Below are 42,347 nucleotides of genomic sequence, written 5' to 3' on the forward strand. Positions count from 1 at the left end.
GCGCACGTCCTCCTCATAGGGCAGGTCGAGGCAGGGGAGGCCGTCGATAATCCCTACGGACACCGCCGACACCGAGTCGGCGATGACCCGCTTGCCGGCGCGGGGCTTGACGTAGCCGCGGCGGGTGCCCCAGGCGACGGCGTCGGCCAGCGCCACGTAGGCGCCGGTGACGGCGGCGGTGCGGGTGCCGCCGTCGGCCTGCAGCACGTCGCAGTCCAGGGTGATCGTGTTCTCGCCCAGCGCGGCCACGTCCACCACGCCGCGCAGGGAGCGGCCGATCAGCCGTGAGATCTCGTGCGTGCGGCCGCCGATCTTGCCGCGCACGGACTCACGCCCGGAGCGCTCGGAGCCGGCGCGCGGCAGCATCGCGTACTCGGCCGTCACCCAGCCCTCGCCGCCGCCCTTGCGCCAGCGCGGCACGCCCTCGACGAACGAGGCGACGCACAGCACGCGCGTGCGGCCGAACTCGACGAGGACCGAGCCTTCGCCGTTGACCTGCCAGTTGCGGGTGATGGAGACGGGGCGCAGCTCGCTGGGGGAGCGGCCGTCCTTACGGGTCTTGGTGTCAGTCACGCGGATCAGGTTACCCGGATGCGTGCGGCCCCTGAGTCGGCGGGTCCCGTTGCGAACGTGGCATTGCGCGGCGCCGTAACTGGGCTGGTCTGCCGCGCCCGGGCGGCAGCGCCCGGTGGTGCGCGAGAAGGGACTCGAACCCTCACGCCCGAAGGCACCAGAACCTAAATCTGGGGCGTCTACCAATTCCGCCACTCGCGCTCGCGGCCGCGCCTGGCCGAACGTGCCAGCACCGTGCGGTGCCAGCCGGAGCGTTCGGTTGCCGGCCGGGCACAGCCTAGCAGTGGCCGGGGGCTGCGTGGGACGTGGGCCCGCCGGGGCGCCGACGACCTCCGCCCCCGCTCCCACGACCGGTGGTACTGCTACGCGGCAGCGGTGAGGTGTGGCGCTGGAACGCGGCGCGACCTACAGTTTTGGTATGGCGCTAAACAATTCCTCTCGCACAACCGACCGACTGCCCGCCATTCCCGATCCCGTCCTTCAGGCGCTGGCCGACGCCGACGCCCCCTTCGACCTGGCTGCCGCCGTGCCCGAGCCGCAGGACGCGCCCGTCCTGCGCTGGGGAATCCTCGGTGCGGGCGGCATCGCCTCCACCTTCGCCACCGACGTGCCTGCTTTCTCCTCGGGGCGGATCGTCGCCGTCGGCAGCCGCGACCGGGCCCGCGCACAGGCATTCATCGATGCCCACCCCGACGCCGGCAAGGGACAGCCGGTGCGCGCGCACGGCTCCTACGAGGCACTCGTCGGTGACCCGGAGGTGGACGCCGTATACGTCGCGACCCCGCACAACTTCCACTGCGAGCAGGCGCTGCTGGCGCTGGAGGCGGGCAAGCCGGTGCTGGTGGAGAAGTCATTTGCCCGCAATGCCGCCGAGGCGCGCCGGGTCTTCGACGCCGCCCGGGCTACGGGGCTGTTCGTCATGGAGGCCATGTGGACGCGCTTCCTGCCCGGGCAGGTGCTGCTGCGGGCACTGGCTGGCAGTGGCGCGCTGGGGGAGCTGCGTTACGTGCGCGCCGAGCACCTCCAGTCCCTGGAACACGTCGAGCGGTTGAACCGGCCCGAACTGGCCGGCGGCGCCCTGCTTGACCTGGGCGTGTACTCGGTCAGCTTCGTGCACTCGCTCCTGGGCGCGCCGACGTCGTTGAGCGCTGCCGGGAGGCTGTCCGCGGACGGCGTCGACCTGGATGAGGCGGTCTCCATGACCTACCCGCGCGCGCTGGCGGTGGCGACCTCAAGCATGTCCGCCGCCTCCGAGACCGGCGGCGAGGTGGTCGGCACCCGCGGCCGGGTGGTGCTGCCGACGCAGTTCTACCGGCCCACGCGCCTGGAAATCGTCCTGGGAGGGAGCCGCGGGGCGCCGCGCTTCGAGTGGGACGCCACCGTGCCCGGCGGCTTCCAGTTCCAGGCCGCCGAGGTCGCCCGCTGCATAGCGGCGGGCAGAACCGAGTCGGGGACCATGCCGTGGAGCGAGACGCTCGCGGTACTGGAGACCATGGATGAGGCGCGCCGTCAGCTCGGCGTGACCTACCCCGGGGAGTAGTCGCCGGTCGCTGCGCGCTTAGGCGTCCAGGCCGAGTTCGCGGCGCAGGCGGTCGACGTGGCCGGTGGCGCGCACGTTGTAGCGGGCCAGGGCGACGTCGCCGTCGGTGCCTACCACCACGGTGGAGCGGATCGGGCCGGTGGTGGTGCGCCCGTAGTTCTTCTTCTCTCCCCACGCGCCCCAGGCCTCCATGACGGTGTGCTCGGGATCGGAAAGGAGCGGGAAGGGCAGGGACTGCTTCTCGGCGAAGCGCGCCTGTGCGGCGGGCGGGTCAGGGGAGATGCCGACGACGGCGTAGCCGGCGCTGCGCCAACCGTCCAACGAGTCGCGGAAGTCGCAGGCCTCCTTGGTGCAGCCGGCGGTTCCGGCCCTGGGGTAGAAGTAGACGACGACGCCGCGTTCGGCGCCGGCGCGCAGGGTTGCCAGGGAGACCGGGCTGCCGGATTGGTCGGGGAGAGTGAAGTCGGGGGCGGTGTCGCCTACGGAAAGCTGTGGCACGGCGTCCTCCTGTTGTCTGCGGAGTTAGTGGTGACTGCGCAAATGTAGTCCGTCGCCGGCGCGGCGGGCATGACGAGGGCCGCCACCGCGGTGCTTGCGGTGGCGGCCCAAGCGTGTTCAAGGCATATCCGACGGCGTCCGAGGCCTTGCGCCGAGTCGAACGCCGCCGGTCGTTTAGACCGGTCTGGCTGTGTCACGAGTGCCGGTCTTGGCACGTGATTGGTGCCGGTTTGGGTGCGTAAGTAGTGCCGGTTTCGCGGTTTTGGCGCCGACGATTACGGCGGCGCGAGACCCGCTCAGGCGGCGGGCGCGAGGGCGGCTTGCGCTGCGCGTACGCGCTCAAGCGCGCGCTCCAGGCGCGAGGGCGAGCTGGCGGCGCTCAGCGATTCCAGCTCGGCGCGGGCGGCGGCGAGCTCGCGCACCGCGGCGTCGTGACCGGTGCTAGAGGTGACTAGGTGCATCATGTCTTCCTTCCCTTCATGGCCCAGGTGGGCCCCTCTGTGCCGGGCGGAGCGCAGGCGCTCCCTGCAACCCGGCGTGGTGCTGTGGGTCTGCTCAGGCGCGCCGAGGCTGCGCGTCTATGCAACGCCCCACGGCTTCGCCATGCCCGGCAGGAGGGTGGGCCGGCGCACACAGCGCACGGTGTCCGCTCACTTCGAGACCTGGAAGTGACTAGTCCCGCCTGGCTACGCAGGGGCAACAACAGATGCGGCGGGAGGTATTCCCCCGTGGCAATTACTGGTCTGTATGCCCGGCCGGATCGCCGCGGTGGCGGGAACAGTGCTCACCGAATCCGGTACCGTGCCGCAGCCACGTGCTGCTCCGCGTGGTACCCCCTCAGGGACTCGAACCCTGGACACCCTGATTAAGAGTCAGGTGCTCTAACCAACTGAGCTAAGGAGGCCTGGCCGTTCAGGCGCTTCCGCCTGGCGACGAGTAGGACTCTACGCGCCGAAGCCCCCGGCGTCCAATCGGAAGGCCTGAAAATGCCATTGTGTGCGCGATGTCTCAGTGGTCGCCCGGCTGGTGCGCCGCGCCGGCAACGGGGGAGAGGGCCGCCGCGAAGCGGTCGGTGGCAGTGATCAGCGCCGACAGCGTCTCCGGCTCGGCGAAGGAGTGTCCCGCCGTCGGCGAGATGTGCAGCTGCGCCTGGGGCCAGGCCCGGTGCAGCGCCCAGGCCGTGCCCATCGGGCAGACGACGTCGTAGCGTCCCTGGACAATGACTCCCGGAATACCGTGCTCGGCCAAAACGCGCGCGTCGGCGATCAGCTGTCCGTCGTCCAGCCAGCCGCGGTGGTGGAAGAAGTGGTTCTCGATGCGCGCGAAGGTGATGGCGAAGGCCGGGTCCTGCACCTCGTCGATGTAGGCCTGGTCGCGCAGCAGCGTGGAGGTGGCCGCCTCCCAAGTGGTCCAGGCGCGGGCGGCCGGGCCGTGCACCGCCGGGTCCGGATTGGTCAGCAACTCGTGGTAGCGGTCGATGAAACCGCCCGGGGCGACGCCCTCGCCGGCGGCCGCCACATATGCCTCCCATTCGTCGGGCCAGATCATGTCCGCGCCGGCGCCCTCGTAGAACCAGTCCAGCTCGCGCTTGCGCAGCGTGAAGATGCCGCGTAGCACCAGCGCCAGGACGCGGCTCGGGTGTCGCTCGGCGTAGGCCAGTGCCAGCGTGGAGCCCCAGGACCCGCCGAACACCAGCCAGGCATCCACGCCCAGGTGCTCGCGCAGTCGCTCCATGTCCGCCACCAGGTGCCAGGTGGTGTTGGTGCTCAGGTCCGCCTCGGGCTCCCAGGCGTGCGGCAGGGAGCGGCCGCAGCCGCGCTGGTCGAACAGGATTATCCGGTAGCGCCCCGGGTCGAAGCAGCGCCGGTGCTCGGGGGAGCAGCCGCCGCCCGGGCCGCCGTGCACGAATACCGCGGGGATCCCGTCTGGGTTGCCGCAGGCCTCCCAGTAGATGCTTTGCCCATCACCGACGTCGAGCATGCCCGAGTCGTAGGGCTCGATGGGTGGGTAGAAGGAGCGACGCCGGCCGGGGGTGGATTCATGCATGAGCGCATTGTGCTGGATCGTGGGCGCGAGTGGGCCGCACGGGCCGTGGGCGGGCGGTACCGTAGACATGTGAACGCCCCGATCGTGACTCTTGCGACCTCAGCCGACTATGCGGACCTCGATGACGACGACCGCGGGCTGCCCGACGCGCTGCGCGAGCGCGGCATCGAGCCCCGGATCGCGGTGTGGAACGACCCGGACGTGAACTGGGACAACGCCGGCGTGGTGGTGCTGCGCTCCGTGCGCGATTACGCCAAGAACCGCAACTACGCCGACTTCCTCGCCTGGGCGCACTCGATTAAGCGGCTGATCAACCACGCCGACGTCGTCGACTGGAACTCCGACAAGCACTACCTGACGCGCATGGCGGAGCTCGGCGTCCCCATGATCCCCACCACCTGGCTGGAGCCGGCAGCCGGCTACTCCAAGCACCAGGTGCACACCCGCTTCCCCGCGCACGGCGACTTCGTGGTCAAGCCCGCCATCTCCTCCGGCGGCCGTGGCACCGGCCGCTACACCGCCACCGACGCCAAGTCCCGCGCCGACGCCATCAACGACACCATGCACCACCTCGGTCGCGGCCGCAGCGTCATGGTGCAGCGCTACCTGGAGGAGGTCGACCGCAAGGGGGAGCTGTCCCTGGTCTACTTCAACGGAGTGCTGTCCCACGCGGTGGAGAAGGCCCCCATGCTGCACCCCTCGTTCCGCTCGGTGGATGAGGTGCACGAGGAGATTGTCACCGCCCGCGAGCCCAGCGAGCAGGAGTGGCTGTGGGGTGAGAAGGTCCGCAAGGCCATCCACACCATCATCAAGGAGCGCTCGGGCCGGGACATGCAGCTGCTGTTCAACCGGGTAGACGTCGTCGGCGACGGCCAGGGCGGGTTCTACCTGATGGAGGTCTCCCTCATCGACGCCGGCCTCTACCTCGGCTCCGCCCCCGCCGCCCTGGACAACTTCGCCGACGCCATTGCCCAACGCGTCTTCTGGTGAGCTCGCGGCCACTTGTGCGGCGGGCACGCGGTTCCCCTCAGGGGTGAATCAGGGGCTCCTCCTGCGCGAGGATGAGGCCGCCCCGGCGGGCGTCGGGTAGACAGGAGCCATGCGCACACTGCTCAACATCATCTGGGTGGTCTTCGGCGGCTTCTGGCTGTGGTTGGAGTACATGTTCTTCGGGGTCATCGCCTGCCTGCTGATTGTGACGATCCCCGCCGGCATCGCCTCCTTCCGTATCGCCTCCTACGCCCTGTGGCCCTTCGGCCGGCAGGTGGTTGAAATGCCGCAGGCGGGTGTGATGAGCGGCCTGTCCAATGTGATCTGGTTCCTGGCGGCCGGGCTCTGGCTCGCCATCGGCCACATCACCACCGCGGCCGCGCAGGCGGTCACCATCGTCGGCATTCCGCTGGCCGTCGCCAACCTGAAGATGATCCCGGTGACCTGCTTCCCCTTCGGCAAGCAGATCGTGCCCGGCCGCGGCATCATCTGAGCCGCCGGTATTGCCGCCTCTCAGCTCTGCGGGCCGACACGCAGCAGGTGGACGACGGCGGCCTCGGCCCGGTCGCATTCGTCCAGGTCCACCAGGGCCGTCAGCCGCCAGTCGTGGTCGCCCGCCGAGTCCTCCAGGATCTGGGTGGCCAGCCACACGCGCCGCCCCGAGCCGGCCAGCGCCTCGCGCAGCCGTTCCGACACCCCGGCCGCCGCCAGAGCCGCATCATCCGGCGCCTCATCCAGTGGTGCCAGCGCCACGGCCCGGGCGGGGGTGTCCGTGCTGATCCAGTCGTACTCGTCCCAGTAGCGTCCCAGTGCCTCGTCCCAGCGGTCCTCGCCCCAACCGGAGGCGGCGTCCAGCCGTCCCAGGCCCTCGACGTCGTCGCGAGCCATGAGCTCCACCCGGCGGAACATCTCCCGACGTACCGCCACCCGGAAGGCGTGCAGGTTGCGGGTGAAGGGCAGCTTGCCGTCGGCGTCGGCACCGAAGGCCCGTTCCGTCCCCGCGGCCTGATCGGCGCGATCCGGCTGTAGCAGCGCCGCGCCCTCCTGTGCATTGCCGGACTGGGCGGCACCCAGCGCCTCCCACTCGTCCAGCAGGGAGGAGTCCACGGCGCGCACCAGGTCGCCCAGCCAGTCGGTCAGCTGCTCCACCTCCTCGGTGCGGTGCTCCTCGGGCACCACCTGCCGCAGCGCCCGGTAGGCGTCGGTCAGGTAGCGCAGCACCACGCCTTCGCTGCGGCCCAGGTCGTACCGGGAGATCAGGTCGGAGAAGGTCATGGCGCTCTCCACCATGTCCCGCACCACGGACTTCGGGCTCAGCTCGTACTCGGCCGCCCACGGGTTGGACTGCTTGTACATCTCCAGCGCCGGGCCCAGCAGGTCCGCCAGCGGCTGCGGCCAGGTGATGTCCTCCAGGGCCGCCATGCGCTCCTCGTAGTCCATGCCCTCGGCCTTCATGGCAGCGACCGCCTCGCCGCGGGCCTGCCGCTGCTGGGCGTACAGCAGTGGACGCGGATCGTCCAGGGTCGCCTCCACCACGGAGACCACGTCGAGCGTGTGCTCGGGGTCCTCCAGGTTCAGCAGGTCCATGGCCGCCAGGGCGAACGGGGCCAGCGGCTGGTTCAGGGCGAACTCATCGGGCAGGTCCACGGCCAGGCGCAGCCGCGGGCGGCCGTCCGCGGCGGCCTGGGCGGAGGAGACGTGCTCCAGCACGCCGGCGGTACGCAGGGACAGGTAGATTTCGATCGCCCGGCGCACGTGCCGTCGCCGGGCCGCTTCCGGCTCGTGCACGCGCTCCAGCAGCTGCGCCATGGCCCGCACCGGATCGCCGTCGCGCTCCATCAGGTTCAGCACCATGGTGGTGGTGACCTGGAACTGGCTGGTCAGCGTCTCCGGGGCGGCGTCGCGCAGCCGCTCGAAGGTCTTGTCCGTCCAGTTGACGCGCCCCTCGGGCGCCTGCTTGCGCACGATCCGGCGGCGCTTGCGCGGGTCGTCGCCCGCCTTGGCCAGGGCGCGCGCATTCTCGATGACGTGCTCGGGCGCCTGCACGATCACGAAGCCGCGGGTGTCGAAGCCGGCCCTGCCCGCGCGCCCGGCGATCTGGTGGAACTCCCGCGCCGTCAGGTGCCGCTCCTTGGCGCCGTCGAACTTGACCAGGCTGGTCAGCACCACCGAGCGGATGGGCACGTTGATGCCCACCCCCAGGGTGTCGGTGCCGCAGATGACCGAGAGCAGTCCGGTGCGGGCGAGGCGCTCCACCAGCCGACGGTAGCGGGGCAGCATGCCGGCGTGGTGCACGCCGATGCCCGAGCGCAGCAGCCGTGACAGGGTGCGCCCGAAGCCGGTCCCGAAGCGGAAGTCGCCGATCGCCGCCGCCAACTCATCCTTACGCTTCTTGGCGCCCAGGTCCACGCTCAGCAGCGCGGAGGCCCGCTCCACCGCCTCCTTCTGGGAGAAGTGCACCACGTAAACGGGCGCCTTGTCCTGCTCCACCAGCCGCTGCAGCAGATCACCGATCGGCTCGATCGCGTACTCCCACTCCAGCGGTACCGGCCGCACGGCGTCGTCAACGACGGCGACCTCCCGGCCCGTGCGCTCACGCAGGTCCCGCACGAGGAAGGACACGTCCCCCAGCGTGGCCGACAGCAGCACCATCTGCGCCTGCGGCAGCTCCAGCAGCGGCACCTGCCAGGCCCAGCCGCGCTGCGGGTCGGCGTAGTAGTGGAACTCGTCCATCACCACCGTGTCCATGTCCAGCGCCTCGCCCTCCCGCAGCGACTGGTTGGCCAGGATCTCCGCCGTGCAGCAGATGATGGGGGCGGCCGCGTTGATGGAGGTGTCGCCGGTGACCATGCCGACGTTGTCCGCCCCGAACAGGCCCACCAGCTCGAAGAACTTCTCACTGACCAGCGCCTTGAGCGGGGCCGTGTAGTAGGAGCGGCCGCCGCGCGCCAGGGAGGCGGTGTGCGCGGCCAGCGCGATCATGGACTTGCCCGACCCGGTGGGAGTGGCCGCAATGACGTGCCGACCGGACAGGATCTGGCTCAGGGCCTCGTCCTGGTGCGGGTACAGCGGTCGCCCGGTGGACTCGGCCCACTCGGCGAAGGCCACATAAACCTCCTCCGGCTCCGGGACGCGCTCCGGGTCGTCGGCGGGGATGAGGGCGTCGAGCATGACGTTGAGCGCGGGCGCGGAGGTGGAGGGCATGGCGCCCATCGTTTCACATGCGCGTTGAACACCGCGGCGGTGCTGAGCCACCCGGGGAAGCGGAGTGGTCCGGAGCCCCAAGAAGTGGCAACGCGTATGAACATGCGGACGGTTGTCGGGCCGGCGCGGGGATTGTGCGATGATGCCGCGCGTTCCCGTATCCCCACGTGGAAGGCCGCTAGTTCATGGAAGCTCTCGCCGACAGCCTGCATACGGTCGCTGACTGGATCACCGCGCACATCACCATGTGGGTGCTGGTCGGCACCGGGCTGTTCCTGACCATCCGCACCCGCGGCGTCCAGGTGCGCCACCTGCGGGACATGTTCCGGGCGGTGACCTCCTCGCGCACCGGCGCTCACGGCGGCATCTCCTCCTTCCAGGCCTTCGCCATCTCCCTGGCTGCCCGCGTGGGGGTGGGCAACATCTTCGGGGTGGCCGCCGCCCTGCTCATGGGCGGTCCCGGCGCCGTGTTCTGGATGTGGGTGGTGGCCCTGGTGGGCATGGCTACCGCATTCTTCGAGGCCACCCTCGCCCAGATCTTCAAGGTCCGTACCGACGACGGCTCCTTCCGCGGCGGTCCCGCCTACTACATGCGCGCCGGCGTGGGCAGCCCGGTGCTGGCCGGCGTCTACGCCGTCATCACCCTGGTCACCTGCGGCTTCATTATCACCTCCGTGCAGTCCAACGCGGTGGCCGGCACGCTCCTGGGCGCCATTGGCGACGACGGCGCCGCCATCGAGGGCTTCGGTGGTCTGTCCGCCGCCCAGCTGGTCATCGCCGCCCTGATCTTCGTATTCACCGCCATGGTCATCTTCGGTGGCATCCGCACCGTCGCCCGCGTGACCGAGTGGATGGCCCCGATCATGGCCGGTATCTACATCGTCCTGGTGTTCATCATCTGCCTGATGCACCTGGGCCGCTTCGTGGAGGTGCTCGGCCTGATCATCTCCTCCGCCTTCGCCCCCCAGCCGCTGGTCGGCGGCCTGGGCGGCGGCATCCTCGCCGCCGTCGTCAACGGCACCAAGCGCGGCCTGTTCTCCAACGAGGCCGGCCAGGGCACCGCCCCCAACGCGGCCGCCACCGCCACCGTCGCCCACCCGGTGCAGCAGGGCCTGATTCAGTCCCTGGGCGTGTTCATCGACACGATCGTGGTGTGCACCGCCACCGCCTTCGTCATCCTCATCGCCGGCCCCGAGGTCTGGGGCGCCGACGGCGCCAACCCCTCCACCCTGACCATCATGGCCGTCTCCCACGAGCTCGGCGGCTGGACCATCCTGCCCATCGCCGTCCTGATCTTCGTGCTCGCCTACTCCTCGATCATCGCCGCCTACGTCTACTCCGACACCAACATGTCCTTCCTGACCGGTGGCAAGACCTGGGCCACCTGGACGGTACGCGTGGTCTCCGTCGTCTCCGCCACCGCCGGCGCTGTGCTGTCGCTCGACGTCGTGTGGAACGCCGTCGACATCGCCATGGCCGTCATGACTGTCACCAACCTCGTCGCCCTCATCGCGCTGTCCAAGTGGGGTGTGGGTGCCCTGCGTGACTGGGAGAGCCAGCGCCGCGCCGGGGTTGAAGAGCCCGTCTTCGTTGGACACGACAACCCCCACCTGCCCGCCGACGTGCCCGGCGACGTCTGGAACTGACCGCCTACTGCCTCCCAGCCCGCCCCCTAGAGCCCCACCCGCAAGGAGCCCCGATGCCTCAACCCGCCATGAGCCTCGCGAACCTGGAGAACACCCTCAATCAGGTCGACGACATCTTCTACACTTACTTCCTGGCTGCCCTGCTGATCGCCGTCGGCATCTACGTCACCATCCGCACCCGCACCGTGCAGCTGCGCCACTTCGGCTCCATGCTGCGGGCGGTGGCCTCCTCCCGCTCCGGCGCCCAGGGCGGCATCTCCTCCTTCCAGGCCTTCGCCGTCGGCCTGGCCGCCCGCGTCGGCATCGGCAATATCGCCGGGGTGGCGCTGGCCGTCGTGGCCGGCGGCCCCGGCGCCCTGTTCTGGATGTGGGTGGTGGCCCTGATCGGCATGGCCACCAGCTTCACCGAGTCCACCCTGGCCCAGATCTTCAAGGAGCGCGGCCGCGACTTCACCTTCCGCGGCGGCCCCGCCTACTACATCAAGAACGGGCTCGGCTCCAAGACCTGGGGCGCCATCTTCGCCGTCATGTGCATCGTCAGCGTCGGCGTAACGGTGGTGATGGTGCAGACCAACTCCCTGGCCGGCGTCGTCAACGCCACCGTGCCCACGGTTGAACCCTGGATGGTCGGTGTGGCCCTGGTGCTGCTGACCGGCCCGGTGGTGCTCGGTGGGCTGAAGTCCGTGGCCCGCGTCACCGAGGTCGTCGCACCCCTGATGGCCCTGGCCTACGTGCTGGTCACCCTCGTTGTCATCCTCATGAACCTCGGTGAGATCCCCACCGTCTTCTGCGAGATCTTCCGCGGCGCCTTCGGCCGGGACCAGGCCCTGTTCGGCACCGCCGGCGGCATGCTCGCGGCCGTCCTCAACGGCGTGCGCCGCGGCCTGTTCTCCAACGAGGCGGGCCTGGGCACCGTCCCCAACGCCGCCGGCACCGCCACCACCACCCACCCGGTCCGCCAGGGCCTGATCCAGTCCTTCGGCGTATTCGTGGACACCGGCCTGGTGTGCACCGCCACCGGCCTGCTGATCCTGCTGGCCACCGACACCTACCAGCCCGGCAACGGGGGACTGGTCGGTGCCGTCCTCACCCAGCAGGCCGTAGCCGAGCACCTGGGGCAGTGGACCACCTGGCCGATCGTCGTCCTGATCTTCGTGCTGGTCTTCTCAACCGTGCTCGGCTGCTACTCCTACTCCCAGGTCAACGTCAACTTCCTGGGCGGCGAGCAGCGCGCCGAGCAGGCCTTCGGCATCCTGCTCACCGCCGCCGCCTTCGCCGGCACCGTGCTGACGCTGCCGATCGTGTGGGCGCTTACGGATATCGCGCTGGGACTGATGGGCGTTATCAATCTGGTGGTGATCGTCCGGCTGTTCCCATGGGTGCGCGGCGCCCTGCGTGACTGGGAGGCCCAGCGCGCCGTCGGCGCCATCCCCGTGTTCGTCGGCCACGGCAACCCGCTGATGCCGGGGGACACCCTGCCGGGTGTATGGGAGCTGGACACCGACCCCGCAGCCGCCCATGGCCTCGAACCCGAAGATGCGGCACCCGCAGCACCCGACCACCTGGGGAACTGAACCATGAGTACCCTCAACGCATTCCTGACCAGCGTCTCCAACCTACTGTTCGGCACGATTCTGATCTGGCTGCTCCTGGGCGCAGGCGTGTGGTTCACCATCCGCACTCGCGGTCTGCAGCTGCGCCACCTCGGCTCCATGATTCGCTCGGTGGCCTCCTCCCGCTCCGGGGCGCGCGGCGGTATCTCCTCCTTCCAGGCCTTCGCCGTGGGGCTGGCCTGCCGGGTGGGTACCGGCAACATCGTCGGCGTTGCCCTCGCCCTGGTCCTGGGCGGGCCGGGCGCCGTGTTCTGGATGTGGGTGGTCGCGCTGCTGGGCACCGCCACCGCATTCGCCGAGGCGACCATGGGACAACTGTTCAAGGTGGGCCGCGGAGACGGCACCTACCGGGGCGGTCCCGCCTACTACATGGCCCGCGGCATGCGCCTGCCCGTCCTGGGAGGCGTGTTCGCCGTCGTCTTCATGGTGGCCAACGGCCTGGCGATGCCCATGGTGCAGGCCAATGCGATGACAGCCGCCCTGGGTGCCTCCGCCGGCGTGACGCCCTGGCAGGGGGCGGTGATCGTCACCGTGCTAGTCGCCCCGGTGCTGCTCGGCGGCCTGCGCTCGGTGGTGCGCGTAACCGAGTGGCTCGCACCCGTGATGGCGTCGGTGTACCTGGCGCTGGTACTGGTCATCATCGTCACCCACCCGCTGCAGGCCGTAGCGGCCATCGGTGACATCTTCGCCGCGGCCTTCAACCTGCGTGCGGGCCTGGCCGGGGTTGCCGGCGGCATCACCGCGGCGCTGCTCAACGGCGTGCGCCGGGGACTGTTCTCCAATGAGGCCGGCCTGGGCGGGGCCGCCTGCGCCGCCGGGTCGGCCACCGTGGCGCACCCGGCTCAGCAGGGCTTCGTACAGGTCTTCGGCGTACTGGTGGACACGCTTTTCGTCTGCACCGCAACGGCCCTGGCCATCCTCATCGCCGGCCGCACCGACGGTGCCGTCTACACTCCCGGCGTCACCGGGCTGGAGGATCCAGACGTGTCCGGAACCCTGACCCAGACGGCGATCGGGGCCACGCTGGGGCAGTGGACCAGCTGGCCGATGACGCTGCTGGTGCTCGTACTGGCATACTCCACCATCCTGGGCGCGTTCTCATATGCCGAGGTGTGCCTGGACTACCTGACCCGGGCCCCCTGGGCCACGACCACGCTGCGGGCTGCCGCCGTGGCCTGCACCGGCATCGGGGGAGCGGCGGCCCTGAGCACCGTCTGGACCGCGGCCGATGTGCTCCTGGGTATCGGGGCCGTGCTGAACCTGATCGCCCTGGTGGTGCTGACGCCGTGGGTGGTCGGTGTGCTGCGCGACTGGGAGGCGCAGCGCGCCCGCGTACTCGCGGGGACGCAGACACACGCGGAGATCAGCTTCTCGGCGGTCGGCAACCCGTATTTGCCCCACGCGCTGCCCGGAGACGTCTGGGATGCCTCCGGCGCCTACACGCCCTCCGCGCCGGGACAAGCGACTCGCGGAGGCTGGGGATACTGATTCCGCGGGACGCGGCGGACGCTGTACCACGGCTTCTCGCGGCGGCCCTCCTGGGCCCGGGTGGCATATGAGATCGCATACATTGCGGGCACGTGAAGCGCTGAAGTCAATACAGTGTGTTGCGCTACCGTCTCAGCCCAGGCTTCGGCGCCTGCGGTGCCGGGACGGATGCAACTGACAAGTGCCTGTCCCAAGGGACCGGCCCGCGCCCTCCCACTGGCGCATCCCGACTACGTCCGGAGACCTATGAACCCCATGCTCCTGCCGACCGCCGGCTTCTTCGACGAGCCCGCCGCCGTACTCGAGAACATCTCCGATCACCTGTACGGGCAACTGCTCGCATGGCTGCTGCTAGCCGCGGGATTGTGGTTCACCCTCCGCACTCGCGGGTTGCAGGTGCGGCTGTTCCCACAGATGCTGCGCGCCATTACCGTCTCCCGGGGCGACGTCGGCGAGGGCATGTCCTCATTCCAGGCCTTCACCGTGGGACTGGCCTCCCGCGTGGGTACCGGAAACATCGTGGGCGTCGCCATTGCCATCACCATGGGTGGGCCGGGCGCCGTGTTCTGGATGTGGGTGGTGGCGCTGGTCGGCATGGCCACCGGCTTCGTAGAGTCCACGCTCGCCCAGCTGTTCAAAGTGGCCCACCCGGACGGCACTTTCCGCGGAGGGCCCGCCTACTACATCCACAAGGGCCTGGGATCCAGGACGGTGGCCAGCGTCTTCGCCGTCGTAATCACCTTCGTGTTCGGCTTTGCCTATGAGGCCACCCAGGCCAATGCCATCTCCAATGTCCTCAAGGGCACATTCGACGTTGAGCCCTGGCAGACGGCCATTGTCCTGGTGCTGATCACCACGCCGGTGGTGTTCAAGGGCATCAAGCGGGTGGCCGCCATCACCGAGTGGCTGGCTCCGCTCATGGCGCTGATCTACGTCATTATCGCCGTGGTCATCCTGGTGCTCAACGTTGGCGCCATCCCCGCGGCCCTGGGCTCGGTGTTCAAAGGTGCCTTCGGACTGGACCAGGCCTTCTGGGGAATCGGCGGCGGCTTCATGGCCGCCACCCTGAACGGCATCAAGCGCGGCCTGTTCTCCAACGAGGCCGGCGAGGGGTCCGTCCCGAACGCGGCCGCCACCGCCACGGTGCACCACCCCGTGCAGCAGGGGTTCATCCAGTCAATGGGCGTGTTCGTAGACACCATCGTGGTCTGCACCGCCACCGCCCTGATCATCCTGCTGTCCGGCGTATACGACCCCGCCACTGCGAGTATGGATGCCGCCGGTACCCTGACCGTCAACTCCGTCAGTGCCGTGCTCGGCCCCTGGGCCAAGTACCTGATGGCCGCGGTAGTGTTCGTATTCGCCTACTCCTCGCTCCTGGGCAACTACGCCTACGCGGAGGTCAACATGGACTTCCTGCGCGGCATGGGCCGTAGCCACTACGGCGTGCGGGCCATGATCGTGGTGGCCGCCGCGCTGGGCTCGGTCGCGTCCCTGTCCTTCGTGTGGAACCTCTCCGACGTAGCCATGGGTGTCATGGCGATCATCAACATCATCTCGGTGGTGCTCCTGGGTAGATGGGCCTTCGGCGCCCTGCGTGACTGGGAGCAGCAGCAGCGCGAGGTCCGCGCGGGCGTGCGGGACAGGATCTACTTCGTGTCCACCGGTAACCCGTACCTGCCTGCCGAGCTGCCCGATGACGTGTGGACCGAGGCTGCCGCCGTCCGGCGCGAGGCCGCCCCCGTTCCCGTCACGGGCGACGACGGCTCGGGCGCCACGCTTGGCTGAGTCCGGCGGCTGCGCCGGCGCGACCTGGACCGTGGAAGTCGTCTCCCCTGCGGGCGCGTCAATCCTCTAGGGTCATCCCATGAAGATCGCGCGCTTCTCCACGGGAGACGAACTCCGCTACGGCATCGTTGACGGACTACCGGCCGGGGAGGCCACCCCCACCGGCGAGTCCTCCGGCCGCCTCCTCGTACTCAAGGGCGACCCCCTGTACACGGCTCCCGAAGCCACCGGGGAGGTCATCCCCCTCTCGGAGGCACGCCTGGTCTCCCCGGTCATACCGCGCTCCAAGGTGGTGGGGATCGGAAAGAACTACGCCGCCCACGCCGCCGAGATGGGCGGGGCCGCCCCGGCCGAGCCCATTGTGTTCATCAAGCCGAACACCTCGGTGATCGGCCCCGATGCCCCAATCGTCCTGCCCGCATGGTCCAATGAGGTCCACTACGAGGCGGAACTTGCCGTTGTCATCAAGTCGATCGTCAAGGACGCCACGCCGCGTGAAGCGGCTGCCGCGATTCTCGGCTACGCGGTTGCCAATGACGTCTCAGCCCGGGACTGCCAGCGCGCGGACGAGACCTGGACGCGTGCCAAGGCCTTTGACACCTCCTGCCCGTTGGGCCCCTGGATCGAGATCCCGCAGCCTGGGGGCGCCGGCTTCGACCCCGCCGACGCCGTAGTGCGTGCGCGCGTTGACGGGAGCATCGTGCAGGAGGGGACCACCGCGGACATGATCCGCCCGGTTCCTGAATTGATTGCCTACGTCTCAGGTGTGTTCACGCTGCTGCCTGGTGACGTCGTGCTAACGGGCACGCCGGCCGGCGTCGGCGAGATCCGCGCCGGCCAGCGCGTCGAGGTAGCAGTGGAGGGCATCGGCGCCTTCGGCAATCCCGTGGTGCGCCGCTGAGACCCGGGCAGGGCCCGGTGGCCCGTATCACGGCCGCCGGGCCCTGCTGCCTCAGGCCGTGAGCCGGGCGACGGCGTCGGCCAGGCGCTGCACGGTCTGCTCCTCGATCCGCCGGCCCGTGGCCAGGTTGAGTCGGCAGAAACGCTCGTACCCGGATCCGAATGCGGCGCCGTCGTTCATGACGACCCCGGGTTCGCGGCGGAAGAACTCGGCCGGGGTGACGTCCTCGGGCAGGGGCAGCCCGGAGCAGTCCAGCCAGGCAAGGTATGTGCCGGACGGCACCGTGATCTCCACGCCCTCCACGTCCGCCAGCGCCTGCTCCGCGAGCTGCGCATTGGCGCGTATGTATCCGCGCACGCAGTCAATCCACTCCTGCCCGTCCGCAAGCGCGGCCACGGTCGCCTGCGCGCCGAGCAGCGACGCCTCATTGGCCAGGTGCTTGGACAGGGGGCTGTCATCCCAGGCCTGCCGCGCCCCGGCGGAGGCGATCAGCTGCGCGCACTTCAGGCCGGGAGTGTTCCACCCCTTGGAGGCGGCGGTGGCGGTGAAGGTCAGATCGGGGTCGGTGCCGGGGCGCGAGGCATAGGGGGTGTGCACGGCCTGCGGGTCCAGGATTAGGGCGTTGTGGATCTCGTCGGCGAAGACCGGCACCCGGTAGCGGGCGGACAGCTCGGCGACGGCGTCCAGCTCGGCGGGCGACAGCACCCGCCCCACCGGGTTCCAGGGGTTGCACAGCACCAGCAGGCCGGCGCCGGCGGCCATCGCCGCCTCAATGCGGTCCAGGTCCAGCGCCCAGGCGGCACCGGAGTCGGTGGTCCCGGTGCGCAGGGACGGTACCTGCACGCATTCGCGCCCGTACAGGCCGGGATAGGACAGGAACGGCATGTAGGCCGGGGTCGGCACGATTATGGCGCTGCCCGGGCGGGTGTGGTGGGCGATCACGGCGCCCAGGGCGGACAGCACGTCCGGCAGCAGGCTCACGTCCTGCGCGTCCACCTGCCAGCCGAAGGCCTCACCCTGGAAGCGGGCGGTCTGCTCGCTTACGGACTCAGCGATTCGCGGCGGCAGGTAGCCGTAGGAGCCGTCCATGACCGCGCGGTGAAGAACCGCAGTAACCGACGGGGCAGTGCCCAGATCCATCTCGGCCACCCACGCGCCGATCACGTCCCCGGGATACATGGTCCACTTCAGCGATCCGCGTTTCCGCATGACTTCGGGGGTCAGGGCGTCAAACTCGGCGATAGTGCGCGTGGCGTCGAAGGCGGGCGCCGGCTCGTCCAGGGAAGTTCCGGATACTTGGTTTGCGGCGTTGAGTTCGGGTGTAGCCATGCGGGCAGTGTACGAAACGCTGACCATGCCGCCGCCCCCGTACCGGCGGGGCGGGTACGGGGGCGGCTGACGGCGTTGCGTGCAAGTGCCTGCGCGGTCGCGTCAGGGACCGGCGGGTCAGACCATGTCATCGCTTCCGGTTGAGGAGCCGCTGGAGGACTTCCCAACCACGCCGTCCTCCATCTTGGCCGGGCCCGGGTTGACGATGTGGGTGTCGGAGACCATGTCCTCAAGCTCGGTCTCATCAATGGCGTTGGCGATGCAGGTGTAGTGCAGCGACATCATGGTGGGCGTCTGGATCGTGGTGAAGACGCGCATCCAGGTGATCGCCTTGATATCGCGCCCGTTGTTCCGGTAGCTGGTCTGAACCTTGATCATCTCCACCGGGTTGCCCGACATGTCGGTGACGGTGGTGTCGGTTGTCTGCGTGGACTCGACGTCGCCGTACTCGTCCTCAAGGTACTCAACCCAGGCGTCGGCCTGGTACACGGTCTCCGCGGTATCGCCGTACTCGGAGTCCTCGTAGAGGAACTGGCCACTCTCGTACAGGCAGTTGCCGTCCGCCCGGTCCAGCTCGTTGCGGCCTTCCTCGTCGATCGTCTCCGGGTACCAGCCGTCGTACAGCAGGGGGAATGACCAGTACGTGGAGTCGTCGTCGGCATTCTCGATGGGGCTGTCAGTGGACCGCTGCAGCGGGCGTAGGCCGACACCGGGCTCGGCGTCATCTGCCGACGGACTGGGGGTGGGGGTAGAGGACTGCTCGGGCGCGGCCTGAGTCTGCTCGGTCTCTGGGGCTCTAGCCACCGGAGCCTCGTCGTTGCAGGCGACAATGCCGGGCAGGGCGAGCCCGAGCGCCAGCAGCGTCACTGCGCCGCGGCGGATGGCGGGTGACGTCTGGAGGATCGTCGTGTTCATGGGATGCTCCTGAAGTGGAATAACGGGTTCATCACGTACGTTAGCGGCATACGGCCCGTGGCGCCATGGGGAGCGTTCCCCGGCGTCGTCCTTGATGCGCGCGGCAGGCGGAGCGTGGCGCGCAGGCACGGCCGAACCGATGCGGAAACAGCGCCGGGGGCGGCTAGGGTTGGCCCATCATGAGTGACGACATCTCCACACCGGTTCCCACCCCGCCCGCTCCCGGCTCGACGCCGCTCCGAGTCCGGTTCTGCCCCTCGCCCACCGGCACCCCGCATGTGGGCATGGTGCGCACCTGCCTGTTCAACTGGGCCTACGCACGGCACACCGGCGGTACCTTCGTGCTGCGTATTGAGGACACCGACGCTGCCCGCGACTCCGAGGAGTCCTTCGAGGCGATCCTCGACTCGCTGCGCTGGCTCGGCCTGGACTGGGACGAGGGCGTTGCCAAGGGCGGCCCCCACGCCCCCTACCGCCAGTCTCAGCGCACCGAGCTGTACCACCAGGTCGCCAAGGAGCTGCTGGAGGCCGGGTACCTGTATGAGTCCTTCTCCACGCCCGCGGAGATCGAGGCGCGCCACCGCGCCAGGGGGGAGGACCCCAAGCTCGGCTACGACGGTTACGACCGCGACCTGACCGAGGAGCAGAAGGCCGCCTTTCGGGCCGAGGGGCGCCTGCCCGTGCTGCGTATGCGCATGCCGGACGAGGACATCACCTTCCACGACCTGGTGCGCGGTCCGGTCACCTTCAAGGCCGGCTCCGTGCCTGACTATGTGGTGGTGCGCGCAGGCGGAGACCCGCTGTACACGCTCGTCAACCCCGTCGACGACGCCGCCATGGGCATCACCCACGTGCTGCGCGGGGAGGACCTGTTGTCCTCCACCCCCAGGCAGGTGGTGCTGTACCGCGCCCTTATGGACATCGGGCGGGCGCAGCGGGTACCAGAGTTCGCCCACCTGCCCTACGTCATGGGGGAGGGGAACAAGAAGCTGTCCAAGCGTGACCCCGAGTCCAACCTGCTCATCCACCGCTTCCGCGGCATGGCGCCGGAGGGACTGCTCAACTACCTGGCCCTGCTGGGCTGGTCCCTGTCCAAGGACGAGGACGTGTTCACCCCCGAGCAGCTGGTGGCCGCCTTCGACATCGCCGATGTCAACCCCAACCCGGCCCGCTTCGATGCCAAGAAGTGCGAGGCCATCAACGCCGAGCACCTGCGCCGGCTGGAGGGTGACGACTTCCGCGACCGGCTGGTGCCCTACCTCGCCGACGCCTACCCGGATCCGGCCGATCCCGAGTGGACGGCCCGCCCCCTGGTCAGCGCCACCACCTTCGCCGAGCTGCCCGAGCTTGAGCAGAGGATCCTCGCTGCCGCTGCGCCGCTGATCCAGACGCGCATCCAGCTGTTGCGCGAGTCCCGTGAGATGCTCGGCTTCCTGCTGGTGGATGACGCGGCGCTCGAGCTCGATGAGCGCGCCGTGGCGAAGCTGAAGGACTCCGCCCCGCAGGTGCTGGACGCCGCGATCGCAGCCCTTGAGGCGCTGCCGGGACCGTGGCGCACCGAGGTGCTGGAGGAGGCTCTGCGGGCGGCCATCGTCGATGGGCTGGGGATCAAGCCGCGCCTGGCGTTCGGGCCCCTGCGCGTGGCCGTGACCGGGCGCCAGGTCTCCCCACCGCTGTTTGAGTCGATGGAGATTCTGGGGGCCGACTCCTGCCTTACGCGCCTGCGCGCTCTGCGGGCCCGCTTGGGCTGACCCGCTACCGGCTGACGCCGTCGCGCGGCCTGCCCGGCGGCGTCAGCTGCTCATCTTGCCTGCCTTGAGTCCCTCGATGCGAATACCCGACAGGATCGTGTGCCACTGGGCCGCGGAGACGTTCCTGCCACTGGAGCAGATGATCTCCACGCTGAAGTCAAGCCCGGCGTTGCCCACGGCGCGAGCGAACTTGTAGCCCTCGACGGACTCGGTGGTGCCGTCGTCGTAGTTGAAGGTACCGGTCCAGGTCACCGAGTACCCCTCCATGGTGCCGCCGTCGTCGCGCACCAGGTCCAGGGTCTCCCGACCGGTCTCGTTGTAATCGGTGATGACGGAGTCGTTCACCGGAACCAGCAGGGAGCTCATGGTGTCGTCATCCAGGCCGAGGTCGTGGATGCGCTCGGAGATGTCCCGGGTCTCATAGCCGATGCAGGCGTTGTCCCAGGTTCGGTAGCCCTCAATGTTGCCGTTGCTGGAGACGGCATCGGTGTTCACTACCGAGTCGTCCTGGTACCAGACGGAGGTGTCCTCGTTGTAGAACTTCAGCGTCGGCGGGCTCCACGGCTCCTCGGTCTGCTGGGGGGTGGCGGAGGGCGGTGCCTCGGAGCTGCGGGCGCTCAGGCCGACGCCCGAGGACGGGCTCGGGGTCGGGGTGGGCGTCAGCGTCGGGATGGGCTCTTGAGTGGACGCGCGCAGGGACAGGCCGGATCCGCCGGAGGCGGCGGTCGACTCGCTGGCTTTGCCGGAGCCTGAGCCACAGGCGGCCAGGGCGAGGCCGGAGGTCAGGCACAGGGCCAGGGCCAGGGCGCGCGTGGCCCGGCGCGCGGACGGGCGGCGCGGGGTACGGGGAGAAGTCATCTTTCCTCCGGGAGGGGAGTCGTGTACGGCTTTGTGACCTTGAAATACAGTAACGGTGAGTGACGGCAGTTTAAAGCGGTCCGTCTCCAGGCGCAGCCGCCGGGGTGGGGGAGTGGTCCCCATGCACGTGGGCGCTGCCGGGGGCGTGCAGGAGTCGGGTCGGAGCGGGTGTGGCTGCACTCACGATGATCTGACTTGGCGTTCGCGGGGAGGCCGTGTAAATTACCGATCGCCGCCGGGGCGCTAGCCGCTCGGGCGCACCAATCTCTTGGGGTATGGTGTAATTGGCAACACAGGTGATTCTGGTTCATCCATTCTAGGTTCGAGTCCTGGTACCCCAGCCGAGTGCTGATAAGCCGTATTACTGCCGTCGCGATTGACGGATGAGTGCGGCCTCGGCGGCTCATACAAATTAATATCCGAGCCCCGTTCGTCTAGCGGCCCAGGACACCGCCCTCTCACGGCGGCAGCACCGGTTCAAATCCGGTACGGGGTACGAGCCACGGCAAGTGAGCCCGCGTCTCCAGCCCGGCCCTGGCGGCCGGGCTTTTCCGTTTTTGCCCTGGGCGTGCGGGGGCGCCCAGGGCTGTCTCGGGCAGTCGGTCGCCGGGGATCTCCGGCGGCGTGGCGGAGCGGTGGGCTTGGGCGCGGCGCGCTCCCACCGCATGAGTGGCTAAACTCGCCGCCGTGACCAACTTCCCCAAGCTCAGCGCCCCCGGCCCGCTCTCCGACGGTGCGATGCGCATCGTCCCACTGGGCGGACTCGGCGAGGTCGGGCGCAACATGACGGTTTTCGAGGTCGGCGGCAAGCTGCTTATCGTCGACTGCGGCGTGCTGTTCCCCGAGGAGGACCAGCCCGGTGTCGACCTCATCCTGCCGGACTTCACCTACATTGAGGACCGCCTCGACGACGTCGTCGCGATGGTGCTGACCCACGGGCATGAGGACCACATCGGCGGTGTGCCCTACCTGCTGCGGCTAAGGGAGGACATCCCCCTGGTCGGCTCGGACCTGACCCTGGCCTTCGTCTCCGCCAAGCTCTCCGAGCACCGCCTGCACCCGGTGCTGCGCGTAGTGGAGGAGCACGAGCGGGTCAGCTACGGCCCGTTCGACCTTGAATTCGTCGCGGTGAACCACTCCATCCCCGACGCCATGGCCGCCATGATCCGCACGGATGCGGGCTCGGTGCTGATCACCGGGGACTTCAAGATCGACTCCCTGCCCATCGACGGGCGCATCACGGATCTGCGCTCCTTCGCCCGTTTCGGCGATGAGGGCGTGGACCTGTTCTGCGTGGACTCCACCAACGCCGAGGTCCCCGGCATGATCGGGCATGAGAATCAGATCGGCCCGGTCCTGGACGGTGTCTTCGCCGAGTCCGACCAGCAGATCATCGTGGCTTCCTTCGCCAGCCACGTCCACCGGGTGCAGCAGGTGCTGGACGCGGCTGCCCTGCACGGTCGCCGCGTGGCCCTGATCGGCCGCTCCATGGTGCGCAATATGGGGATCGCCGCCGAGCGCGGCTACCTGAACGTTCCGGAGGGGGTGCTCATCAACGCCCGCGACCTGGCGTCGCTGCCCCCGGACGAGCGGGTGCTGATGGTCACCGGTTCCCAGGGCGAGCCCATGGCGGCCCTGTCCCGCATGGCGCACGGCGAGCACCGCTCGGTGACGGTGGAGCCCGGAGACACGGTCATCTTCGCCTCCTCCCTGATTCCTGGCAATGAGAACTCCGTCAACCGGGTTATCAACCGGCTCATGCGCCTGGGGGCCCGGGTGGTCCACCAGGGCAATGCCAAGGTGCACGTCTCCGGCCACGCCTCCTCCGAGGAGCTGCTGCACGTGTACAACATCGTCGGCCCCCGCAACGTCATGCCGATCCACGGCGAGATCCGCCACCTGGTGGCCAATGGTGCCCTGGCGGTCAAGACCGGCGTCGACCCCAAGCGGGTGATGCTGTGCGAGGACGGGGTGGTGGTTGACCTGGCCGACGGCAAGGCCCGCATCGCCGGCTCCGTGCCCTGCGGCTACGTTTACGTGGACGGCTCCTCAATCGGCGAGATCGACGAGTCAGAGCTGAAGGACCGGCGCATCCTCGCCGAGGAGGGCTTCGTGTCCGTCTACGCCGTGGTAGAGACCTCGACCGGCACCATCTTGGCCGGGCCGGACATTCAGGCCCGCGGCGTCGCCGAGGACCCGGCTGTATTCGACGAGGTCCTGCCGGACGTCACCAACGCCTTGGCCGATGCGCTGGACAAGGGCAATGCCGATGCCCACTCCCTCCAGCAGGCCATGCGCCGCACGCTGGGCCGGTGGATCGGTCGGCGCCTGCGGCGGCGGCCCATGATCGTTCCCGTGGTAATCGAAGCATGAGCTGGATACGTAGCGGACTGATCAGCAAGGGCAATGGGCACAAGGCCATGCGCCGCCCGGCCTGCTTCATCTCCACCGGATCAGTCCTGATCGACCTGCCCCTGCACGTTGCGCGCATTCCCGCCCCCGGCGGCGCCGTGACCGCCACTTCCGCCGGGCCGACGGTCGGCGGCGGCTACACGGTCGTGTCCGCCGTCGCCCGCCAGGGACTGCCCGCCGCCCTGGCTGCGACCCTGGGGACCGGGCCCAACTCGGCTCAGGTGCGTGAAACCATGATGCGCGACGGCGTGGAGCTGCTCGTGGAGGAGCTGGTGGGTGACATCGGCACCTGCACCACCTTGATCGAGCCCAGCGGCAGGCGCACCTTCATCACCACCGAGGGCGTGGAGGCCGAGCCGCAGCTGGAGGACCTACAGCGCCTGGAGCTGCAGGCGGGCGACTGGGTCTACGCCACCGGCTACGACTTGGTGCACCGGTCCAGCCGCGATGTGCTCACCTCGTGGCTGCTGACCCTGCCCGACGGCGTCGGCCTGGTCATTGACCTGGGACCCGTGCAGCCGGAGATTCCCGACCACGTGCTGATGCCGATTCTGCGCCGCACCACGCTGCTGACCGGCAACCACTTCGAGACCACTCAGCTGACTGCTCGCCTGGGCAGTCCCGAGGCGCTGCGGCGAGCCTGCCCCAACGGGTTGCTCGTGCGCCGCACCGGCGTGCACGGCTGCGTGATGTGGCCCGTCGACGGCGATCGTATCGAGGTTCCGGGATTCGCCCGTGACGTGGTGGACACGACCGGCGCCGGCGACACGCACACGGGTGTGCTCGTGGTGGGCCTCATGGACGGCCTCGATGTGGTCTCCGCCGCCAGGCGCGCGAACGCCGCGGCCGCGGAGGCAGTCAGCCGGATCGGTCCGGCCCGCGCCCCGCGACGAGACGAGATCGACGCGTTCCTGCGCGCATAGTCCGGCGTGGCAGGCGCATAGCCCCGCGAGCACGCAGGTAGCGTGGTGACCACCATGGCCAAAACTCGCACGAAGACCTTGCCGCCCCCCTCCCAGCCCTCCGGCGGGCGCTATCGCCGCACAGGCTGGGCGTTCGTCGTACTGGCGCTAGCCGTCGTTGTCGGATTGCGCGAGTGGTTCGGCATCTCCGGCGCCGCAGGCGGCGTGCTGCACCACATCGCCGCGGGCCCCCTGGGAGTGCTCGGGATCATCGTGCCGGTGCTGCTCGCCGGACTGGGCGTGGCCATGCTGCGCGCCCGCGCCATGAATGCCACACACGTGCGCGTGGGAGTCGGCAGTCTGGGCGTGCTCACAGGGGTGGCGGGCATCATCCACGTGTGCTCCGGCAACCCGTCGCTCGATTTCGGCATCGGAGCGCTGGAGAACGCGGGAGGGCTGCTCGGCTGGGTGGTCGGCTACCCCCTGGCCACCCTGTTCAGCGCCATCGGCGCCGTGATCCTGTTCATCTTGCTGATCGCCTTCTCCGCCCTGGTGATATCCGGCAAGACGGTTGCCGAGATCCGGGAGTGGCTGGCTGAACGGCGCGGTTCCGCGGTCGAGGCCCCCAGTCTGGCCACCCGGACGCTGAGTCGGGTGCGCTCGGCCGTGTCCGGCCCGGACGCAGCCGATGCCGCCCCCACGGCGCGGCTGGACGCATATGACGGCGACGAGCCCTTCCGCAGCGCCATCGCGACCGATGAGCGGCCCCGCGGCAGTGGCCGCCGCAAGCGGTCCAAGGTGCGCAGCGATCGCAGCGATGCGGCTCCCACCGTCGTTCCCAGCGATGCCGAGACCAGCGTCCTGCCGGACCCCCCGGTAGATGTTCCGCTCGACTCCGAGGCCGCCGCACCCGCGCCCGCACGCCGTGCGCGCAGGGGCGCCAAGGGTGGTGGCAAGGCCAGGTCGGAAGCGGCTGCGCCCAGCACGGCCGCTGCGCCCGCCGAGCCCGACGCCGTCACGCAGGAGACTCCCGCCGTCGCCGATGAGCCGGACTTTGCCGATGCGATCGCGCTGGGGCAGATGGAACTGCCCGACGGCTCCACCTACAGCCTGCCCGAGGACTCCCTGCTCGAGCCCGGCCACGGCCATGCCACCCGTACCGACGCCAATGACGCCATCGTCAACAAGCTGCAGGACGTGTTCACGGAGTTCGGCGTGGACGCCACCGTCACCGGCTATACGCGCGGCCCGCAGGTCACCCGTTACGAGGTGCACCTGGGTCGCGGCGTGAACGTCTCGCGCGTCACCAGCCAGGCCAAGAACATCGCCTACGCGGTCGGCTCCGACGAGATCCGCCTGCTCACCCCGATCCCGGGCAAGAGCGCCATCGGGGTGGAGATTCCCAACTCCGACCGGGAGATGGTCAAGCTCGGAGACGTGCTGCGCTCCCAGGCCGCCAAGAAGCAGGCGCACCCGCTGGTGGTGGGACTGGGCAAGGACGTCGAGGGCGACTACGTGGTCACCAACCTGGCCAAGACCCCGCACCTGCTGGTGGCCGGCCAGACCGGCTCGGGAAAGTCCTCCTTCGTCAACTCCATGATCACCTCCATCATGATGCGGGCCACTCCCGAGGAGGTGCGCATGGTGCTGGTGGACCCCAAGCGCGTGGAGCTGACCATCTACGAGGGCATCCCACACCTGATCACCCCGATCATCACCTCCCCGAAGAAGGCCGCCGAGGCCCTGGAGTGGGTGGTGCGGGAGATGGACGCCCGCTACGACGACCTGGCCTCCTTCGGCTTCAAGCACATCGACGACTTCAACAAGGCGGTGCGTGCCGGCGAGGTACAGCCCCTGCCCGGCTCCCAGCGCGTGATCGCCCCCTACCCCTACCTGCTGGTGGTGGTCGACGAGCTGGCGGACCTGATGATGACCGCCCCCAAGGACGTCGAGGCCTCCATCCAGCGCATCACCCAGTTGGCTCGCGCCGCCGGCATTCACCTGGTGCTGGCCACCCAGCGCCCGGTCGCCCAGGTGGTCACCGGACTGATCAAGTCCAACGTGCCCTCGCGCCTGGCCTTCGCCACCGCCTCCCAGCTGGACTCGCGCGTCATCCTGGACCAGAACGGCGCCGAGACGCTTACCGGCCAGGGCGATGCGCTCTACCTGGGTCCCGGCGCCTCCGCCCCCGTGCGCGTGCAGGGCTCCTGGGTCACCGAGTCTGAGATCCGCGCGGTAGTGGAGCACGTCAAGGGCCAGCTGCAGCCCGACTACCGGGAGGACGTGATCGTTCCGGAGGTCAAGAAGCAGATCGACGAGGAGATCGGCGATGACATGGACCTGCTGCTGCAGGCCGCAGAGCTGATCATCACCAGCCAGTTCGGCTCCACCTCCATGCTGCAGCGAAAGCTGCGGGTCGGCTTCGCCAAGGCCGGCCGGCTCATGGACCTGCTTGAGACGCGAGAGGTCGTAGGCCCCTCCGAGGGCTCCAAGGCCCGCGATGTCCTGGTGCAGCCCGAGCAGCTGGAGGAGACGCTCGCCTGGATCAAGGGGGAGGGCGCCGCTCCTGGCAGCGAGCAGGGCGAGGCCGCGGGCACCGGGGAGGACCTGGAGGCGGTTGGCCAGGCCGATACCGGCGCCACTGCTGCGCCGCCGTCCGACCGCTACGGGGAGGATCCCCTGGAGGCGGACCGGGGAGTCCCCGAGTCGGAGTCATGGGAGGACCTGGGTGCTGAGGAGGAGTCCGAGGACGCCTGGAGCCTGACCGGCCGCGGCGCCTCCTGGTGACTCAGCCGGCGGATACCCACCGCCCCCTCGCCGAGGTCGGTAGACGTTACGTGCCGAGGTCGGTCGTAGGGGCTGTACCGGCCCCAATCATCTAGGCTGGTGGCGATGAACACCACACCCACCGAGGCGGGCGCCGCCCGGGGCGCTGATGCGCCTCCGCTGCTCAATGTTGCCAACGCCCTGACGGTGCTGCGGCTGGTACTGGTCCCTGTCTTCATCTGGCTCATGCTCCAGCCCGGTGAGCCGATTCGGCTGGCCGCGACGGCGGTGTTCGTAGTCGCCGCGCTTACGGACAAGCTGGACGGGCAGCTGGCCCGCTCCCGGAATCTGATCACCAGCTTCGGGAAGATCGCCGATCCCATCGCCGACAAGGCACTGACCCTGTCCGCCTTCGTCTTGCTGTCCGCGGACGGGCGCCTGTGGTGGTGGGTGACGGTAGTCGTCATCGTGCGCGAGCTAGGTATTACGCTGCTGCGGTTCGTTATGCTGCGCCGCGCCGTCATGGCCGCCTCCCGCGGGGGCAAGCTCAAGACCACGCTGCAGATGACCGGCATTATCGGGCTGCTGACGCCCTGGGCACTGTTCTTGCCGGAGGCGCCGGCCAACGCGCTGACGGCGCTCGCATACGTAGCGATCGGAGCCGCTGTGGTGGTCACGGTGGTTACCGGGGTGGATTACGTGCTCCAGGCCAGTCGCATCGCTCGAGGGGAGGCATCCGCGTGACGACGCCGATGGAGCAGGCCCCCGCCGGTGGGAGCGCGGCCGGGGAGCCGGTGGCGGACGGTAGCCGCGGCACACTCGTGGAGGCTGCACGCTTCCTGCTGGCCAAGGCGGAGGCGAAGAACCTCACGCTGGCCGTGGCCGAGTCGTTGACCGGCGGCGAGGTGGCCTCAACACTGGTGAGTGTTCCCGGGGCCTCCGCCGTCGTCGTCGGCGCCGTAGTCGCCTACGCCACCCGGATCAAGGAGCAGGTCTTAGGAGTTGACCCCGAGCGCCTGGCCGCCACTGGACCGGTGGATGGTGAGGTCGCCAAGCAGATGGCGGTGGGCGTGGCACGGCTCATGGGTACGGACCTCGGCCTGGCCACAACGGGTGTGGCCGGTCCCGGGGACGCCGATGGGCATCCGGCGGGAACCGTGCATGTGGCCGTGGCCTCCCCCTGGGGCGTGCTTGCGCGCGAGCTTCATCTGTCCGGGGACCGGATCGCCGTGCGCGACAACACCACTACTGCGGTGCTGGCCCTGGCCGGGGCACTGCTGGAGGCCGCTCCGCCGGCGTGACCCGGTCGCTGGTGGAGGCGAGTGGACTGGCAGGGACGGCTTTGCCTGGCGGACCTCGAGGACACTTACGCGACCTCCAGGTTCCTCCCAGATTTCTCGGCGAGGATCTGGGCAGCGCCGCCGGGGAATGATCCGCCGGAGGCGGGAATGAAACCGGCAGATGAATGGTTGTGCCACACGATGAACAACGTGACTCACACCCGCACCAACCGCTCCGCGCGCCCGGTCGGCCGCGCGCCGATGCGGCAGGCCCCCGTGGCGGGGCGCGGCGCCGTCGTAGAGAACACGGCGAGTAAGCATGACAGTATCCTCCTGCGTCGGGAGATCGGCGAGGTACTCCGCTCGGTTCGCCAGCACCAGGGACGCACCCTGCGTGAGGTCTCCGGGCAGGCCCGCGTGTCCCTCGGCTACCTCTCCGAGGTGGAGCGTGGGCAGAAGGAAGCCTCCTCGGAGCTGCTGGCCGCGATCTGCCAGGCACTGGACGCCCCCCTGTCTGCGGTACTGCGTGAGGTTTCCGACCGCATCGCCGTGGCCGAGGGCGTGGCCGTGCCGGACACGATTCCGGATGAGCTTGTTCGGCAGCAGGGCATGCCCCTGCGCTGACAGCCGACTCGGCTGTATTGACTCGGCCAGAGACAATCGGAGGCTGAGCAGAGAACTGTGCCCGGGTGCTGCCGCTGCGGCGGTGAGCGCCCGGGCACAGCTGCGTCGGACCGGTGAGCCGTTGTGGCTTCCCGGCAGGCACGCCGCCGACGGCGGTCCGTGTGGGCGAGCTCGCAGTGGCCTGCGGCGGGATCCCGGCACCGGCACCGGAAAATGGGCTGCGGCTCGGCAAGGGGCGGTCCGCGATACCGCTCCAGGTCCGGTCGGCCCCGGTGAAGAAACGCATGAAGCACGATGTGAGGCAAGATGAAGCACTCGGAGTTCTGGCGCGCGGTTGACGCTGTGTTCGGCTCGGTTTACGGGCGCTCGCTGGCCCAGGACCTGGTCCTGACCGGCATCGGGCGCACCAGCGTGGAAGCTCTGAACGCGGGAGTGCCGCCGCGTGATGTCTGGCACGCCCTGTGCGATGACACTGATCGCAATGAGGCGGAACGCTGGGTGTTCCGCGATGACCCGCGCGCTCGCCGCCGCGACACGCGGTGAATGCAGCCGCTATTCGAACAGTTGTTCGCCTACTGTTGTCCACAGGCGGCGTTGACGCACCCCGCGTCCACAGGGACGGTTAAGCGGTGGTGATACATGTCAGTGGTCCGGCATAACGTCGCTCGTGAGCCCCGGAGAGGGGTACCGCAACCAGGACCAGACGTAGCCACCGCGGCGGAGAGCCGCACGAGAACAGAGGAATACCAATGCCCGCTGCAACCCAGACGCAGGACCGCTCCAAGGCCCTGGCCACCGCCCTCGCCCAGATCGATAAGTCCTTCGGCAAGGGCTCCGTCATGCGACTCGGCGACGACTCCCGGCCGCCGGTGTCGGTAATCCCCACCGGCTCCGTCGCACTCGACGTCGCCCTGGGCATCGGTGGACTACCGCGTGGCCGTGTAGTAGAGATCTACGGGCCGGAGTCGTCCGGCAAGACCACAGTCGCGCTGCACGCCGTCGCCAACGCGCAGAAGGCCGGCGGCAATGCCGCCTTCATTGACGCCGAGCACGCCCTGGACCCGGTCTACGCCAAAGCTCTGGGCGTAGACACCGACAACCTGCTGGTCTCCCAGCCGGATACGGGCGAGCAGGCCCTGGAGATCGCGGACATGCTCATCCGCTCCGGCGGACTGGACATCATCGTCATCGACTCCGTAGCCGCCCTCGTGCCCAAGGCTGAGATCGAGGGGGAGATGGGCGACTCGCACGTCGGCCTGCAGGCGCGGCTGATGAGCCAGGCGCTGCGCAAGATCACCGGTGCCCTGTCGGCCACCGGTACCACAGCCATCTTCATCAACCAGCTGCGTGAGAAGATCGGCGTGTTCTTCGGCAACCCCGAGACCACCACCGGCGGCAAGGCCCTGAAGTTCTACGCCTCCGTGCGTATCGACGTGCGCCGCATCCAAACCCTTAAGGACGGCGACCAGCCGGTTGGCAACCGCACCCGGGCGAAGGTCGTCAAGAACAAGATGGCTCCGCCCTTCAAGCAGGCCGAGTTCGACATTCTCTACGGACAGGGCATCTCCCGGGAGGGCGGCATCCTTGACCTGGGCGTGGAGAACGGCATTGTGCGCAAGTCCGGCGCCTGGTTCACCTACGGCACCGACCAGCTCGGCCAGGGTAAGGAGAACGCGCGTACCTTCCTCAAGGACAATCCTGAGCTCGCCGATGAGATCGAGTACAAGATCCTGGCTGCTCTCGGCATTGGCGAGCCGGGCCGGAAGGCCCGCGAGGAGGCGGAGCAGGAGGCTGCGGAGCAGGCCGCCGCTGCGCAGACTGCCCCTGCGGGCGGGAAGGGCACTGCGGCAACTGCGTCCAAGGCGGGCGGACGCAAGAAGAAGGCGGCTGCGGCCGAGGAGGCCGACGCCATGTTCGGTGAGGACGCCGGCGGCTTCTGATGCCCTGGCTCACCCCGGATGCGCACACCGAGCAGGTCGAGGTGGCCAGGGATATCGTCCTGCGCCGCCTCGACCGCTCCGCTGCACCGCGCGCGGCACTGGCGCTGCTGCTGGAGCGTAAGCAGACCGACCCCGCCGTCGCCCGGGAGGTTCTGGACCGGCTTGAGGCGGCGGGGGTGATTGACGACGCCGCCTATGCCGCCCGCCTGGCCCGTACCCGCTTTGCGGAGAAGGGAGCCGCCCGGCGCGCTATCGCGGACGAGCTACGCCGCAAGGGCCTGGGGGAGGGACACATCCACGCCGCCCTGGCCCAGATCGATGGCGAGGACGAGGATGCGGCCGCCCTGGTGCTGGCGCGCAAGCGACTAGCTGCCAGCCGTGGGCTTGAGCCCGCTGTACGTCGGCGCCGCGCCCTGGCCGCACTGGGCCGCAAGGGGTACGGCGCCGACGTAGCCGCGCGTGCCGTCGAGCGTGCTCTGGCGGAGGAGGGGGCCGGCACCGGGGCCGTGCGCATGAGCCCGGAGGCTGCATCGGAAACCGAGTGGGGCGCCTAGGTCGTATTGCCTATGTGGGGGTAGGGGCTGCGTGGTGTGCGGCCAGTTGCGCCCACTTAGACGGTGCGCCCAGCGCTGGGTGCAGGCGCGCACCCTGCCGGAACTCGGCTAGGGATGACACCCGGTGTCACTCCTGCGGCAGCGTCAGGTCACGGTAGTCGTAGACGTCTACGAACGTGACCTCGGCGCCGTCGGTGATTTGGACGATGTAGTCGGAGTGCACCTCAGTCAAGTTGAAAGTGTTGTCCAGCTTCACGGCCTCTGAGCGGTCCGCCGGAACCAACCAGGTGCCCTGCACATCGGCCCCGTATAAGGTCGAGGTGAGCAGCAGGCTGCCGTCGGAGAACTCCCCGGCGATCTTGGCGTCCGCAGTGGGAGCGAGATCGGCCAGGCACTCCAAGGAGTGATCATCAAGGGTGACGCGAGCGAGGCCTGCATACAGGGCGGTGTCGGAGATGGTCGGGTACTGGTGGTTCTCACCCAGCTCGCAGGCGCTGGTGTCCACCTCGACGACGGCACCCGTCTCATCCACCAGCCACAGGTCCTCGTTGTGCTTCAGCCCCAGGTGCGTGGGACCAGGGATGAACCGAACGCTGTCACTGTCGGCGATCAGCAGCTCGGCGGGGCCGAGCTGCACGATGTTGTTGGTGTCAACCTGCTTGTCGGTGAGGGTGAACAGCGGCGTGCCATTCCACTGGGCCACGTCGCTCAGCTGGAAGTCGCCCTCGGCTGAGAGCAGCTCACCCCAGCTCGATCCGGTCAACGAGAGGTCGGCGTTGACGTACAGCACGCCGGAGGTCGTTGAGTCGTCCTCCATGACGATCGCGCCCGCGAAGTTCTCATTGGAGCGCACCGACACGCCCGCGTACTCGAATGCCGCCGCCGCCAGATCCTCGGAGGCGGCCCGGCCGGTCTCCAGCTCCAGCCAGGTGACCTGATTCGCCATGGCCTCGGTGTTCCGCAGGAGGATCTCGTCCTCACTCGTCTCGTCTGGTCCGGCGAACCACACCGAGACGACGCCGATCCCCGGGTCCGCGCTCAGCCGCAGATGCATGTCGGCCACGTCGTCGGGCACCGCCACGGCGGTGGACCAGGCTTCGGTACCGTCCCACAGCGCACGCCGAACCGTCAGGTCCGCGGAGGCGTCCGTGCGCGGTTCGATGTAGGTAACACCTGCCTCGTCCGCGTAGACCGTGCCCGTTTCTGCCTTGAAACTGAGCGTGGTGGCGGTTAGTCCCGAGGCCTCAAAGTTACCCGCCAGAGGGGTCTGCGTGCCGTAGGTGGTGCGGCTAGGCGAGGCTGCCGCGGAGGAGCCGGCCTGCGTCGCCGTGGGGGAGGAGCATGCCGCCGCAGCGGCCAGGGCGGAGGCGGCGACCAGTGCGGCCGTACGGCGGGGGAGATTACGAAGTCGCATTACTAAGGCTCCTGGGTCAATGTCTGGGACAACGGGGAGTAAAACAGGCATGTCACGGTTTTCGCAAGCGTTATTTCCCTGGGTGTCACCGGGGCGGGCTGGTGCCGTGGCACGGGCGGTACGCGGCTGGTGCCGGGCTGTTACAGAAGTTGGCCTGGGGCGCGCGGGGACGCAGGTGTGAGGTGAATCATGGGGAGCGGCATCGGCATTGATTTCCTCTTACGTAAGGCAACCCTTACATTTTCCCTATGAGACGTCCTGTCGCCATCGCCATGGGCGCCGCGGGCCTCGCCGCTGCGGGCGCCGCAATCGCCCTCACCGCCCGCACGCCCCGTCCGCGCGTGCCCGCCGTCTCCGTCGACGCCGACCGTCACCGCCCGCCACGCGTGATCATCGCCGGTGGCGGCTACGTCGGCTTCACCGTAGCCCGGGCGCTGCGCAGGCGGCTGAACACCGACGAGGTCGAGATCGCCGTCGTCGACCCGCGCCCGTACATGACCTACCAGCCCTTCCTGCCGGAGGTCGCCGCAGGCTCCATCCAGCCGCGGCACGTGGTCGCCTCCCACCGCCGCAGCCTGGACGGCATCACCATCCTCACCGGCTCGGTCACCGCCATTGACCACGCCAGCCGCACCATCACCATCACGCCCCCGGTCCCGGAATCCACGCTCGTGGCCCCAGAGCCGTACCCGCTCGCCTACGACCACCTGGTGCTGGCCCTGGGCGCCGAGGCCCGCACCCTCCCCATTCCCGGCCTGGCGGAGCAGGCCCTCGGCTTCAAGCAGGTGGAGGAGGCCCTGGCGCTGCGCAACCGGGTGCTCTCCCGTATCGAGGACGCCGCCTCCACGTGGGACCACGACCGCCGTCGGCGCCTGCTGACCTTCGTGTTCGTCGGCGGAGGATTCGCCGGCGTGGAGGCGATTGCCGAGCTGGAGGACATGGCTCGCGCCGTCGTCGCCAAGATTCCCAGCATCGCACAGGAGGACGTGCACTTCGTGCTGGTGGAGGGCACCCGCCGCATCCTGCCGGAGCTGACCGAGGAGCTGTCCGGCTACGGCCTGCAGCAGCTGCGCGAGCGGGACATCGACGTGCGGCTGTCCACCTTCCTTAACTCCTGCGTCGACGGGCACGTGGTCCTTTCCGACGGCACCGAGTTCGACGCCGACACCATCGTGTGGACCGCCGGCGTGAAGGCAGCCCCGGTACTGGCGGACTCCGATCTGCCGATCGATGCGCGCGGTCGCGTGACCGCCCTGCCCACGTTGCAAGTGGCCCGCGACGGCGTCGTCGTCCAGGGCGCCTGGGGGGCCGGTGACTGCGCGGCCGTGCCGGACCTCACCAGCGCAGAACCGGACGCCACCTGCGCCCCCACCGCCCAGCACGCCGTGCGCCAAGCCAAGGTACTGGCTGAGAACCTGGCGGCCACCTTGGCGGGCGGCGGCGCTCACGAGCCCCGGCTGAACTCCTACCGGCACGAGAATCTCGGCACCGTCGCCTCCCTGGGTATCGGCAAGGGCGTGGCCCGCATCATGGGCCACAACCTGCGCGGTTTCCTGGCCTGGACCGCTCACCGGGGCTACCACGTCTACGCCATGCCCACCTTGAACCGGAAGGTGCGCATCATGATGGACTGGCTGGCCGCCGTCGTCTTCCGCCGCGATCTGGCCAGCTTCGGCTCAGTGGCCGCGCCCGGTGCCGCCTTCGCGGCGGCCGCCGAGCACGATGCCCGGCTCGCCCGGCGGCGCGAGCAGTCCCGCCCCTCCGCCTGAGCGCTCGGGCTCAGCGCGGCTGCTGCGGCGTCGTCGGGGCGGGAATGTCCGCCACATCCGCCGCGGTGGCGATGCCGGTGACCGTAGTCATCTCCTCGCTGGTGCGGCGGCTGAGCCGGTCCGCCAGCCGCTGCGCCAACCAGGACATCCCGAAGTTGAGCACCACGAAGATGGCGGCGGTCACGATCAGGGACGGGATCAGGTTCGCCTTCGCGCTGCCCAGCAGGCTGCCCGCGGCCAGCAGCTCGGAGTAGGTAATGATGTAGCCCAGCGCCGTGTCCTTCAGTGCCACGATCAGCTGGCTGATCATGGCCGGCATCATCGCCACCAGCGCCTGGGGCAGCTCGATGAGTCGGCGCGAGCGCGTCGGGGTGAGCCCAATCGCCAGGGCCGCCTCCCGCTGGCCGGAGGGCAGGGAGTGGATACCGGAGCGGACCAGCTCGGCCACCACCGAGCCGTTGTACAGGGTCAGGGCCGTCACTACGCCCCAGAAGGCCGCCGAGCTCGCGGGGACGAAGGAGACCTGGGAGAACATGAAGTAGAAGAACAGCATGAGCACCAGGACTGGTACCGCCCGGAAGAACTCCACCACTACGGTGCTCAGCCAGCGCACCAGGCGGGCGTCCGCGAGCCGCCCCAGGCCGAAGGCAACACCGAAGACGAAGGCGGCCACCAGTGCCACGGCCGCGGCACGCAGCGTCGCCCACAGGCCGGGCAGCAAGTAGTCAGTCCAGGCGGACGCGGTCAGGAAGGGCGCCCACCGCGCGGCTGTGAACTGGTCCTTGGCGGCCAGGGCCGCGATCACCCACGCCCCCAGCGCCACCAGGAGGATCACGCCGATTACGTTGCCGATGCGCTCGCGGCGCAGGGCCTTGGGGCCCGGCAAGTCGAATAGGAGCGACTGGTCGTTCATCGTGCCACCGCCAGCTTTCGGGAAAGGGAGGTTGTGAGCAGCCCGATCGGTAGGACGATGATGGTCCAGCCGATCGCGAAGATGGCGAAGATCGCCAGCAGGTGCTGCGGGGAGAACTCGAACATGTCGGACATGACCGAGGCGGCCTGGGCGACGCCGGCGGCCGAGGCGACCGTGGTGTTCTTCGCCAGGGCGATCAGCGTGTTGCCCAGCGGTGCCACCGCCCCGCGCAGCGTCTGCGGCAGGATGATCGAGCTCATGGTCTGCCCGAAGCCCAGGCCGATTGCACGGGCGGCCTCTGCCTGCCCGCGCGGGACGGTGTTCAGGCCGGAGCGCAGCGCCTCGCACACGAAGGTCGCCGTGTACACGCTCAGGCCGATGACCGTCAGCCAGAAGGAGTTGCGCGCCAGCCACTGGTCACCCCACCGGCCGGAGACCACGATGCCGAGCTGCCCGTAAAGGCCCAGTGAGCAGGCCAGGATGATCAGGGTCAGCGGGATATTCATGACGATGTTGGTGAAGGCCGTGGCGAATCCGCGCAGTGACCCCATGGGGCTGACCCGCATGATCATTAGGACCGTGCCCAGCAGGGCGGCGCCGAGCGCGGAGAAGACGGTCAGCTCGATATTGACTAGGAACGCGCCAAGGATGTTGTACTGGGAAAGCAGCTCACTCAATGACTCTTCCTTTCCTTGATCCGGGAGTGGGCGGGGCTACTCGCACAGCGAGTCGTCGACCGCAGGCGGGTTGAGCGCCGTGTCGGGATCGAAGGACGTGCCCACGGATTCCTCCAGGAGCCGGCTCCAGGTGCCCTCGGCGATGATCTGGGTGATGGCCTGGTTGACCGCGCGGCAGCGCTCGGCGCCGTCCTTGGGCAGGCCGACACCGTAGTGCTCCTCGGAGAAGGCGTTGCCGACTACCTCCACCTTGCCGGTGTAGTTCGGCTGTGCGGCGAAACCCGCCAGGATGATGTTGTCGGTGGTAACCGCATCCACCGTGCCCGCCGCCAGGAACTCCACGCACTGGGAGTAGGAGCGCACTGGGAACAGCTGCACGGAGCCGGAGGAGTAGTTGTCGCGGATGGTCTGTGCCGAGGTTGATCCCTCCACTGAGCACAGGATGTGCCCGACCATGTCATCGGGCCCGTTGATGTCGGAGCCGGTGCGCACGAGCAGGTCCTGGCCGGCTATGAAGTATGGCCCGGCGAAGGTGATCTTCTCCCGCCGCGCGTCGGTGATCGAGTAGGTGCCGATGACCATGTCCACCTGCCCGTTCTGCAGCATTGTCTCGCGCTGGGCGGAGACGGCCTCGATCCAGGTGATCTCGTCCTCGGTGTAGCCGAGCTTGCCCGCTATGGCGCGGCCCATCTCGACGTCGAAGCCGGTGTAGCGTGCGCCGTCCTTCAGGCCCATGCCGGGCTGGTCGAACTTGATGCCGATGCGGATGGTGTGCCCGGAGCCGGCGGAGTCGGCACCGCAGGCCGCCAGCGGCGTCATGACCACCGCCAGGCCGATGATGACCGCCGCCAGGGCGCGGGCGCGAAGACCCGGGCCGGTGCGCGGGCGCCGTCGGCCACGAGGAGTGTGAAGGATGGGTGCCATGCCGGCCTCCTGTGTGAATGGTTGTCGCTGGGGTGAGCCGAGTGACGCGCCGTAGCGTCGGCGACCGCCCGCACGCTTAGTGCGTGATGAGTTTGGACAGGAAGTCCTTGGACCGGTCGGTGCGCGGGCTGGTGAAGAACTGGTCGGGCGGAGCCTGCTCCACGATGGCGCCGTCAGCCATGAAGACAACGCGGTCGGCGGCCTGGCGGGCAAAGCCCATCTCGTGAGTGACGATGATCATAGTCATGCCCTCAGCCGCCAGCTCGGTCATGACATCGAGGACCTCCTTGACCATCTCGGGGTCCAGGGCGGAGGTGGGCTCGTCGAAGAGCATCACCTTAGGGCGCATCGCCAGGGCCCGGGCGATGGCGACGCGCTGCTGCTGGCCGCCGGACAGCTGGGCCGGGAACTTGGCTGCCTGGGTCTCCACGCCCACCCGCCGCAGCAGCTGGCGCGCCTGCTCCTCGGCCTCGGCCCTGGGGGTCCCGCGCACCTTGATGGGGCCGAGGGTGACGTTGTCGAGAATGGTCTTGTTGGCGAACAGGTTGAAGGACTGGAAGACCATGCCGACGTCGGCCCGTAGCCGGGCCAGGTCCTTGCCCTCCTGCGGCAGCTCCTGGCCGTCAATGCGAATGATGCCGGAGTCGATGGACTCCAGCCGGTTGATGGTGCGGCACAGGGTCGACTTTCCCGATCCGGACGGCCCCAGGACTACGACCACCTCCTGCCGGTGCACGGAGAGGTTGATGTCCTTGAGCACGTGCAGATCGCCAAAGTGCTTGTTGAGGCCAATGATCTCAACGAGCGCCTCCCGGTGGTCAGCGTGCCCGGGCACTGGCGTGGGTGTGGCATTCATACCGCAATGACATCCGCAGTCCATGTCGGCAATGGGCCAGGTGTGTTTCCGGCGTGTTACGGCGGGTGGGCGACGACGTTACGGAAATCACCCGAAAGGCCTGCCGGGGCGAAAGGTCCCACGTAAGCCCATGGGGTAGAGGCGGGCTCTAGACTGCTGGCGATGACCGTCACCGATACACCCCGTACCAGTGTTCCCCACGCAGCCGCGCCTGCGCCCGCACCCACGCCCGTGCGCGAGCTGCTGCCGCGCACATACCACGTGCGCACCCTCGGCTGCCAGATGAACGTCCACGACTCCGAGCACATGGCCGGCCTGCTGGAGCAGGCGGGCTACCGCCGCGCCGAGGATGTTCCTGAGGTCGCGGCGCGCGCCACTGCGGCCGGCGACGGCGGTGCGGACGTCGTCATCATCAACACCTGCTCCGTGCGGGAGAACGCCGCCACGCGCCTGTTCGGCAACCTGGGGCAACTCGCGGCCGTCAAGCGGGAGCGGCCCGGCATGCAGATCGCCGTGGCCGGCTGCCTCGCCCAGCAGATGGGGGAGGGGATCGTTGAGAAGGCCCCGTGGGTCGACGTCGTGTTCGGCACCCACAACATCGACGTGCTGCCCGCGCTGCTGGACCGCGCCCGCCACAATGCCGAGGCCGCCGTCGAGATCGAGGAGTCGCTGAAGGTCTTCCCCTCCACCCTGCCCACGCGCCGCGAATCCGCCTACGCCGCCTGGGTGTCCATCGCGGTGGGCTGTAACAACACCTGCACCTTCTGCATCGTGCCCTCCCTGCGCGGCAAGCAGCGCGACCGGCGCCCCGGGGACGTGCTGGCGGAGGTGGAGGCCGTGGCCGCCCAGGGTGCCATCGAGGTCACCCTGCTCGGTCAGAACGTCAACTCCTACGGCGTCGGCTTCGGTGAGCGCGGTGCCTTCGCCGGCCTGCTGCGCGCGGCCGGGAACGTGGATGGCATTGAGCGGGTGCGCTTCACCAGCCCCCACCCGGCCGCCTTCACCGACGACGTCATCGATGCCATGGCCGACACGCCCACGGTCATGCCCAGCCTGCACATGCCGCTGCAGTCCGGCTCGGACCGGGTCCTGCGGGCCATGCGACGCTCCTACCGCACCCGCCGGTTCCTGGACATCCTCGAGCGGGTGCGTGACCGGATGCCGCAAGCCGCCATCACCACCGATCTGATTGTCGGCTTCCCCGGGGAGACCGAGGCGGATTTCCAGGCCACCCTCGACGTCGTCGAGCAGGCCCGCTTCGCCTCCGCCTTCACCTTCGAGTTCTCCCCGCGCCCGGGTACCCCGGCCGCCGGCATGCCCGACCAGGTGCCGCTCGAGGTGGTCAAGGAGCGCTACGCCCGGCTGGATGAGCTCGTGCGCCGCATTACCCGGGAGGAGAACGAGCGCCAGGAGGGGCGTACCGTCGAGATCCTCGTGGCCGAAGGTGAGGGGCGCCGCGACCAGGCCACGGCCCGCATCTCCGGCCGCGCCGACGACAACCGCCTGGTGCACGCCGCCCTGCCCGTGGGGCTGGCTGCCGACGACTACGCCGCCGGTGCCCCGCGGCCCGGCGACATGCTTACCGTCCGGGTGACGCACGGCGCCCCCCACAATCTCATTGCCGACTCCGCCCGCTGCGGCACCGGGGCCGGCGGTGCGCTCGCGGCCGATTCGGTGCGGAGCGCCGGGGACCGCATCTGGACGGACGACGGCCCCGCCCTTTTCGAGGTGCGGCGCACCCGCGCCGGGGATGCCTGGGAGCGGCGGCGCCGTGAGGCCCACGCGGAGCCCGAGCCGGACGCGGCGCCGGTGGCCATCGGTATGCCGATGATTCGTCCCGGGGCGCATGGGCCGCGGTAGGCCGCCTGCGCGGCTTCGCGATCAGGAATGGTGATGCCTTGAGGGCGCGCGTCGTGAGCGGCTTGGATTCGATGGGCGTACCCGCGCGAGTTGACTCCCTCGCCGTGTACTGACACACTGGGTGTGTTGATACACCGAGTGGGAGGTCGAGATGTCGGCATTCGTCATATGGGTAATCGTCGCCGCCGTCGTATTCCAACTGCCCGCCGCGAGCGCGCTCCGGGACGGCCCCGGCTCTGGCCGGGATCAACGCACAGAGGACTACCTGGCCGGACAGGGGCTCGCGCTGCCGCCCGACCTTCGGCAACAGGTTCTCTCACGCCTGCGTCTCCGGTCGCGTGCCGCCATCGCCTGGGGCTGGGGTGGCTGGGTGGTGGGAGTCGTGGTGGCCGTGGCGGCGCAGGCGGTCGGTGCCGCCCACCTCGTGCCGCTGATCACGCTCCTGGCGACTGCGCTTGGACATGCGACCGGCGCCATCATCGGGCTGATGCGGGAGGCGGTCGATCCTCTACCCACCGCACCCCGGGTGGCGCGCGCCCGAGCCACGACATGGAGGGAGTACTGCGATCGCTGGGACCGCCGTGCGGCGCTCCTATCGGTCCTGGCCACCGCCCTCGCCTGCGTCGCCGCCCTGGGGGTGTGGGCACTGACCCCGCTGCGCCCGGATGGCGGGTGGCTGGTGCCCGCGGCAGTCATCGCCGCAGGGGTGTGCCTGTGCGCGGCGGAAGTCTTCTGCCTGCGGCTCGCAATGGTTCTGGCCGAGCGCCCCCAGCGGGCGCACAGCGACCTCGAGCTCGCCTGGGATGATGCGCTGCGCTCGGGCGCCGTCCGGGGGGTGCTTGACGTGGTCGTCGGCACCGGGCTCCTGGCGACCCTGGTTGTTCTTGGGACCTCCGCCACCTGGTTGATCGCCCCGGAGGTGCGCGCCCGGGGGATGGAGCTGACCGCGCTCCTGGGGCTGGCAGCCCTCCTCATGGGGCTCGTGTGCTGGGCGGTGATCCTCGTGCCGTGGCAGCGTGGACGGCGGGTGCGCAACCCCTCCCTGGTGCTGTGGCGCGACTATGACCTGTCGGCGTCGGCGCAGGGGGGCCGGGCGTGCTGAAAGTCGACGCTTCCGGTCAGACTCCCCCCTTCGAGCAGATCCGGGACCAGTTGCGGGCGCAGATCGTTGCGGGGGACCTCGACGTCGGGGCGAGACTGCCCTCGGTGCGTCGGCTTGCGGCGGACCTCGGGGTCGCTCCGGGGACCGTCGCCCGAGCGTACCGGGAGCTCGAGCAGGCCGGTCTGGTCCGCACCAATCGGCGCACCGGCACGATCGTCGCACCGCCCGCGCCCATGGGCGGGCGCAGCGCCGCCGAGCTGGCGGCGTACTGCGTAACTGGCATGCGGGAACTCGGGCTCACTGACGAGCAGATCGTGGCGGCCGTGCGCGACTGCCTGCTGCGCGATCCTCGGCCAACGGCCGACCCGGGTACGTAACGCCTACCGACCTCGGCACGTAACGTCTACCGACCTGGGTGAGGGGAGGTGAAGAGCTCGGCGGGCAGGTCGCGCCAGGTGCGGGAGGCAGCCGCGGAGCCGTCGGCCCGCAGCAGGGCGAAGTCGTAGTCGAAGCCGGCTGCGGCCAGGCGGGCCGGATCGGCCACGAACAGCGCCGTGGCCAGCCCGTCGGCCTCCGCGCAGCTGCGTGCCACCGTCCAGGTGGCGACGACGGCGCTCGTCCCCGCCACGGGCAGGCCCGTGTACGCGTCCAGGATGTGGTGCAGGCCCGGGCCCCAGGTGCGGCGGGAGACCCCCGAGGCGCACACGGCCCCGTCGGTCAGCTCCACCACGCCGATCACCTCCCCGGTGCTACCGCCCGCTTCATGGGCTGCCCCCCTGCCCTGCGCGCCCGGGTGCCCGCCCGCCCCGGGAAGCTCCAGCCCGATGCGTACCGGCTCGGCGCAATGCACCAGCAGATCGCCCCCGGCGTCGATCAGGTACTCCTCGTAGGCGGCGTCTCGCAGCCAGTCGGCGAGCAGGTCGGCCAGGAACCCCTTGCCGGCGGCACCGACGTCGATTAGCGCCGGCCCGCGCAGCACCAGCAGGTCGCCGCGGTGGCAGGCCCAGCCGGCCCAGGTGGCGCGTCCGTGTACTGCACCCAGGCGCTGGGCGGCGCCATCGCGTACCGCAAAGCTGTATTCGGCGTCGTAGCCGAGCTCCGCCAGGTCCGCGCCGGCCAGCGGGTCGAGGCGTCCGTCCGTGACCGCATGCAGTCGGTCGTACAGCTCCAGTAGGGTGCCTGAGCCCGGGGGCAGGCTCAGCTCCACCCCGCCG

Annotated in this window: 36 protein-coding genes and 4 tRNA genes; 24 read left to right on the forward strand and 16 right to left on the reverse strand. The window is 69.4% G+C overall.

All coding sequences use genetic code 11. The features are described 5' to 3' along the window. Together rph and GZ997_RS02010 are read right to left on the reverse strand one after the other, a co-directional pair. Positions 1-573 (reverse strand): ribonuclease PH (gene rph / locus GZ997_RS02005; RefSeq protein ID WP_162678648.1); only part of this gene is annotated, 573 nt, incomplete at its 3' end. Positions 574-689: 116 nt separating this feature from the next. After that, a tRNA-Leu gene (locus GZ997_RS02010) sits at positions 690-774 on the reverse strand. Positions 775-991: 217 nt separating this feature from the next. On the opposite strand from GZ997_RS02010, the gene GZ997_RS02015 reads away from it, so the two are divergent. After that, a complete protein-coding gene (locus GZ997_RS02015; protein WP_162678649.1) occupies positions 992-2,113 on the forward strand; it encodes a Gfo/Idh/MocA family oxidoreductase in 1,122 nt (373 codons plus the stop codon). Positions 2,114-2,131: 18 nt separating this feature from the next. On the opposite strand, the gene GZ997_RS02020 is transcribed toward GZ997_RS02015, so the two are convergent. The 4 genes from GZ997_RS02020 to pip all read right to left on the reverse strand — a co-directional run bounded on the left by GZ997_RS02020 (position 2,132) and on the right by pip (position 4,657). Next, positions 2,132-2,611, reverse strand: coding sequence for a peroxiredoxin (locus tag GZ997_RS02020; RefSeq protein WP_161924487.1), 480 nt, complete (start codon positions 2,609-2,611; stop codon positions 2,132-2,134). A 296-nt stretch (positions 2,612-2,907) separates the two neighbouring features. Then, positions 2,908-3,075, reverse strand: a complete 168-nt coding sequence (locus GZ997_RS12380; RefSeq protein WP_202616179.1) for a hypothetical protein — start codon at positions 3,073-3,075, stop codon at positions 2,908-2,910. 363 nt (positions 3,076-3,438) lie between these two features. Continuing rightward, positions 3,439-3,515: transfer RNA gene (locus GZ997_RS02025), tRNA-Lys, on the reverse strand. A gap of 104 nt (positions 3,516-3,619) precedes the next feature. Beyond that, positions 3,620-4,657, reverse strand: a complete 1,038-nt coding sequence (gene pip / locus GZ997_RS02030; RefSeq protein WP_162678650.1) for a prolyl aminopeptidase — start codon at positions 4,655-4,657, stop codon at positions 3,620-3,622. Positions 4,658-4,726: 69 nt separating this feature from the next. On the opposite strand from pip, the gene GZ997_RS02035 reads away from it, so the two are divergent. Further along, positions 4,727-5,647: a glutathione synthetase gene (locus GZ997_RS02035; protein ID WP_161924484.1), complete on the forward strand. Its 921-nt coding sequence runs from the start codon at positions 4,727-4,729 to the stop codon at positions 5,645-5,647. Between the two features lie 109 nt (positions 5,648-5,756). Further along, positions 5,757-6,140 carry a YccF domain-containing protein gene (locus GZ997_RS02040; RefSeq protein ID WP_162678651.1) on the forward strand — a complete coding sequence of 128 codons (384 nt, stop codon included), beginning with the start codon at positions 5,757-5,759 and terminating at the stop codon, positions 6,138-6,140. A 20-nt stretch (positions 6,141-6,160) separates the two neighbouring features. Here GZ997_RS02040 and GZ997_RS02045 read toward each other — a convergent pair whose 3' ends face one another. Then, positions 6,161-8,851, reverse strand: coding sequence for a DEAD/DEAH box helicase (locus GZ997_RS02045; RefSeq protein ID WP_203233910.1), 2,691 nt, complete (start codon positions 8,849-8,851; stop codon positions 6,161-6,163). Positions 8,852-9,036: 185 nt separating this feature from the next. Here GZ997_RS02045 and GZ997_RS02050 point away from each other — a divergent pair, with 185 nt between their 5' ends. The 5 genes from GZ997_RS02050 (at position 9,037) to GZ997_RS02070 (ending at position 16,287) form a co-directional block, all read left to right on the forward strand. Further along, entirely contained in the window at positions 9,037-10,497 is a 1,461-nt protein-coding gene (locus tag GZ997_RS02050; RefSeq protein WP_162678652.1) for an alanine/glycine:cation symporter family protein, read from the forward strand. Positions 10,498-10,565: 68 nt separating this feature from the next. Then, positions 10,566-12,071 (forward strand): alanine/glycine:cation symporter family protein, encoded by a 1,506-nt coding sequence (locus GZ997_RS02055; RefSeq protein ID WP_162678694.1) that lies wholly within the window; start codon positions 10,566-10,568, stop codon positions 12,069-12,071. A gap of 3 nt (positions 12,072-12,074) precedes the next feature. After that, on the forward strand, positions 12,075-13,598 hold the full coding sequence (locus tag GZ997_RS02060; protein ID WP_162678653.1) for an amino acid carrier protein: 1,524 nt from the start codon (positions 12,075-12,077) through the stop codon (positions 13,596-13,598). 246 nt (positions 13,599-13,844) lie between these two features. Beyond that, a complete protein-coding gene (locus tag GZ997_RS02065) occupies positions 13,845-15,386 on the forward strand; it encodes an alanine/glycine:cation symporter family protein (protein ID WP_161924481.1) in 1,542 nt (513 codons plus the stop codon). A gap of 79 nt (positions 15,387-15,465) precedes the next feature. Continuing rightward, a complete protein-coding gene (locus GZ997_RS02070) occupies positions 15,466-16,287 on the forward strand; it encodes a fumarylacetoacetate hydrolase family protein (protein WP_162678654.1) in 822 nt (273 codons plus the stop codon). Positions 16,288-16,338: 51 nt separating this feature from the next. On the opposite strand, the gene GZ997_RS02075 is transcribed toward GZ997_RS02070, so the two are convergent. Both GZ997_RS02075 and GZ997_RS02080 read right to left on the reverse strand, forming a co-directional pair. Continuing rightward, positions 16,339-17,616 (reverse strand): aminotransferase class I/II-fold pyridoxal phosphate-dependent enzyme, encoded by a 1,278-nt coding sequence (locus tag GZ997_RS02075; RefSeq protein WP_162678655.1) that lies wholly within the window; start codon positions 17,614-17,616, stop codon positions 16,339-16,341. 117 nt (positions 17,617-17,733) lie between these two features. Beyond that, the gene (locus GZ997_RS02080; RefSeq protein WP_162678656.1) at positions 17,734-18,531 is read right to left on the reverse strand and encodes a hypothetical protein; all 798 of its coding nucleotides are present in this window, start codon (positions 18,529-18,531) and stop codon (positions 17,734-17,736) included. Between the two features lie 179 nt (positions 18,532-18,710). On the opposite strand from GZ997_RS02080, the gene gltX reads away from it, so the two are divergent. Further along, complete coding sequence (gltX, locus tag GZ997_RS02085; RefSeq protein ID WP_162678657.1) at positions 18,711-20,282, forward strand: glutamate--tRNA ligase; 1,572 nt, start codon at positions 18,711-18,713, stop codon at positions 20,280-20,282. A gap of 42 nt (positions 20,283-20,324) precedes the next feature. On the opposite strand, the gene GZ997_RS02090 is transcribed toward gltX, so the two are convergent. Then, the gene (locus GZ997_RS02090) at positions 20,325-21,140 is read right to left on the reverse strand and encodes a hypothetical protein (RefSeq protein ID WP_161924477.1); all 816 of its coding nucleotides are present in this window, start codon (positions 21,138-21,140) and stop codon (positions 20,325-20,327) included. A gap of 269 nt (positions 21,141-21,409) precedes the next feature. On the opposite strand from GZ997_RS02090, the gene GZ997_RS02095 reads away from it, so the two are divergent. From GZ997_RS02095 to GZ997_RS02145, 11 genes are all read left to right on the forward strand, one after another. Next, positions 21,410-21,481 (forward strand) — tRNA-Gln (locus GZ997_RS02095). 82 nt (positions 21,482-21,563) lie between these two features. Next, a tRNA-Glu gene (locus tag GZ997_RS02100) sits at positions 21,564-21,636 on the forward strand. Positions 21,637-21,878: 242 nt separating this feature from the next. Beyond that, entirely contained in the window at positions 21,879-23,513 is a 1,635-nt protein-coding gene (locus GZ997_RS02105) for a ribonuclease J (RefSeq protein ID WP_162678695.1), read from the forward strand. Positions 23,514-23,560: 47 nt separating this feature from the next. After that, a complete protein-coding gene (locus tag GZ997_RS02110) occupies positions 23,561-24,475 on the forward strand; it encodes a PfkB family carbohydrate kinase (RefSeq protein ID WP_162678696.1) in 915 nt (304 codons plus the stop codon). 54 nt (positions 24,476-24,529) lie between these two features. Beyond that, positions 24,530-27,241 carry a DNA translocase FtsK gene (locus GZ997_RS02115; protein ID WP_162678658.1) on the forward strand — a complete coding sequence of 904 codons (2,712 nt, stop codon included), beginning with the start codon at positions 24,530-24,532 and terminating at the stop codon, positions 27,239-27,241. A 105-nt stretch (positions 27,242-27,346) separates the two neighbouring features. Then, entirely contained in the window at positions 27,347-27,964 is a 618-nt protein-coding gene (pgsA, locus tag GZ997_RS02120; protein WP_161924475.1) for a CDP-diacylglycerol--glycerol-3-phosphate 3-phosphatidyltransferase, read from the forward strand. After that, a complete protein-coding gene (locus tag GZ997_RS02125) occupies positions 27,961-28,521 on the forward strand; it encodes a CinA family protein (protein WP_343212245.1) in 561 nt (186 codons plus the stop codon). Before pgsA ends, GZ997_RS02125 begins: the two co-directional genes overlap by 4 nt. A 180-nt stretch (positions 28,522-28,701) precedes the next feature. Next, a complete protein-coding gene (locus tag GZ997_RS02130) occupies positions 28,702-29,124 on the forward strand; it encodes a helix-turn-helix transcriptional regulator (protein ID WP_202616177.1) in 423 nt (140 codons plus the stop codon). 306 nt (positions 29,125-29,430) lie between these two features. After that, positions 29,431-29,667, forward strand: a complete 237-nt coding sequence (locus GZ997_RS02135) for a DUF3046 domain-containing protein (protein WP_162678659.1) — start codon at positions 29,431-29,433, stop codon at positions 29,665-29,667. A gap of 206 nt (positions 29,668-29,873) precedes the next feature. After that, positions 29,874-31,064, forward strand: a complete 1,191-nt coding sequence (gene recA, locus GZ997_RS02140; protein ID WP_161924473.1) for a recombinase RecA — start codon at positions 29,874-29,876, stop codon at positions 31,062-31,064. Continuing rightward, the gene (locus GZ997_RS02145) at positions 31,064-31,618 is read left to right on the forward strand and encodes a regulatory protein RecX (RefSeq protein WP_162678660.1); all 555 of its coding nucleotides are present in this window, start codon (positions 31,064-31,066) and stop codon (positions 31,616-31,618) included. Before recA ends, GZ997_RS02145 begins: the two co-directional genes overlap by 1 nt. Positions 31,619-31,745: 127 nt before the next feature. Here GZ997_RS02145 and GZ997_RS02150 read toward each other — a convergent pair whose 3' ends face one another. Next, positions 31,746-33,032, reverse strand: coding sequence for a hypothetical protein (locus GZ997_RS02150; RefSeq protein ID WP_162678661.1), 1,287 nt, complete (start codon positions 33,030-33,032; stop codon positions 31,746-31,748). Between the two features lie 248 nt (positions 33,033-33,280). Between GZ997_RS02150 and GZ997_RS02155 the strand changes: the two genes are divergently transcribed. Then, the gene (locus tag GZ997_RS02155) at positions 33,281-34,801 is read left to right on the forward strand and encodes an NAD(P)/FAD-dependent oxidoreductase (protein ID WP_162678662.1); all 1,521 of its coding nucleotides are present in this window, start codon (positions 33,281-33,283) and stop codon (positions 34,799-34,801) included. Positions 34,802-34,811: 10 nt separating this feature from the next. On the opposite strand, the gene GZ997_RS02160 is transcribed toward GZ997_RS02155, so the two are convergent. From GZ997_RS02160 to GZ997_RS02175, 4 genes are all read right to left on the reverse strand, one after another. Next, positions 34,812-35,714, reverse strand: coding sequence for an amino acid ABC transporter permease (locus GZ997_RS02160; protein ID WP_161924469.1), 903 nt, complete (start codon positions 35,712-35,714; stop codon positions 34,812-34,814). Next, complete coding sequence (locus GZ997_RS02165; RefSeq protein ID WP_161924468.1) at positions 35,711-36,391, reverse strand: ABC transporter permease subunit; 681 nt, start codon at positions 36,389-36,391, stop codon at positions 35,711-35,713. The genes GZ997_RS02160 and GZ997_RS02165 overlap by 4 nt, the downstream gene beginning before the upstream one ends. 36 nt (positions 36,392-36,427) lie before the next feature. Next, complete coding sequence (locus GZ997_RS02170) at positions 36,428-37,315, reverse strand: glutamate ABC transporter substrate-binding protein (RefSeq protein WP_162678663.1); 888 nt, start codon at positions 37,313-37,315, stop codon at positions 36,428-36,430. Between the two features lie 76 nt (positions 37,316-37,391). Next, positions 37,392-38,171, reverse strand: a complete 780-nt coding sequence (locus GZ997_RS02175; protein WP_162678664.1) for an amino acid ABC transporter ATP-binding protein — start codon at positions 38,169-38,171, stop codon at positions 37,392-37,394. 162 nt (positions 38,172-38,333) lie between these two features. Between GZ997_RS02175 and miaB the strand changes: the two genes are divergently transcribed. From miaB to GZ997_RS02190, 3 genes are all read left to right on the forward strand, one after another. After that, on the forward strand, positions 38,334-40,031 hold the full coding sequence (miaB, locus tag GZ997_RS02180; protein WP_162678665.1) for a tRNA (N6-isopentenyl adenosine(37)-C2)-methylthiotransferase MiaB: 1,698 nt from the start codon (positions 38,334-38,336) through the stop codon (positions 40,029-40,031). A gap of 151 nt (positions 40,032-40,182) precedes the next feature. Next, positions 40,183-41,133, forward strand: a complete 951-nt coding sequence (locus tag GZ997_RS02185) for a hypothetical protein (RefSeq protein ID WP_162678666.1) — start codon at positions 40,183-40,185, stop codon at positions 41,131-41,133. Continuing rightward, positions 41,127-41,510, forward strand: coding sequence for a GntR family transcriptional regulator (locus tag GZ997_RS02190; protein ID WP_162678667.1), 384 nt, complete (start codon positions 41,127-41,129; stop codon positions 41,508-41,510). The genes GZ997_RS02185 and GZ997_RS02190 overlap by 7 nt, the downstream gene beginning before the upstream one ends. A 26-nt stretch (positions 41,511-41,536) precedes the next feature. Here GZ997_RS02190 and GZ997_RS02195 read toward each other — a convergent pair. Continuing rightward, positions 41,537-42,347: FAD:protein FMN transferase (locus GZ997_RS02195; RefSeq protein WP_162678668.1), on the reverse strand; the 811-nt coding region annotated here is incomplete at its 5' end.

Origin of the sequence: Actinomyces sp. 565 (assembly GCF_010365615.1) — a bacterium.
GTDB lineage: Bacteria > Actinomycetota > Actinomycetes > Actinomycetales > Actinomycetaceae > Actinomyces.

Excerpts from the sequence above, each read along its gene's own strand:
- GZ997_RS02045 (WP_203233910.1), bottom strand. The coding sequence starts at position 8,851 with ATGCCCTCCACCTCCGCGCCCGCGCTCAACGTCATGCTCGACGCCCTC.
- GZ997_RS02150 (WP_162678661.1), bottom strand. The coding sequence starts at position 33,032 with ATGCGACTTCGTAATCTCCCCCGCCGTACGGCCGCACTGGTCGCCGCC.
- pgsA (WP_161924475.1), top strand. The coding sequence starts at position 27,347 with ATGAACACCACACCCACCGAGGCGGGCGCCGCCCGGGGCGCTGATGCG.
- GZ997_RS02075 (WP_162678655.1), bottom strand. The coding sequence starts at position 17,616 with ATGGCTACACCCGAACTCAACGCCGCAAACCAAGTATCCGGAACTTCC.
- GZ997_RS02170 (WP_162678663.1), bottom strand. The coding sequence starts at position 37,315 with ATGGCACCCATCCTTCACACTCCTCGTGGCCGACGGCGCCCGCGCACC.
- GZ997_RS02155 (WP_162678662.1), top strand. The coding sequence starts at position 33,281 with ATGAGACGTCCTGTCGCCATCGCCATGGGCGCCGCGGGCCTCGCCGCT.
- GZ997_RS02065 (WP_161924481.1), top strand. The coding sequence starts at position 13,845 with ATGAACCCCATGCTCCTGCCGACCGCCGGCTTCTTCGACGAGCCCGCC.
- GZ997_RS02055 (WP_162678694.1), top strand. The coding sequence starts at position 10,566 with ATGAGCCTCGCGAACCTGGAGAACACCCTCAATCAGGTCGACGACATC.
- GZ997_RS12380 (WP_202616179.1), bottom strand. The coding sequence starts at position 3,075 with ATGATGCACCTAGTCACCTCTAGCACCGGTCACGACGCCGCGGTGCGC.
- GZ997_RS02130 (WP_202616177.1), top strand. The coding sequence starts at position 28,702 with ATGAACAACGTGACTCACACCCGCACCAACCGCTCCGCGCGCCCGGTC.
- GZ997_RS02135 (WP_162678659.1), top strand. The coding sequence starts at position 29,431 with ATGAAGCACTCGGAGTTCTGGCGCGCGGTTGACGCTGTGTTCGGCTCG.
- GZ997_RS02040 (WP_162678651.1), top strand. The coding sequence starts at position 5,757 with ATGCGCACACTGCTCAACATCATCTGGGTGGTCTTCGGCGGCTTCTGG.
- GZ997_RS02050 (WP_162678652.1), top strand. The coding sequence starts at position 9,037 with ATGGAAGCTCTCGCCGACAGCCTGCATACGGTCGCTGACTGGATCACC.
- GZ997_RS02015 (WP_162678649.1), top strand. The coding sequence starts at position 992 with ATGGCGCTAAACAATTCCTCTCGCACAACCGACCGACTGCCCGCCATT.
- GZ997_RS02090 (WP_161924477.1), bottom strand. The coding sequence starts at position 21,140 with ATGACTTCTCCCCGTACCCCGCGCCGCCCGTCCGCGCGCCGGGCCACG.
- GZ997_RS02115 (WP_162678658.1), top strand. The coding sequence starts at position 24,530 with ATGGCCAAAACTCGCACGAAGACCTTGCCGCCCCCCTCCCAGCCCTCC.
- GZ997_RS02175 (WP_162678664.1), bottom strand. The coding sequence starts at position 38,171 with ATGAATGCCACACCCACGCCAGTGCCCGGGCACGCTGACCACCGGGAG.
- GZ997_RS02105 (WP_162678695.1), top strand. The coding sequence starts at position 21,879 with ATGCGCATCGTCCCACTGGGCGGACTCGGCGAGGTCGGGCGCAACATG.
- gltX (WP_162678657.1), top strand. The coding sequence starts at position 18,711 with ATGAGTGACGACATCTCCACACCGGTTCCCACCCCGCCCGCTCCCGGC.
- GZ997_RS02145 (WP_162678660.1), top strand. The coding sequence starts at position 31,064 with ATGCCCTGGCTCACCCCGGATGCGCACACCGAGCAGGTCGAGGTGGCC.
- GZ997_RS02160 (WP_161924469.1), bottom strand. The coding sequence starts at position 35,714 with ATGAACGACCAGTCGCTCCTATTCGACTTGCCGGGCCCCAAGGCCCTG.
- GZ997_RS02070 (WP_162678654.1), top strand. The coding sequence starts at position 15,466 with ATGAAGATCGCGCGCTTCTCCACGGGAGACGAACTCCGCTACGGCATC.
- recA (WP_161924473.1), top strand. The coding sequence starts at position 29,874 with ATGCCCGCTGCAACCCAGACGCAGGACCGCTCCAAGGCCCTGGCCACC.
- GZ997_RS02080 (WP_162678656.1), bottom strand. The coding sequence starts at position 18,531 with ATGAACACGACGATCCTCCAGACGTCACCCGCCATCCGCCGCGGCGCA.
- miaB (WP_162678665.1), top strand. The coding sequence starts at position 38,334 with ATGACCGTCACCGATACACCCCGTACCAGTGTTCCCCACGCAGCCGCG.
- GZ997_RS02185 (WP_162678666.1), top strand. The coding sequence starts at position 40,183 with ATGTCGGCATTCGTCATATGGGTAATCGTCGCCGCCGTCGTATTCCAA.
- pip (WP_162678650.1), bottom strand. The coding sequence starts at position 4,657 with ATGCATGAATCCACCCCCGGCCGGCGTCGCTCCTTCTACCCACCCATC.
- GZ997_RS02060 (WP_162678653.1), top strand. The coding sequence starts at position 12,075 with ATGAGTACCCTCAACGCATTCCTGACCAGCGTCTCCAACCTACTGTTC.
- GZ997_RS02110 (WP_162678696.1), top strand. The coding sequence starts at position 23,561 with ATGCGCCGCCCGGCCTGCTTCATCTCCACCGGATCAGTCCTGATCGAC.